Origin of the sequence: Streptomyces venezuelae (assembly GCF_008642375.1) — a bacterium.
GTDB lineage: Bacteria > Actinomycetota > Actinomycetes > Streptomycetales > Streptomycetaceae > Streptomyces > Streptomyces venezuelae_G.
The window spans coordinates 4,359,357-4,414,958 of record NZ_CP029194.1 but is presented as its reverse complement, the minus strand read 5'-3'; the positions used below and the strand labels follow the sequence as shown (position 1 = coordinate 4,414,958).

Genomic DNA, 55,602 nt, shown 5'->3' with positions numbered 1-55,602 from the left:
CCCACGAGCCGCGGTTCGCCGCCTGGGCCGACCGCGTCGTGTTCCTGCGGGACGGCGCGATCGTCGACCAGACCGTGCGCAGCGAGGCGGACTCCCTCCTCTCGGGCCAGGTGGCGGAGGCGTGAAGACCTGGTTCCACTCCTGGCGGGCCGCGATCCGCATCGCCCGCCGCGACGCCTGGCGCTCCAAGGGCCGCAGCGCTCTCGTCCTCGCGATGATCGCCCTGCCCATCCTGGGCGTCAGCGCCCTCGATCTGACCTACCGCAGCTCCGAACTGTCCCCCGCGGAGCGGGTGGAGAGGTCGATGGGCACGGCCGACGCGATATTCAGGGACGCCCAGGTCGAGGGCGTCCCGATCTTCCAGGACCCGCCGGGCGAGATGCACACGCCGGTCAAGGAGTACAAGGATCAGCCGTGGCCGGACGGCCCGACCGACGTCACCAAGGCGATCCCGGCGGGTTCCACGGTTCTCACGGACCGCTCCGGGACGGCCAAGCTGACCACGGCCCACGGTCTGCTCTCGGCCGACGTCCGTGAGCTGAAGGCGTCCGACCCGGTCGCCCGCGGCATCATGACCCTCCTCACGGGGCGTTTCCCGGAGAAGGCCGACGAGGTCATGGCGACCTCGCACTTCCTGGAGTCCAGCGGTCTGTCGGTCGGCTCGACCCTTTCCGCCCGCAACTTCGACCGTACGTATCGGATCGTCGGCTCCTACGAACTTCCCGACGCGCTCGCCGTCGACCAGGTCAACGCCCTGCCGGGCGCCTTCCTCACCTCGTATGCGAAGGCGGTCGAGAAGTCCGGTCTGTCCGCCCCCGGCATCTCCACCGACTATCTGGTGAAGAAGTCCGGTGGTTTCACGTGGAACACGGTCCAGCAGATCAACACCAAGGGTGTGGTCGTCACCTCGCGTGCCGTCATGCTCGACCCGCCGGCCGATTCCGCGGTGCCGCTGTACTCGAAGGAGAACTGGGGCTCGTACGACTCCAGCCCGGCGGCCGACGCCGCCGCGCTCGCCGCGGTCGGCACCGTCGTCGGCCTGGCGATGCTGGAGATCTGCCTCCTCGCCGGACCCGCGTTCGCGGTCGGCGCCCGCCGCTCGCGCCGCCAGCTCGGTCTGGTGGGGGCCAACGGCGGTGCCCGCAGCCACATTCGGGCCATCGTCCTGAGCGGCGGTCTCGTCATCGGTGTCGCCGCGGCCGTCGTCGGCACCGTCCTCGCCGTGATCCTCACGCTGGCGCTGCAGCCGGTCCTCGAGGACACCATGAACCAGCGGTTCGGCGCCTTCGACATCCGGCCGCTCGAACTGCTCGGCATCGCGCTGCTCGCGGTCCTGACCGGTCTGCTCTCCGCCATCGTCCCGGCGATCACCGCTTCCCGGCAGACCGTCCTCGCCTCCCTCACGGGTCGGCGCGGGGTCCGTCGCAGCAGCCGCGTCCTGCCCCTGATCGGCCTCGCGGCCATCCTCGTCGGCGCCGCCATCGCGCTCTTCGGGTCGCTCGCGACCGAGTCGTTCGTCATCGTCGCGGGCGGTTCCGCCATCGCCGAGCTCGGCGTCGTCGCCATGACCCCGGCCCTGGTGGGGCTCTTCGGCCGGACCGGCCGCTGGCTGCCGCTCTCGCCGCGGCTCGCGCTGCGGGACGCCGTCCGGAACCGGGGACGTACGGCACCTGCTGTCGCCGCCGTCCTCGCCGCCGTCGCGGGCACGGTCGCCGTCTCCACCTTCATGGCCAGCAGCGAGGCGCAGCAGAGGGCCGGGTACGAGGCCCGCCTGCCGCACGGAGCCGTCTCCGCCTTCGTCCTGGAGGAGGGTGGCCGGGACGTTCCCGCGGTCCGCGAAGCGGTCCAGCGCTACCTCCCCGTCGACGTGCGTGCCGACGTCGAGCGGGTCTCGGTCGGCAAGCCGGGCTGCCGCCCCTGGGACGGCGGCGAGGGCTGCGGCCGCTACGAGGTCGTACTCCCTCCGGCGAACGAGTGCCCGCTGTACGCCATGGCTCCGGCCGGCGGCGGCGACCCCAGCGAGAGGTTCACTCCCGAGCAGCGACGGAAGATGATCACTGAGGACTGGCGGTGCGACCAGTCCTCCAGGGGTGGCTGGATGTCCGTCGACAGCGGTCTGCTCGTCGGTGACGCGAAGGTCCTCCAGGTCCTCGGCGTCGACGACCCGGGGGCCGCGAAGGCCCTCGCCGAAGGCAAGATCGTCACCTTCTCGCGGCCCGAGATCGACAAGAACGGCACCGTCGGCATCAAGCAGATCACCGACATGGCCGGTGCCGACAAGGCCGCCGAGAAGGGCCTGCCCGCGCCCGGGAAGGTCAGCTCCATCCCCGCCTACCTGGTGCCCAAGGGCCAGAAGTCCTACGGCGTCCAGTTCCTGATGTCCCCGGCCACCGCGAAGGCCGCCGGACTCTCCACCCTGCCGGCGGGCGCGTACTTCAGCACCGAGCGCGTGCCGGACACCGAGCAGCGCCAGAAGCTCGACGGCGAACTCGCCAAGCTCGGCGGCAGCGTCGAACTGCACGTGGAGGAGGGCTTCGTCAACGAGGACAGCCTCTTCCTGATCGCGCTGGCCGTCTTCGCGGGCCTCGTCACCATCGGCGCCGCCGGTATCGCCACCGGCCTCGCCCAGGCCGACGCCGAGGCCGACCTGAAGACGCTCGCGGCCGTCGGCGCCCCGCCCCGGGTCCGCCGTACGCTCAGCGGCTTCCAATGCGGTGTCGTCGCGGCGATGGGCGTGATCCTCGGATCGGCGGCCGGCGTCCTGCCCGCGGTGGGCCTCCGGCTCACCGAGGAGCGCGAGGCGCTCGCCTTCTACGAGCAGGCGATCCAGCAGGGCTGGGACAACGGCGGGTCGGGCCCGCCGTACGTGCCGATCGTCATCCCCTGGGAGACGCTCGGCGGACTCCTCGTCGCCGTACCGCTCGGCGCCGCGCTCCTCGCCGCCCTGGTGACCCGCTCGCGCGGCGCAGTGGCCCGGCGCGCGGCGACCTGACGGATCCCCGGCGGTTCGTTGCCTTCCTGTGCCCCTGTACGAGGGTGGATCACCCTCGTACAGGGGCACACCGTGTGGTGAGGCATGTGTGCGAGAGAATGGCGGCATGGAGATGCCGAGGAATGACAGGTCGCAGGAGAGCCCCCAGGTCCTCATCGTGGGACAGGACGGGACGGCGCTCGGCGGCGCTCAGGGTGACGACGAATCCCGCGAGGTCCCGGTGACGGAAATGGTCGAGCAGCCTGCGAAGGTCATGCGGATCGGCAGCATGATCAAGCAGCTCCTGGAGGAAGTACGGGCGGCTCCTCTCGACGAGGCGAGCCGCGTCAGGCTCAAGGACATCCACGCCAGCTCGGTGAAGGAGCTGGAAGACGGGCTCGCGCCCGAGCTTGTCGAGGAACTGGAGCGGCTCTCCCTGCCGTTCACGGACGAGGCGATCCCCTCCGAGGCGGAACTGCGCATCGCGCAGGCCCAGTTGGTGGGGTGGCTGGAAGGCCTCTTCCACGGCATCCAGACGGCACTGTTCGCCCAGCAGATGGCGGCCCGCGCCCAGTTGGAGCAGATGCGCCGGGCACTTCCGCCGGGTTCCTCGCACGACGATGACGACGACGACCGCGGCCACGGCCACGCGGTCCGCTCGGGGCCGTACCTGTAGTTCCCGAGACCACCGTACGGAGGAGGGGCCCGGCACACCTCGTGTGCCGGGCCCCTCCTCCGCGTGTACGCCGGGTCGGCCGCGGGGCGCGGGCAGCGTGCAGCGGGTCGGCCGCGGCCGGGGTCAGCCTCGGGGCGCGAGCAGCGTGTTGGCGGTCCGCCCGGGGCCGGGGATCAGCCTCGGGGCGCGAGCAGCAGCACCTTGCCGACGTTGTCGCCGGACTCCAGCACCCGGTGCGCCTCGGCAGCCTCCGGCATCGGCACCGTACGGTCGACGACCGGCCGGATGGTGCCCGCGCCGATCAGCGGCCAGACGTGCTCGCGGACGGCGGCGACGATCGCCGCCTTCTCCTGCGGCGGGCGGGAGCGCAGCGTCGTCGCCATGACCGCCGCGCGCTTGGCGAGCAGCGCCCCCAGGTTGATCTCGCCCTTCACTCCGCCCTGGAGACCGATGATCACCAGCCGGCCGCTGACGGCCAGGGCCTTCACGTTCCGCTCCAGGTACTTGGCGCCGACGATGTCCAGGATGACGTCCGCACCGGCCCCGTCCGTCGCCTTGTGCAGTTCCTCGACGAAGTCCTGCTCGCGGTAGTCGATGAGGACGTCCGCGCCCAGTTCGGCACAGCGGGCCAGCTTCGCGGGGCTTCCGGCCGTGACCGCCACCCGGGCGCCGACCGCCTTCGCGAGCTGGATCGCCATCGTGCCGATCCCGCTCGCTCCGCCGTGCACGAGCACCGTCTCGCCCGGACGCAGGTGGGCGATCATGAAGATGTTCGACCAGACGGTGCAGGCGACCTCGGGGAGCGCGGCGGCCGTGGCCAGGTCGACGCCCTCCGGCACCGGCAGGAGCTGACCGACCGGGACGACGACCTTCTCGGCGTATCCGCCGCCGACGAGCAGCGCGCACACCTCGTCACCGACCGCCCAGCCGGACACCCCGGGCCCGAGCGCGGAGATCCGCCCCGAGCACTCCAGGCCGGGGTAAGGAGAGCTGCCCGGCGGCGGGTCGTAGAAGCCCTGGCGCTGGAGCAGGTCGGCGCGGTTGACCGCGCTCGCCACCACCTCGACGAGGACCTCGCCCTCGCCGGGCACGGGATCGGGCACCTCGGCCCAGACGAGGGCCTCGGGACCGCCGGGTTCCGGAATCGTGATCGCATGCATGGCCGCGAGGCTACTCCGGCGGTCCACGCCCGACGCGGTCCGATCGGCGTGGCGTGGCCCCCGCCCGGGACGGCCTTGCTCGGCCGTTCCGGGTTCAGTCCTGCGGCGGCGTGGTGAGCGGGGTCACCGGCGCGGCGCGGACGATGGTGATCACCCGGTCGGTGGGCTGGAGCGGGCTGGCGGCCTTGTCGTCGTAGCTCAGCAGCCGGTGCCCGCGGAGCACGCTCACCACCAGGTCCTCGGTCTCCCGCACGCTCTTGCCCGCCTCGGCCTTGGTCACCGGACGCTCGACGAGGTCGAGGCCGGAGCCCTGCTGGATGAGGTCCTCCATCACCGTGCCGGCGCTGGGGCTCAGCACCGAGAGGCCGAGCAGCCGGCCGGCGGCGGAGGCGCTGGTGATGACCGCGTCCGCGCCGGACTGGCGCAGCAGCGGCGCGTTCTCCTCCTCGCGGACGGCGGCGACGATCTTCGCGCCCCGGTTGAGCTGGCGGGCGGTCAGGGTGACCAGGACGGCCGTGTCGTCGCGCTGGGTGGCGATGACGATCTGGCGGGCACGCTGCACCTCGGCCCGCAGCAGCACGTCGCTGCGCGTCGCGTCGCCGACGACGCCGACGAAGCCGTCCGCGTTCGCCGTCTCGATCACCTTGTTGGAGGGGTCGACGATGACGATCTGGTCCTTGCTGAGACCGGTCGCGCAGAGGGTCTGGATCGCGGACCGCCCCTTGGTGCCGAAGCCGACGATGACGGTGTGGTCACGCAAGGTGGACCTCCAGCGATTCAGTCGGAACTCCTCCCGGGTCCTCTCCGTGAGGACCTCGAGGGTGGTGCCGACCAGGATGATCAGGAACAGTACGCGTAGGGGCGTGACCAGCAGGATGTTGGCGAGCCGCGCGGTGTCGCTGTACGGGACGATGTCGCCGTATCCGGTGGTGGAGAGCGTCACGGTCGCGTAGTAGACGCAGTCGAGGAAGTCGAGCGTCTCGTTGGCGTTGTCGTGGTAGCCGTCGCGGTCGACGTAGACGATGAGCACCGTCAGGACCAGCACGCCGAGCGCCATGAGCAGCCGCTTGCCGACCTGGCGCAGCGGCCTCTCGACGACCCGGCGGGGCAGCCGGATCTGGGGACCCGCGATCCTCTCGTCCGCCTGGCGGGCCATCACGTCACGGCTGGGAAGTTTCACGTGAAACACACTCCTTCGGCCGGGGCGTCCCCCGCCGCCGTCGGCCAGGGAAGGCCGAGGATCTCCAATGCCTGGCCCGGTCGGGCACCATCCGGCGGTACGACGGCCAGGCCGTCGGCCGCGGCGATGCCACGGAGCATGGCCGGTCCGTTGTAGTGCAGCGGCACGGCCCGGCCGGCACGGCGCACGACCGGGACGAGCCGGGTGTCGTGGGGGTGTCCCTGGATCTCGTCCTGGACGGGGACACCGGGGGCGCTGTGCGGCTCCCGGGCACACCCCATGAGGGTGGCGAGCAGCGGCTCGGCGAGGGTGAGGAGCCCGGAGACCGCCGCGAGCGGGTTGCCGGGGAGCCCGACGAGATGGCGGGGTTCCTGGCCCGCGAGCCGGGCGAGAAGCATCGGGTGGCCGGGCCGGACCTTCACGCCGTCGACGAGGAGGGTGGCGCCCGCCGCGTCGAGCACCCGGTGCAGATGGTCGACGGGACCGGCGGCGGTCCCGCCGGTGGTGACGAGCAGGTCGGCGGTGGACGCGGTGACGGCCGCGTACAGCTCCTCGGCGTCGTCGCCGATCCGGCGGGTGGCGAGGACCTCGGCGCCGAGCGCCTCCAGCCAGGGTCCGAGCATCGGGCCGAGGGCGTCCCGGATGAGCCCCTCGTGGGGGAGTCCGGCCGTGAGCAGTTCGTCGCCGAGGACCAGGATCTCGACCCGGGGGCGGGGGAGGACGGGAAGCGTGTCGTAGCCGGCGGCCGCGGCGAGTCCGAGGACGGCGGGGGTCACGGCGGAGCCCGCGGGCAGCAGTCGGTCTCCGGTGCGGCACTCCTGGCCCCGGGGGCGGATGTCCTGCCGGGTCCGCACCTCGCGCAGGGCGTGCAGGAGCGGACCGGGCGCCGCACCGCCCCGCTCGGTGCGGGAGTGCTCGGTACGGATGACCGCGGTCGTCCCGGCCGGGACACGGGCTCCGGTGGCGATGCGTACGGCCTCGCCGTCGGCCAGGACGGCGGCGGGGGCGTGCCCGGCGAGGACGGCGCCCTCTTCACGGACCGTCCAGGGGCCCGTCCCCGCGACGGCCCAGCCGTCCATGGCGGAGGTGTCGAAGGAGGGCAGGTCGGTGAGGGCCAGGAGAGGCCCCGCGAGGACCCGGCCGAGCGCCGCACCGAGCGGCACGTCCAGCGGCCCCCGCGCGCCCTGGCCGGCGCGGGCGGCGGCGCCTGCTTCGGCGGCGGTCGTCCGGGCCGCGAGCCAGGGGGTGGCGCGGTGCGGCTCCTCGGCCGGCCGGGGCGGAGAAGCGGTGTCGGGGGCCACGAGGGCGGACTCCTTGAGCGACATCAAGCCTCGGCCTCGTCCTGTTCGGCGGCCCAGCGTTTGGCGAGCTCAGCCGCCTTGCGGGCCGCTTCGGCGACCGCCTCGGGGCCTGCCCCGGCGCCCGCGCTCGCCGCCGCGTAGCCGACCAGGAAGGTGGTCAGGGGCGCGGCAGGGCGCGCCACTCCGTGGGCGGCGTCACGGGCCAGGTCGAGCAACACGCCGGTGTCGACGTCCAGCTCGATGCCCAGTTCGTCCTTGACTGCGGTGATCCATTCGTCCAGCACGGTCCCATGCTCCCTGACGCGGGCCCGGGCCGCGACGATGTCCTCCCAGGTGTCGCAGTCGAAGGAGGCCAGGGGCCCGGCGGCGACCCTGGTGAGGCGGAGCCCCTCCGTGAGGTGCCGCAGCGGCGTGTGGGCCAGCCCGCCGGCGCCGTGCGTGAGGCGGGTCAGCTCGCGTACCAGCGGACCGGTCCGGTACGCGGCGACGAGCGGCTGGTCCCGGCCCTCTCCGTCGGTGAGGACGGCGGCCTCCGCTTCGGGTGCCCCGGCGAGCGACTCCAGGAGGCGCCCGACGATGTCCCGGTCGAGGAACGGCAGGTCGGCGGAGAAGACGAGGACGACCTCGGCCTCCGTCTCGCGGACCCCGGCGGCGACGGCGGGCACCGGGCCTCCGCCGGGCGGATCCTCCCTGGTCCAGCGGACGGGACGGACGGTCGGGCGGGGGTCTCCGACGACCACCATCCGGCCGGCGTCGGGGCAGGCCGCGAGCACCCTGTCGAGGAGCGTCCGGCCTCCTACCCGTACCCCGGGCTTGTCGGAGCCGCCGAGGCGCCTGGCGGCGCCCCCGGCGAGCACGACGGCGTCGTATGCGGTGGTCACCCCAGCAGTATGGGCCGCCGGGCACCGCGGACGTCCGGCCCGTCCCAAGAAGAGAGACGGGCCGGGCCGGAGCTGCCCTCTGTCAGAGCGTGCGGAGCAGGACCGCGGGCTGTTCGACGCAGTCCGCGACGTACCGCAGGAAGCCGCCTGCCGTGCCGCCGTCGCAGACGCGGTGGTCGAAGGTGAGCGAGAGCTGCACCACCTGACGGACGGCCAGTTCGCCCTGGTGGACCCAGGGCTTGGGGATGATCCGGCCGACGCCGAGCATCGCGGCCTCGGGATGGTTGACGATCGGCGTGGAGCCGTCGACCCCGAACACCCCGTAGTTGTTCAGGGTGAACGTGCCGCCCGTCAGATCGGCCGGCGTGAGCGTGCCCTGCCGGGCGGACTCCGTGAGCCGGGCGAACTCCTCCGTGAGCGACTCGGCCGTCCGCGTCCCCGCGTCCTTGACCACCGGGACGACCAGACCGCGCGGGGTCTGGGCGGCGAAGCCCAGGTGCACGGCCGGCAGCCGGACGATCTCCCGGGCGGCGGTGTCCACCGTGGAGTTGAGCTCGGGGAACCGGGCCAGGGCGTGGGCGCAGATCCGGGCGAGGAGCGCGAGGAGCGAGATCTTCGGCCCGCCCGCCTCGTTCATCGCCCGCCGGGCCGCCATCAGCTCGGTCGCGTCGGCGTCGACCCAGCAGGTCGCGTCCGGGATCTCCGTACGGCTGCGGGAGAGCTTGTCCGCCACCGCGCCGCGGAGCCCGCGCAGCGGGATCCGCTCCCCTGCGACGGCCTGAGCGGAGGCGGCGGCCGGGGCGGAAGCGGCGGCCGGGGCGGCCACGGCCGGAGCCGCGGCGGCCGGGGCGGAAGCGGCGACCGGCCGCTCCAGGGCCGCGAGGGCCAGCTCCACGTCCGCCCGCAGGATCAGCCCCTCGGGGCCGGAGCCGCGCACCTCCCGCAGGTCGATTCCGCGGTCGCGGGCCAGCTTCCGCACGAGCGGCGAGATGACCGGCACCGGACCGTCGTGCCCGGCGAGGGGCGCCGCGGCGACAGGCTCAGGAGCCTTCACGGCAACCGGAGCCGGCGCCGAAGCCGCGACCGGGGCCTGGGCCACAGCCGGGGCCGCGGCCGGGTTCTCGCGACGCACGCGGCGGCGGCGGGCGACGGGCCCCGCCGTGCCGTAGCCGACCAGCACGTTGCCCGAGTACTCCGAGGAGACGGCGTCCTCCGCGGTCGCCTTGGTAGCCGCTTCCGGAGCGGCCTCCGTGAGCTCCTCCGGAGCCCCCGTGCCGCCCACGGCGACCGTCAGCAGCGGCGCGCCGACGGGCAGTTCGGTGCCCTCCTCGCCGTACCGGGCGGTGACGACGCCGCCGTACGGGCAGGGCACCTCGACCATGGCCTTGGCCGTCTCGACCTCGACGACCGGCTGGTCGATGGCGACGACGTCGCCGACGGCGACGAGCCAGCGGACGATCTCGGCCTCGGTGAGCCCCTCACCGAGGTCGGGCAGCTTGAATTCGAGCACCTGGGCCATCAGCTCTGCGCCTCCCACTGCAGCCGCGCCACCGCGTCCAGGACCCGGTCCACGCCGGGCAGGTGGTGACGCTCCAGCATCGGCGGCGGGTACGGGATGTCGAAGCCCGCCACGCGCAGCACCGGCGCCTCCAGGTGGTGGAAGCAGCGTTCGGTCACGCGCGCGACGATCTCCGCGCCGGGACCGGCGAAACCGGCAGACTCGTGCACCACGACCGCCCGGCCCGTGCGCCGCACCGAGGCGCAGACGGTCTCCTCGTCGAAGGGAACGAGCGAGCGCAGGTCGACGACCTCCAGGTCCCAGCCCTCGGCCTGGGCCGCCTCCGCCGCCTCCAGGCAGACCGGGAGCGACGGACCGTAGGTGATCAGGGTGGCGCCGGTGCCCCGCCGCCGCACGACCGCCTTGCCGATCGGCTCGACGGGCGCGGGCGCCTCGGGCGACCAGTCGGACTTCGACCAGTAGAGCCGCTTGGGCTCCAGGAAGACCACGGGGTCGTCGGAGGCGATGGCCGCGCGCAGCAGCCCGTAGGCGTCCTCCACGGTCGCCGGGGTGACGACGTGCAGCCCCGGGGTGGCCGTGTAGTAGGCCTCGGAGGAGTCGCTGTGGTGCTCGACCCCGCCGATCCCGCCGCCGTACGGGACGCGGATGACGATCGGCATCGGCATCGCGCCGCGCGTCCGGTTCCGCATCTTCGCCACGTGCGAGATCAGTTGCTCGAACGCCGGGTAGGCGAAAGCGTCGAACTGCATCTCGACGACCGGCCGCAGGCCGTACATGGCCATGCCCACGGCGGCGCCGAGGATGCCCGCCTCGGCCAGCGGGGTGTCGGTGCAGCGGTCCTCGCCGAACTCCTTGGCGAGCCCGTCGGTGACCCGGAAGACACCGCCGAGCGTGCCGACGTCCTCGCCCATCACATGGACGGTCGGGTCCTCGGCCATCGCGTCGCGCATGGCGCGCTGGAGCGCCTGCGCCATCGTCGCGGGCTTGGCCTTTCCGGCACCGGCGGCCTTGGCCGCGGGGCCGGTCGTCGCGGTCGTCATCACGCCTCACCCTCGGCGTCGAGCTCGGCGCGCAGTTGCGCGGCCTGCTCACGCAGCTGCGCGGTCTGTTCCGCGTACACATGGGAGAACAGGTCCATCGGGTCGAGGACCGGATCGGCGTTCATCCGCTCGCGCAGGTCGGCCGCCATCGTCTCGGCGGCCTCGGCCGCCGCGCTCCTGGTGTCCTCGTCGAGCAGGCCACGCTCCGTCAGTTCCCGCTCGATGAGCAGGATCGGGTCGTGCGCCCGCCAGGTCTCGACCTCGCCGGCCGCGCGGTAGCGGGTGGCGTCGTCGGCGTTGGTGTGGGCGTCGATCCGGTAGGTGACGGCCTCGACGAGGGTGGGGCCGCCGCCGCGCCGCGCGCGTGCCACGGCCTCGGTCAGCACCTGGTGGACGGCGACCGCGTCGTTCCCGTCGACCAGCCGGCCCGGCATGCCGTATCCGACGGCCTTGTGGGCGAGGGAGGGCGCGGCGGTCTGCTTGGCCAGCGGCACGGAGATCGCGAAGCCGTTGTTCTGCACGAAGAAGACCACGGGGGCCTTCCACACGGCCGCGAAGTTCAGCGCCTCGTGGAAGTCGCCCTCGCTGGTCCCTCCGTCGCCGACCATGGCGAGGGCGACCACGTCGTCGCCCTTGAGGCGCGCTGCGTGGGCGAGGCCCACCGCGTGCGGGAGCTGGGTGGCCAGCGGGGTGCAGAGCGGCGCGATGCGGTACTCGTGCGGGTCGTAACCGGTGTGCCAGTCGCCGCGCAGCAGCGTCAGGGCCTGCACCGGGTCGAGGCCGCGGGCGACCGCCGCCAGCGTGTCGCGGTACGAGGGGAAGAGCCAGTCCCGCTCCTCCAGTGCCATGGCGGCGGCGATCTCGCACGCCTCCTGGCCGGTGGTGGACGGGTAGACGGCGAGCCGGCCCTGCTTGGTGAGCGCGGTGGCCTGCGTGTTGTACCGGCGGCCGCGGATCAGCTCCGCGTACAGCCGGAGCAGCAGCGCGGGGTCGGCGTCGGCCGCGGCGTCCGTGCCGAGCACGCGCAGCGGCTCGGCGTCGGGCAGCAGCGGGGCGTGGTCGGTACGCGGCTGCCACGCCGGCGGCGGGGTGGGCCGGTAGGCGGGAACGGCACCGGGCGGCTCTTGGACTGTCGAACTGCGCTGTTGCAACGAGTCCACCTCCTCGTGGGAGCGGGCATAAGACCCGAAGGCGGGTGGCGCGAGTGTGGCGCGCCTCACCTACCGATTGTTCGGTCGTGGAGGCATTTTGGCTACAGGCACCTCCAGCCTGTGGACAAACGGTTCTCCACAGCCTGGGATAGGAGCAGGTCGTCCACCGGAGAGAGGCGGGGGGACATGGCGGATGAACAAATGGCCGTCGATCGGAGCGGGGCTCCGGCCGACGCCACGGGCGAGACCCCGGGCGGGACGCCTGGCGAGGCACTCGGCAGGCCGCTCGGCGGGGCCGACGGCGAGGTGCCCGACGAGGCCCTGAGCGCCCCCGTCGGCATGCCGACGGGCGCCCCGCCGCCACGCCCGCTGGACGCGATCGACCGCGACATCCTGAGACTGCTGCAGACGGACGGCCGCGCCTCGGTACGGTCCGTGGCCGAGCGTGTGCACGTCTCCCGGGCCAACGCGTACGCGCGGATCAACCGGCTCATCGACGACGGGGTGATCCGCGGCTTCAGCGCCCGGGTCAACCACGAGCGGGCGGGGCACGGCGCCTCCGCCTACATCACGCTCAAGATCGTCCAGAACTCCTGGCGGACGGTCCGCGAGCAGCTCAGGGCCCTGCCGGGGGCCACGCACATCGCGCTGGTCAGCGGCGATTTCGACGTCCTGCTGCTCGTGCACACCCCGGACAACCGGACACTGCGCGAGCTGGTGCTCACCCGGCTCCAGTCGATCCCCGAGGTCCTGTCCACCCGCACGCTGCTGGTCTTCGAGGAGACGGACCTCAACACCGACCACCGCGTCTGACCCCGGGGCGGAGCAGGGCCCGGAACAGCGGGACGGCCCCCGAAGGGGCCGTCCGTGACGTCCTGCGCCCCAGCGGGCCGCCGGGAAAGCTCAGCGGGCCGTCCGCAGCCCGTCGAACGCCAGGTGCGCGACGGTCTCCGCGAGCTGCTCCCGTTCCCCCACCGCGTCCGGATGCGGCCGGTACCACTCCACCAGCGAGTTGATCATGCCGAAGAGAAGCCTGGTGGCCAGCCGTATGTCCACGTCGGCCCGCAGGTCGCCCTCCGCCGCGGCGGCCTTCAGCAGCTCGGCCACCCGGTGGTCGAACTCGCGCCGCCGTTCCATCGCCCACCGCTCGGTCGCGGTGTTGCCCCGCACCCGCAGCAGCAGCGTCACGTACGGCAGCTCCGCTATCAGCACCTCCACGGTGCGGCGCGTGACGTACTCGACCCGCTCGACGGCCCGGCCGCGTACCGCCCCGGGCTCGTCGAGCACCGCGAAGAGCCCGTCCAGCGCCCGGCTGACCGCCCGCCGCAGCAGCTCCTCCTTGCCGGACACGTGGTGGTAGATCGACGACTTGGAGATCCCCGCCGCCTTGGACAGGTGCTCCATGGAGGTGCCGTCGTAACCGCGCTCGTTGAAGACCCGCACGGCGACCGAGAGCAGCGTCTCCGGGGTGTACGTGTCGCGCTTCGCCGTGGTCATCGGGAATCCTGCCCTTCCTCGGCGTATCCCTGGCGGGCAGTGGCCAGACTCGGCGCGTAGCGCCCCGTCGGGTAGCGCTCGTTCAGCGACATCAGCAGGTCACGGACGCGCTCGTGGCCCACCTTCCCGGCCCACTCCAGCGGCCCGACGGGGTAATTGACCCCGAGCCGCATCGCCGTGTCCACGTCCTCGGCGGTGGCGACGCCCCGGTCGACCGCGTCGGCGGCCAGATCGGCCAGCATCGCGACCGTACGGGCGACGATCATGCCGGGCACGTCACCGATCACGGAGACCTGCTTGCCGAGCGCCTGGAAGAGGCCCACGGCCTCCGCGAGGACCTCGGCCGAGGTGTGCTCCGAGGTGGAGAGCACGATCCGGCTCGCGCTCGCGTAGTCGAGCGCAAGATCGAAGTAGATGATGTCGTCGCCGTGGTACTCGAAGGAGGTCTCGCCGTCCGCGAGGCCGAGCCGGCCGCCGCCCGGCAGCAGGACGAATCCGCTGCCTCCCTTGCGCCGCACCTTGATCCCCGCCTCCTCGAAGAGGCCCACCAGCGGCTCGGCGGGCCCCAGGTCGCCGCGGACGACGATCTTCGCCGGGGCCTCGGCCGGCGGCGCCGTGTGCGGCTCCGGCCGCTCGGCCCCCTCCGCGTACGAGAACCAGCCGTGCCCAGACTTGCGGCCGAGCCGCCCCGACTCCACGAGCCGCCGCTGCGCGAGCGAGGGCGTGAACTTCGGGTCCCGGTAGAAGGACTCCCAGACGGAGCGGGTGACGGCCTCGTTCACGTCCTGCCCGATGAGGTCCGTGAGCTCGAAGGGGCCCATGCGGAAGCCGCCGCACTCGCGCAGGGCGGCGTCGATGGTGGCGGGGTCGGCCGCGCCCTCCTCGTAGACCCGCAGCGCCTCCGCGTAGAAGGGGCGCGCGACCCGGTTCACGATGAAGCCGGGGGTGTCGGCGCAGCGCACCGGCGTCTTCCCCCAGCCCTTCATCGTCTCGTACGCGCGCGTGGCGACGTCCGCGTCGGTGGCGAAGCCGCTGACGACCTCGACGAGCGGGAGCAGCGGCGCCGGGTTGAAGAAGTGGAGTCCGACGAACCGGCCGGGCAGGCGCAGCCCTCCCGCGATCGCGGTGACGGAGAGGGAGGAGGTGTTCGTGGCGAGGACGGTGTCGTCGCCGACGACCTTCTCCAGGTCGGCGAAGAGCTGCTGCTTCACCGGCAGGTGCTCGACGATCGCCTCGACGACGAGCGCCGCGTCCGCGAGCTCCGCGAGCTCCTCGGAGGCGTGCAGCCGGCCGACGGCCGCCTCGCGCGCGGAGGCGTCCAGGCGGCCCTTCTCCACGAGCCGGTCCAGGCGGGCGGTGAGGGCGGCCACGGCCTCCTCCGCCCGGCCGGGGGCACTGTCGTAGAGCCGTACGGGATGGCCGGCGACCAGCGCGACCTGGGCGATGCCCTGGCCCATGGTGCCGGTGCCGACGACGGCGACGGTGCGGTCCTGTGCGAGGGCGGTCGGCTCACTGGCGGTCACGTCGTCGCTCCCCCTGACGGTCACGTTGGCGCTCATAGGAGTGATCCTCCCCGATGGGTTTTCCACAGGATCGACGGACCCCCTTGTCCCGACCGATCGTTCGGTTACTCTAACTCCGTACGCGTCTCCCTGCCCAGCTCGACGAGGAGTTGGTCCATCCATGGCCACCGCTCTGCCGACCACCGACCGTCTGGACCGTCTCGCCGAGAAGCACCGGTCCACGCTCGATCAGGCACTCGCCACGATCCGCACCCGCGCCTACTGGTCCCCGTATCCCGAGCACCCGAAGGCCTACGGGGAGGGCGGCTCGCTCGACGCGGCGGCCGGCCTCGCCGCCCACCAGGCCGTGCTGAACACCCGCTTCGAGCTCGACCAGCCCGGCACGGACGGCTGGACCGGCGGCGAGGTCTCGCCGTACGGCCCGGAGCTCGGCATCGAGTACCCGCACGCCGACATCGACGTCCTGCTGCCGGCGATGCGCGCGGGCACGGCCGCCTGGCGTGACGCCGGGGCCGAGACCCGCGCTCTCGTCTGCCTGGAGATCCTGTCCCGGATCTCGGCCCGCACCCACGAGTTCGCCCACGCCGTCATGCACACCAGCGGACAGGCGTTCATGATGGCGTTCCAGGCCGGTGGCCCGCACGCCCAGGACCGCGGCCTGGAGGCCGTGGCGTACGCGTACGAGGAGCAGACCCGCACCCCCGCCGGGCGGGCCGGCTGGTCCAAGCCCCAGGGCAAGCGCGACCCGCTGGAGCTGTCCAAGGAGTTCACCCCGGTCGGCCGCGGCATCGCCCTGGTGATCGGCTGCAACACCTTCCCCACGTGGAACGGCTACCCGGGCCTGTTCGCCTCGCTGGCCACCGGAAACCCGGTCCTGGTCAAGCCGCACCCGCGCGCCGTCCTGCCTCTCGCCCTCACGGTGAGCGTCGCCCGCGAGGTGCTCGCGGAGAGCGGCTTCGACGCGAACCTGGTCGCGCTCGCCGTCGAGCGCCCGGGCGAGGGCATCGCCAAGACCCTGGCCGTGCGTCCCGAGGTCCGGATCATCGACTACACGGGCTCGACCGAGTTCGGCGACTGGCTGGAGGCCAACGCCCGCCAGGCCCAGGTCTACACCGAGAAGGCCGGCGTCAACACGGTCGTGGTCGACTCCACGGACAACTACAAGGGCATGCTGGCCAACCTGGCCTTCTCGCTGTCCCTGTACAGCGGCCAGATGTGCACGACCCCGCAGAACCTGTTGATCCCCCGTGACGGCATCACCACCGACCAGGGCCCCAAGTCGTACGACGAGGTCGTCACCGACCTCGCGGCGTCGGTGGGCGGCCTGCTCGGCGACGACGCCCGGGCGAACGGCCTGCTCGGCGCGCTGGTCAACCCGGACGTGAAGGCGCGGCTGGAGGCCGCCGCGGGCCTCGGCGAGGTGGCGCTCGCCTCCCGTGAGGTCGTCAACCCCGACTTCCCGGACGCCGTCGTCCGTACGCCGGTGATCGTGAAGCTGGACGGCTCCAAGCCGGACGCGCAGGCCGCGTACTTCTCCGAGTGCTTCGGCCCGGTCTCCTTCGCCGTCTCGGTGGACTCCACCGCCGACGCCCTGGAGCTGCTGCGGCGCACGGTCCGCGAGAAGGGCGCGATGACGGTCGGCGCGTACACGACCTCGGCCGACACCGAGCGCGCGGTCGAGGAGGTCTGCCTGGAGGAGTCGGCGCAGCTCTCGCTGAACCTCACGGGCGGGGTGTACGTCAACCAGACGGCGGCATTCTCCGACTTCCACGGCTCCGGCGGAAACCCCGCGGCGAACGCGGCGCTGTGCGACGGCGCCTTCGTCTCGAACCGCTTCCGGGTGGTGGAGGTCCGCCGCCAGGCCTGACTCCCGATGTGCGGGGGCCCCACGGGGCCTCCGCACCGCTGTCAGGGCGTCTCGATCTCCGCGTACCGCTGCACCCACGCGTGCATGGCGATGGCGGCGGCGGCCCCCGCGTTGATCGACCGGGTCGAGCCGAACTGGGCGATCGAGCAGACCATCTCCACGCGCGCGCGTGCCTCGTCCGTGAGCCCCGGGCCTTCCTGCCCGAAGAGCAGCACGCAGCGGCGCGGCAGCACAGTCCGCTCCAGCGGCACCGCGCCGGGGAGGTTGTCGATCCCGATGATCGGCAGGCCCTCGGCCGCCGCCCACGCGGTCAGCGACTCGGTGTCCGGGTGGTGGCGGACGTGCTGGTAGCGGTCGGTGACCATGGCGCCGCGCCGGTTCCAGCGCCGCCGGCCCACGATGTGGACCTCCTTGGCGAGGAAGGCGTTGGCGGTCCGCACGACCGAGCCGATGTTGAAGTCGTGGCCCCAGTTCTCCACCGCCACATGGAAGTCGTGACGCCGGGTGTCGAGGTCGGCGACGACCGCCTCCCGCGTCCAGTACCGGTAGCGGTCCACGACATTGCGCCGGTCGCCGTCGGCGAGCAGCTCGGGGTCGTAGCGCTCGCCCTCCGGCCACGGCTCCGGGTGCGGCCCGACACCGATCTCGGGGCCGAAGCCCTCGTCGTACTGAACCGGCTCGGCCGCCTCGGCCGCCGCAGCCGTGTCGGCCGCCCCGGCTCCGGTCTTCTCTTCGGTGGTGCTCACCCGACGAGGGTACGGGGGCCGTGCTCCTCACCCGTACGGCGCTGCTCGGGCAGCGCCCCCGCGGACCGCCGCCCCAGGAGCCGGTCCCGGCCCCGCGCCGCCCGGGCGCCGAGGGCCACCAGGAAGGCCGTCGGCAGGAACACCGCGTCGGCGGAGATCATCGCGAGCGAGAAGACCGGCAGCCCGAGCAGCACGGCGATCCCGGCGTGCTCCAGCATCATCGCGACCAGCAGGACGTTCTTGACCTTGCGGTGGAAGAGCGTGAACGGGAAGGCGATCTGCACGATCACGGTCCCGTAGGTCAGCAGCAGCACCATGATCCCGCTGGAGCCGAGCAGCTCGGAGAGCGCGGGCCAGGGCGAGAAGTAGTCGAGGTGGAGCGGGTAGTACAGGGCGGTGCCGTCCTGCCAGCGCGAGCCCTGGATCTTGTACCAGCCTGCCGTGGCGTAGATCAGGCAGACCTCGGCCATGATCACGACGAGGGCGGCGTTGTGCGTGAGATTGGCGAGGACGTCGAGCAGCGTGCGGGGCTCCCCGGGGGCGAGCCGGCAGGCCAGCCACCACAGCCCGTGCCCGAGCCACAGCACCCACAGCAGCACCGGCAGCCACCACTCGCCGGTGACGTCGCTGAACCACGTGGTGGCGAGCAGGAAGCCGCCGAGCACGGTCCACAGCAGCGGGCCGACGAGGTCCCGGCGCTCGGCCCCGACCGCCTCACCGGCCTCACGGGCTGCCTTGCGCGCGGCCGTACGGGCGGCCTCACGAGCGGCCCTCCCGGCGTCGAGGGACCACACCTGGCCGCAGCGGGTCAGGACGAGGTAGATCGCGGCGAGGTGCAGGACGTTGTCGCCGCCGTCGCCGAGGAACACGGAGCGGTTCTGCAGCGAGAGGACCCCGACCATGAAGACCACCGACACGGCCCGGGTGTGCCAGCCGACGAGGAGCAGGGCGGTGGAGAGCACGGCGAGCCCGTAGACGAGCTCGAACCACAGCCGCCCGTCCGACCACATCAGCACGGAGAAGGCCCGGTTGTCGGCGATCAGCCGGCTCGCCAGCTCCCAGGACCACGGGCCGTCGGGCCCGTACATCTCGTGCCGGTGCGGCAGCTCGCGCAGCAGGAAGACGAGCCAGGTCAGCGAGAAGCCGATCCGGACGATCGCGGTCTGGTGCGGGCCGAGCGCGCGGCCGGTGACGGCCTGGACGGCGCGGGCGATCCGCCGGTCGAAGGGTTCACGCGTACGCGCGCGCGTGGCGGTCGGACCGCTCATCGCCCCGCCTCCCCACGGCTCGGACCGACGGCGTCCGTACGGCTGCGGGTGTCACCGTCCGGCCGGTCGGCATCGGTCACCTTCCACCAGGGGAAGTCGCGGTAGGAGGGGGTGACCTCGTTCGTCTCGGTGCTCCACCGGGGCGCGGGTACGGGCCGGGTGACCGCCCTCAGCTGGACGCGCCGCACGTCGGCCCCTTCGAGGGAGGCGAGGCCGTCGAGCCGGAGCATCGCGATCCGGCGCATGTACTCCTCCGAGAGGTGGCCGCGCGTCCCGTTGGGGCGGTCGTCGTCGGAGTGCGAGTTCAGGTAGAAGTCCACGGCCCTGCGCAGCTCGTTCTGCTGTGTGTGGCTGGGCAGCGGGTTGTGGCGGATCGCCGCGGTGTCCTGCGCGGTGAGGTCGATCCAGTCGGTGGTGCGGCGGCCGTCACCGGCGGTGACGATCTCGGCGCGGACCTCGACGGAGACGTTCTGCTGGAGCGGATTGGGCGCGAAGAGCTTCCAGTTCTGTTCGAACTCGGGATAGATCCAGTCGTCGACGGCCTGGCCGTGCCGCTTGGTGAGCGTGTTGGACGGCGCGACGTGCAGGAACACCATCGACAGGTGCACGCAGACGAAGACCCCGGCCACGGCCAGCGCCACGGCGGCGACGACCTGGTAGGGCAGCGACAGAGCCATGATCCCGCTGTCGGCGGGCCCGGTCGGCGCGCGCTGCACGCCCGTTCCGACGCCTGTCTCGACGTCCGCGTCGATGTCCCTTTCGACGTCTGCGTCCATCCCGCCCCGATCCCGATCGGCCCACCTCGGCTATCCACAGGGTTGACACCATACGGGCCGCCGACTCACCATTGAAGTCATTCAACCGAACGATCGGTCGGTAGGGGGTTCGATGACCGCAGTGACGGCAGGGACGACAGGGACCACGGGCACGCCCGGCGTGTCGGACACGGCCGTAGCGGCGACACAGGCCGCCTACGAAGCCGTGTTCGACGCCGCCGTGGCCGCCGACGAGCGGATCGAGCCGCGCGACTGGATGCCCGAGGCCTACCGCGCCTCGCTCGTCCGGCAGATCGCGCAGCACGCCCACTCCGAGATCATCGGCATGCAGCCCGAGGCGAACTGGATCACCCGCGCGCCCTCCCTGCGCCGCAAGGCGATCCTCATGGCCAAGGTCCAGGACGAGGCCGGCCACGGCCTGTACCTGTACAGCGCCGCGGAGACCCTCGGCACCAGCCGCGACGAGCTCCTCGACAAGCTCCACTCCGGCCGCCAGAAGTACTCCTCGATCTTCAACTACCCGACGCTGACCTGGGCCGACGTCGGCGCGATCGGCTGGCTCGTCGACGGCGCCGCGATCACCAACCAGGTCCCCCTGTGCCGCTGCTCCTACGGGCCGTACGCCCGCGCGATGGTCCGGGTCTGCAAGGAGGAGTCCTTCCACCAGCGCCAGGGGTACGAGGCCCTCCTCGCCCTGTCCAACGGCACCGAGGCCCAGCACGCCATGGCGCAGGACGCGGTGGACCGCTGGTGGTGGCCCTCCCTGATGATGTTCGGCCCGCCCGACGACGAGTCGACCCACACCGCCCAGGCGATGGCCTGGAAGATCAAGCGCCACACCAACGACGAACTGCGCCAGCGCTTCGTCGACATCGCCGTGCCCCAGGCCGAGGCCCTCGGCCTCACCCTCCCCGACCCCGACCTCCGGTGGAACGAGGAGCGCGGGCACTACGACTTCGGCCCCATCGACTGGACCGAGTTCTGGGACGTCCTCAAGGGCAACGGCCCCTGCAACGACCAGCGGCTCAGCAAGCGGCGCCAGGCCCACGAGGACGGCGCCTGGGTCAGAGAAGCAGCCGCGGCCTACGCGGAGAAGCACACCGGCAAGCACGGGGAGGCACAGGCATGACGAGCGACAGCTGGCCACTGTGGGAGGTGTTCGTGCGCTCCCGCCGCGGACTGTCCCACACCCACGCGGGCAGTCTCCACGCGCCCGACGCGGAGATGGCCCTGCGCAACGCCCGCGACCTGTACACCCGCAGGAACGAAGGCGTCTCGATCTGGGTCGTGCCCTCCACGGAGATCACCGCCTCCTCGCCCGACGAGAAGGACCCCTTCTTCGAGCCCTCCGCGGACAAGCCCTACCGCCACCCGACGTTCTACGAGATCCCGGAGGGGGTCAAGCACCTGTGAGCACCCCCGACACCCACGAGACCACCGGCACCGGCGAGACCACCGCGATCACCGCCGCCGCCCTCGCCCTCGGCGACGACGCCCTCGTCCTCTCCCACCGCCTGGGGGAGTGGGCCGGCTCCGCCCCCGTCCTGGAGGAAGAGGTCGCCCTCGCGAACATCGCGCTCGACCTCCTCGGCCAGGCCCGCATCCTGCTCTCCCTCGTCGGCGACGAGGACGAACTGGCCTACCTCCGCGAGGAGCGCTCCTTCCGGAACGCCCAGCTGGTCGAACAGCCGAACGGCGACTTCGCCCACACCATCGCCCGACAGCTGTACTTCTCCACCTACCAGCACCTCCTCTACGGACAGCTGGCAGCCGGCGACGGCCCCTTCGCCGGCCTGGCGGCCAAGGCCGTCAAGGAGGTCGCCTACCACCAGGACCACGCCGAGCACTGGACCCTGCGCCTCGGCGACGGCACCCCCGAGAGCCACGACCGCATGCAGCGGGCCTGCGACTCCCTCTGGCGGTACACCGGCGAGCTGTTCCAGCCCGTCGACGGTCTCGACCTGGACCGCACCGCCATGGAGAGCGCCTGGCTGGACTCCGTCACGGCCGTCCTCGACAAGGCCACGCTCACCGTGCCCACCGGCCCCCGCACCGGAGCCTGGGCCGCCGGCGCCGGCCGCCAGGGCCTCCACACCGAATCCTTCGGCCGGATGATCGCCGAGATGCAGCACCTGCACCGCAGCCACCCGGGGGCGACATGGTGACCATGACGGCCCTGGAGGAGGAGCTCAGCCGGATCGCCGGCGCCGTTCCCGACCCGGAGCTGCCCGTCCTCACCCTGGAAGAGCTCGGCGTCATGCGGGGCGTCCACGTCACCGGCCCCGGCCGCGTCGAGGTCTCCCTCACCCCGACCTACACCGGCTGCCCCGCGATAGAGGCGATGTCCTCCGACATCGAGCGCGCCCTCCACGAGCACGGAGTGCCCGACGTCTCCGTCGTCACGGTCCTCGCCCCCGCCTGGTCCACCGACGACATCAGCGAGGAAGGCCGGCGCAAGCTCGCCGAGTTCGGCATCGCCCCGCCCCGCCCCCAGGGCCCGGCCGGCGGCCCCGTGCCCCTCACCCTGGCGATCCGCTGCCCCCACTGCGGCTCCACCGACACCGAACTCCTCAGCCGCTTCTCCTCCACCGCGTGCAAGGCCCTGCGCCGCTGCACCGCGTGCCGCGAACCGTTCGACCACTTCAAGGAGCTGTAGATGCTGCCCTCAGGCTCCCCCAGCCGCCGGCGGGAGGTACCCCCAGGACGGGCCGGGTTCCATCCACTCCGGGTGAGCGACGTCGAGCGACTCACGGACGACTCCGTGGCCGTCACCTTCGCGGTCCCGCCCGAGCTCCAGGAGACGTACCGCCACCTCCCCGGCCAGCACCTCGCCCTGCGCCGCGAGGACGAGCAGGGCGAGGAGATCCGTCGTACGTACTCGATCTGCTCTCCCGCCGCCCCCGCCGGTGAGCCCCCAGTCCTGCGCGTGGGCATCCGGCTCGTCGACGGCGGCGCGTTCTCGACGTACGCCCTCAAGGAGCTGGCCGTCGGCGACCTCGTCGAGGTCATGGAACCCATGGGCCGCTTCCAGCTCGCCCCGCGCCCCGGCCACTTCGCCGCCGTCGTCGGCGGCAGCGGCATCACGCCGGTCCTGTCCATGGCGGCCACCCTGCTCGCCCGGGAGCCCGAGGCCCGGTTCTGCCTGATCCGCAGCGACCGCACCGCCGCGTCCACGATGTTCCTCGACGAGGTGGCCGACCTCAAGGACCGCTACCCGGACCGCTTCCAGCTCGTCACCGTGCTCTCCCGCGAGGAACAGCAGGCGGGACTGGACTCCGGCCGCCTCGACCGCGAGCGGCTCGACACCCTGCTGCCCGCACTCCTGCCCGTCGCCGAGATCGACGGCTGGTTCCTCTGCGGCCCCTTCGGACTCGTCCAGGGAGCCGAACACGCCCTACGCGACCTCGGAGTGGACCGGAGCAGGATCCACCAGGAGATCTTCCACGTCGACGACGGCTCGGCACCCGCGCCGGTCGCCGCCGCCGACACCCCGGCGCACGCGACCCTGACCGCGACCCTGCACGGCCGCTCCGGGACCTGGCCCGTCGACCGCGGCGAGACACTCCTCGACACCGTGCTGCGCGCCCGCGCGGACGCGCCGTACGCCTGCAAGGGCGGAGTGTGCGGCACCTGCCGCGCCTTCCTCGTCGGCGGAGAAGTGCGGATGGACCGCAACTTCGCGCTGGAACCCGACGAAACCGACGCCGGCTACGTCCTGGCCTGCCAGTCCCATCCCGTCACCCCGGACGTGGAGTTGGACTTCGACCGCTGACGAGTCCCGGCACCGCCATTCCCTTCCGCTAGAACCTGTTCTATCTTGACGCCTCGTCAGGGCAGAGAGCGCAGGAGCGACAACGGGAGGGCAGGACAGTGGACTTCACCTTCACCGAAGAGCAACAGGCGGCCGTCGAAGCGGCCAAGGCGGTCTTCGCCAGCGTCACACCCGACGCGGTACCGAGCCCGGCCCTCACCCCGGGCGCCGTCGCCGAGGACCTCGACCGATCCCTCTGGTCCCGCCTCGCCGCCGCCGACCTGCTCGGCCTCGTCCTGCCCCCCGAGCACGGCGGCGCCGGACTCGACCCCGTCGCGTTCTGCCTCCTGCTGCGCGAATCCGCCCGCGTCCTCGCCCGCGTACCCCTGCTGGAGACCGGCGCCGTGGCAATGACCGTCGACCGGTACGCGGACCGGTCGACGGCCGCCGCGATCCTCCCCCGAGTCTCCCGCGGCGAACTCGTCCTCACCGCCGCCTCCCACGGACTCACCGGCCACGACCCGGCCGACCGCGCCGTCACCGCCCGCCGCGACGGCACCACCTGGATCCTCGACGGCCTCCAGAACGCCGTCCCCTGGGCCCACGGCGCCGACCTCGTCGCCGTCCCCGCACACACCGACGAGGGCCGCACCATCCTCGCCCTGGTCCCCCGCACCCACGAAGGCGTCGCCCTCGCCGAGCAGTACTCCACCAGCGGCGAACTCCTCGCCGCACTCCGCCTCGACGCCGTACGCCTCGACAGCACCGAGGTCATCGAAGCCGAAGGCGCCTGGGAACGACTCCGCGAGCTCCTCACCACCGGCACGTGCGCACTCGCCCTCGGACTCGGCGAGGCCGTCCTCACCATGACGAGCCAGTACACCGGCAAGCGGGAACAGTTCGGCCACCCCGTGGCCACGTTCCAGGCCGTCGCCGTCCAGACCGCCGACCGCTACATCGACCTGCGCGCCATGGAAGCCACCCTCTGGCAGGCCGCCTGGCGCGTCTCCACCGGCGCCGCCGGGGCGCTGCCCGCCGCCGGGGACATCGCCGTCGCGAAGATCTGGGCCTCCGAGGGCGTACGACGCGTGGTGCAGACCGCCCAGCACCTGCACGGGGGCTTCGGCGCCGACACCGACTACCCCCTGCACCGCTACCACGCCTGGGCCAAGCAGCTCGAACTGTCCCTCGGCCCCGCAGCCGCCCACGAGGAGGCCCTCGGCGACCTCCTGGCCACCCACCCCCTCGGCTGAACCGCCTCAGCCCATCCCCAGCTCAGCTCAGAGGACGAAGGCCGGGCTCCCGCTCCCCGTCACCATCGGACGCCCGGCACCGTCCCAGGCGAGCATCCCGCCGTCGATGTTCACCGCGTCGAAGCCCTGCTGCACCAGATACTGGGTGACCTGCGCCGACCGGCCGCCCACCCGGCACATCACATAGGCGCGACCGCGCTCGGCCACCGCCTCCGTCACCTCACCGAAGCGGGCCACGAAGTCGCTCATCGGCACGTGCAGCGCACCCTCGACGTGACCGGCTTCCCATTCGTTGTCCTCCCGGACGTCCAGCACCAGCGCGTCGGCCGGCACGGAAGCCGCGTCCACCGAGGGCAGCGGGGAGAAATTCATGGGACTGGCCTTCTCTCGTCAGAACCGCCCGACGAAGTTCGAGCGCACAGAAAAAACCTACTCCACCAGCCCGGCAAGCTCGGTCTCACGCTCGGAGACCTGCGCGAGCAGCTGCTCCGCGACCTCCTCCAGGAGCCGGTCCGGATCCTCCGGAGCCATCCGCAGCATCGCGCCGATCGCGGAGTCCTCCAGCTCCCGCGCCATCGCGGACAGCATGTCCTTGCGCTGCGCCAGCCACTCCAGGCGGGCGTACAGCTCCTCGCTCTCGCTGGGCCGCTCCTCGGCCGGCACGGGACCGGCCTCCCATTCCTCGGAGAGCTCGCGCAGCTGCGCCTCGTCGCCCCGGGCGTAGGCGGCGTTCACCCGCGTGATGAACTCCTCGCGCCGCTGCCGCTCGGCGTCCTCCCGGGCCAGGTCGGGGTGGGCCTTGCGGGCCAGCTCACGGTAGAGCCGGCGGGCCTCCTCGCTGGGCCGTACCCGCTTCGGAGCCTGCACCGGCCGTTCGTTGAGCATCGCCGCCGCCTCGGGGGAGAGGCCGTCGGAGTCGATCCAGTCGTGGAAGAGCTCCTCCACCCCGGGCATGGGCATGACCGCGGCCCGCGCCTCCTGGGCCTTCCGCAGATCCTCCGGGTCCCCGGTGCGTGCCGCCCGCGCCTCGGCGATCCGCGCGTCGAGCTCGTCGAGCCGCGCGTACATGGGGCCGAGCTTCTGGTGGTGCAGCCGCGAGAAGTTCTCCACCTCGACCCGGAAGGTCTCGACGGCGATCTCGAACTCGATCAGCGCCTGCTCGGCGACCCGCACGGCCCGCTCCAACCGAGCCTCGGGCCGCTCGTCCGCGGGCTGCCCTGCCTCGGGTCGTTCGTCCGCGGGCTCGTCGTTCGCACCCTGGTCCACGCTCACGTTCACGCCCGCCCACGTCCTCGTTCCGGCTCGTCCCACCCAGCCTACGGTCCTTCGGGGGGCCTCCCCCCTCCCTCCCCCTCCCCTCCCTCCCCAGGTGCGGGCGTCGGTCAGACGCCCAGTTCTGCCGCTATGCGCCCCGCCCGGACGGCGGCGAGCAGGTCGGCGTGGTCCGCGGTGGTGCGGTCCGCGTACGTGACGGCGAAGGACGCGACGGCCTCGTCCAGCTCCTCGTTCTTGCCGCAGTAGCCGGCTATGAGACGCGGGTCGGCGCTGTGGGCGTGCGCCCGGGCCAGCAGCGCCCCGGTCATCCGGCCGTAGTCGTCGACCTGGTCCACGGTGAGTGCGGCGGGGTCCACGCTGCCCTTGCGGTTGCGGAACTGGCGCACCTGGAAGGGCCGCCCCTCGACCGTCGTCCAACCGAGCAGATGGTCGCTCACCACCTGCATCCGCTTCTGCCCGAGGACCACCCGCCGCCCCTCGTGGCCGGGGTCCGGCACGGTGAAGCCCACGGCCGGCAGGTGCGGCAGCAGGACCGAGGGCCTGGCCTCCTTCACCTGGAGCACCAGCGGCTCGCCCCGGTGGTCGAGCAGCAGCACGACGTAGGAGCGGGTGCCGACGCTGCCGGTGCCGACGACCCGGAAAGCCACGTCGTGGACGGCGTACCGCGCGAGGAGCGGCAGCCGGTCCTGGGACACGGTCTCCAGGTACGCGCCGAGGGAGGCGGTGACGGCCGCCGCCTCGCCGTCGGGGACCCTGCGCAGTACCGGGGGAGCGTCGACGAACCTGCGGCCGCCGCCTTCGGCATCGGTCACGGCCTCGGTCGACCGGGCGGCGAACCGGGCGCTGGTGTTGTTGCGGGCCTTCGCCGAGACCCGCTCCAGGGTGCCTATGAGGTCGCGGGCGTCGGTGTGCGAGACGAGTTCCTCGTCGGCAATCGCGTTCCAGGCGTCGAGGGCGGGGAGCCGGGCCAGGAGGCGCATGGTGCGCCGGTAGGCGCCGACGGTGTCGAAAGCGGCCGCTCGGCACACCTCCTCGCTCGCGCCCACTTCCCGTCCGGCGAGGACGAGGGAGGTGACGAGCCGCTTGAGGTCCCATTCCCAGGGGCCGGCGATCGTCTCGTCGAAGTCGTTGAGATCCATGACGAGCCGGCCGCGGGCGTCGCCGTAGAGGCCGAAGTTGGCGGCGTGCGCGTCGCCGCACAGTTGGGCGGATATCCCGGTGACGGGGGTTGTGACGAGGTCGTGGGCCATCAGTCCGGCGGATCCGCGCAGGAAGGCGAAGGGGCTGGCCGCCATACGGCCGACCCGTATCGGCGCGAGCTCGGGGACCCGTCCCCGGCTGGATTCCTCGACGGCGCGGACGGCGTCCGGGCGGTCGGCCGCGAGGGCCGGCCGGTCGTGCGCGGTACGGGGCACCCGGCGGCGCAGTTCCTTGCCGACGTCCCTGGGGGAGACCCCCGCGCCACCGTCGGCGGCGCGGCGCGCGAAGCCCGGCACGTGCGGGACGCGTGTGCCGTCCGCCGTACCGTCCGCCGTACCGCGCTGTCCCGGCACCACGGCCCCGATCTCGTCCATGGGACGTCCTCCCCCGATGCGATGTCCAACATCATCCGGCCCTGACGGTACCGCCGCACCTGATCAGCCGTCTCCCCCTGTGGACAACGCCCTGTGGACAACCTCAGACGGCGACAGCCTCCTCCATCTCCTCCTCCGTCTCCTCTCCGATCCCCTCCGCGATCCCGGGCTTCTCCCCGGCCGTCGCCATCGTCTTCTCTCCGGCCTTCGAGACCTGGTTCCTCCTGGCCTCCACGATTCCGGCGGCCACCACGAGGGCGGCTCCGGCGAGGAACCACAGGGCGAGGACGAGGACGTGTCCGCCGAGCGCGTGGCCACCGAAGTAGACATGGCTGCGGACGCCTTCGACGAAGCCCGCGCCGTTCCAGAAGGCGTGCAGAGCGCCGAAGAAGCCGGGCTGGAGCTCGGGCCGGTAGATGCCGCCGGAGCTCGTGAAGTTGAGCATGACGAAGAGCACCATCACACCGAGCGTGGTCCAGCGGCGCAGGAAGGTGTGGAGGCCGACGCCGACGAGCAGGATGCCCGCCGCGTAGAGCCAGGACATCGCCCAGACTCCGCCGAGCCCCTGGTCGACGAGGTGGAAGACCGGCCCGGCGAACAGGGCGCCGATCAGGCTGACGACCAGCGACATCGCGGCGGCGAGGAGGGCCCTGGTCTTCATGGGCAGGGCGGCGCCGGCTCCGCCGATGACGGCGACCGAGGCGTAGGCGCCGATGCTGAGGGCGACGAGCAGGAAGAAGATGCCCTGGCCGGTGGGGTCGCCGGAGGCGACGGGGGCGACGTCGGTGACCTTGAGCGGGGCGTCCTGTGCGGCGGCGACCTTGGTGAACACCTTCTCCACGGCCATGGCGCTGGTGTCGGAGGAGCCCGAGGCGACGATGAGCTCGGGCTTCTCGCCGGGGATGTAGGCCCCGAAGCTGCCTTGTTCGCGCAGCGAGGTGACGGCCGTGGCCCGGTCGGCGACGGTACGGACGTCGAGGGCACCGGCGCCGTTGTCCTGGAGCGTCTGGGCAAGGACCTGGGCGCTCGGCCCGGAACCGACGACGTCGACGCGCAGGTCGTGGGGTGCGGGGGCGTGGAAGGCGCCGAGGTAGGCCAGGCCCATGCCGATGCACATCAGCAGGGGAGTGAGCAGATGTCCGAGGACATGCCTCAACGCGCTGTCGGTACTCGGTCCTGCGGACACCGGAACCTCCATGGTTGGCTTTTACAACTACATAACCGTTGTACTATACAACCGAATCCACAGGGAACACCAACGGACGACAGGGGAGCGCACCATGACCGGTGGCGCAGAGGTACCGCGCGAGGCGTCCTTGGACGTCATCCAGCGCGAGCTGACGGCGTTCGCGCGCAGGGCCCGCGCCGCGGCGGCCCGGGTCCACCCCGAGCTCCCGCTCGTCTCGTACACGCTCCTCGCCCACATCGACGTGCAGCGCGGCTGCCGCGCGACCGACCTCGCGGCCCACTACCTGCTGGACAAGTCGACGGTGAGCCGCCAGATCGCCACCTTGGAACGGCTCGGATTCGTCGAGCGCCGGCCGGCCCCCGACGACCACCGCGTCCAGGTCCTGCACCCCACGGAGGCGGGCGCCGAGGTCCTCGCCTCGGCGCAGACAAGCCGTCTCGCGGCCTATCAGGAACGCCTCAGGGACTGGTCGGCCGACGACCTCGCCCGGTTCGCCGCGTACCTGCTCCGCTACAACACCGCGAGCACGAGCGACCTCCCGGACGGCTCCCCGCAGTGACCCGAGCCATCCGGCCCGCGTGGTCCAGCCGTACCCACCGAGCCCCGTAGCAGTACTGCCGGCGCCGGAAGGGGCCCCCTACAGCCCCGCGTCCCGGGCCAGCAGCGCGGCCTGCACCCGGTTCTCGCAGTCCAGCTTGGCGAGGATCCGGCTCACGTACGTCTTCACCGTGGCCTCGCTCAAGTGCAGCCGGCGGCCCGCGTCCGCGTTGGACAGCCCCTCGCCGAGCACCGCCAGCACGTCGCGCTCCTTCTCGCTCAGCGCCGCCACCCGCACCCGCGCCTGCTCTGACCGCGCAGCCTCCCGGCCCGTGGCGAGCCGCTCCACCACGTGTCGGGTCGCGGCCGGCGACAGGTAGGCGTCCCCCGCCGCGGCTGCCCGCACCGCCCGGATCAGCTCGGCCGGCGCCGTGTCCTTGAGCAGGAAGCCGGCGCCCCCGTGTTCCAGGGCCCGCAGCACGTTCTCCCGCTCCCCGAAGGTCGTCAGGACGATCACCCGGGCCGCCGGCGCGGCCCGGCGCAGCTCCGGCAGCGCGGAGAGGCCGTCGAGCACCGGCATCTGGATGTCGAGCAGCACCACGTCGGCGGCGTGTGCCCGGGCCGCCTCGACGGCCGCCCGGCCGTCGGCCGCCTCGCCGACCACCTCGATGTCCGGGTCCGAGATGAGGATCATCCGGATCCCGGCCCGGATCAGGGGCTCGTCATCGGCGATCACGACCCTGATGGGCTGCCCTGCCACAGCTACTCCCCCACGACTGACTCCGGTGGGACCGAGGACAGCGTCACCGCTGCTCGACCACGTACGACTTCTTCTCGATCAGCTTGCCGTCCTTGAAGCAGAACCGGAAAACGGGCTCCTCGTCGAAGGATTCCCCGGGCTCCGAGGAGAGCAGCACCAGGCAGTCGGAGCCCTCCGGCCGCGCGGGTCCCTTGCCCCCCAGGCCCGCGGTGGCTATCGAGTCGCCCGAAGGGAGTCGGTCCCTGACCTCCTTCTCGGACGTGCCGACCTTGACCGCGTCGTACTGCTCGGGGTCGATCATCCCCTTCTCCAGCGAACCGATCATGAAGTAGAGCCCGAAGCCCGCGGCCACCACGAGCAGGACGACCGCCGCGAACGCGATCCCGCACCCCAGGGCGACCCCACCGCCCGCGCCCATGCCCCTGCCTCTGCCCCCGCGCACCGCCATCGCCAGCTCCCGCTCTGTGAACGTCCAGTCGGTCGGTCCGACCACGACCGGACGACCATCGCCCACGAGCGGTCTCGTCGACTGCTGCCGGAAGTCGTCGGCCGCATCGACCAAAGGCGCTGCCTCGGCGACGGGTGCCGCTCCGTACGGCAGCATCCCGGCCACCCTGAAGCCGCCTCCGTCGGCCGGACCCGCGTGACACATGCCGCCCACCAGCCGGGCCCGCTCGGCGAGCCCGGTCAGCCCCTGTCCTCCGCTCACCACGTCCTTGGCCGGGCCGCCCGCCGGCGCCTCGTTGAGGACCTCCACGACGAAGGTGTCCGGCTCGTAGCGCAGCTCGACGGCGATCGGTGCCCCCGGCGCGTACTTGTAGGCGTTGGTCAGCGCCTCCTGCGCGATCCGGTACGCGGCGTGGTCCGCGGCCGGTGCCAGCGGCCGCTCCTCGCCGAGCCGGCGCAGCCCGACCGTGGTCCCGGCCGCCCTGGCCGCCGCCACGAGTCCCTCGATGCCCGCGGTCCCCCGCGCCGCCTTCCCCGTCTCGTCGCCGGCCCGCGCGGGCGCGGAGGCCGTTCCTTCCGTGGCCTCGATCCCGTCGCGCAATATGCCGACGACCTCCCGCAGCTCCTGCATCGCCGTCACCGAGGCGTTCCGCAGGACTCCGACGACCTCGCGCTGCCGCTCGCTCAGCTCCCGGTCCACCTCCAGGGCGCCCGTGTGCACGGCGATCAGCGCCAGCTGGTGCCCGAGGCTGTCGTGCATGTCCTGGGCGATCCGCTGCCGCTCCCGCAGCCGCGCCTGCCAGGCGACCATCGTCCGCTCGCGCAGCAGTTGGGCGTTGCGCTCCTGGAGGGCGTGCAGCAGGGTCCGCCGCTGGGTCCAGTAGCGGTGGGCGAGGCCGGGCGCCAGGGTCGTGCCCAGGTAGTAGAGGGCCGCGAGGAAGGCCACCGTGAGCATCCGCTGGCGGTCCCAGGTCTCCAGGAGCGTGCCTCCGACGTCCAGGACGAAGGCGGCCATGAACGCGGCCAGCGCCCGCCCGGCACTCTCGACGTACCGGCCGGCCGACCAGCCGACCACGATCAGCAGCGGCCCGAAGCCGGGGAGGAAGGGGGCGAGCCCGGCGGCGAGAACGAGGACGCTCGCGGGGAGCCTGCGCCGCAGCAGCGACAGCACGGCGGCGCCGACGGCGACCACGGCGAGCCGTCGGCCCTCACCGCCCAGGAGCTCCTCGCTCCCGGCGGCGAGCAGCGCGACGACCACGGCGAGCGAGATCTCACCGGCGGTACGACGCCGCGACCACTGGCCCGGTACGGCGAACCATCCCCACCAGGCGGCGGCCCTGACCCTGATGGCGCGCCCGATCTCCGACCGACTCCCGGTCCCGGCCGCTGTCCCGGGCCCAGCCGCTGTCCCCGGCTCTCTCCCGGGCTCTCTCCCGGACTCGCTGCCGCTCGCGCCCCGGTCCCCCGACTTCGACATAACGTCCACGCTCGCACCCTAGGCAGCGGCCCCACCCGCGGACGTCCGTCTTTCGTCTCGCCTCGCGACGACAAAAGTCGCGACGTGGGAAGGCTCACAATCCGCGGCACAAACGCGGAAGCCCCGTAGGTCGATGACCTACGGGGCTTCCGTCTGGTGCGCGAGGGGGGAGTTGAACCCCCACGCCCTTTCGGGCACTGGAACCTGAATCCAGCGCGTCTGCCTATTCCGCCACCCGCGCATTGGTGGCCTCCCTGCCCTCTCACCTTTCGGTGCGAGCGCCTGGCGACATCTGAAGATTAGCACGTCGCAGACCGTGGATTCACATCCCTTGTTTCGCCCCCACTCCCGCAGAACAAGGAGAGAGGGAGGCCGGAAGGCGAGCCTGAAGGGAACGCGTGGGGGAAGGAGCGGGAGGGGAGGAAGGAAGAGGACGAAGGGGGCTGACCGCAGTCGGTCACCGGGCCGGGACTCCCGGTCCCATCGTCGCTCCCTCAGCCGGGTGCGGGACACTGTCCACAGGCCACCTCTACGATCCGGGGGAAAGGTCTGTGAGAGGTGACACTCGTCCACAGGGCAGAGAAGGGGAACCAGCCGATTTCCCGACGCGTGGATACGATCAGTAAGCAGTACCAGGACGACAACGACGGAGGAGGTGCCCCATGGGAGTCCTGAAGCGATTCGAGCAGCGCCTCGAAGGTCTGGTCAACGGCACCTTCGCCAAGGTCTTCAAGTCCGAGGTCCAGCCCGTCGAGATCGCCGGCGCGCTCCAGCGCGAGTGCGACAACAACGCGACGATCTGGAACCGCGAGCGGACCGTCGTCCCCAACGACTTCATCGTGGAGCTGAGCGCGCCGGACTACGAGCGCCTCAGCCCCTACTCGGGCCAGCTCGGCGACGAGCTCGCCGGCCTGGTCAGGGACTACGCGAAGCAGCAGCGGTACACCTTCATGGGACCGATCAAGGTCCACCTGGAGAAGGCCGACGACCTCGACACCGGTCTGTACCGGGTGCGCAGCCGCACACTAGCGTCGAGTACGTCACAGTCGCAGCCGCCTGCCTCCGGACACCAGCAGCCTCACCAGCAGCAGGGCCAGGTGCAGGGCCGCGGCGGTTACGGGTACCCCCCGACCGGCGCCCCGCCCATGCCCGCCTCCCCGCCTCCGGGCGCCCCCGGCCAGCGGCCTGCGGCACCCGCGGGACGCCCGGCGGGCGGCCCCGTGGCCATGCCCGGCACGGGTCCCGGGGCCGGAGCGGGCTCCCAGGTCCGCCGCTGGATCGAGATCAACGGCACCCGCCATCAGATCTCCCGCCCGACCCTGGTCCTCGGCCGCAGCACCGACGCGGACGTGAGGATCGACGATCCCGGCGTCTCCCGCCGGCACTGCGAGATCCGGACCGGAACGCCCTCGACGATCCAGGATCTGGGATCCACCAACGGCATCGTGGTGGACGGGCAGCACACCACCCGCGCTACGCTCCGCGACGGCTCGCGGATCGTCGTGGGCAGCACCACCATCGTTTACCGGCAAGCCGAAGGGTGAAGCGGGGGCAATGTCAGAGCTGACCCTGACGGTCATGCGGTTGGGTTTCCTGGCCGTTCTGTGGCTGTTCGTCATCGTGGCCGTCCAGGTCATCCGCAGCGATCTGTTCGGAACGCGGGTGACGCAGCGCGGTTCACGGCGCCAGGACGCCCGGCCGCAGCAGAACACGCGCCAGCAGGCCGCCGCGCCTCCGCAGCAGCGCGGCCAGCAGCCGGCCGCGGGCGGCGGGCGGCAGCGCCGTGGCGCCCCGACCAAGCTGGTCGTCTCCGAGGGCACCCTCACCGGCACCACCGTCGCCCTCCAGGGCCAGACGATCACGCTGGGCCGGGCGCACGATTCGACGATCGTGCTGGACGACGACTACGCGTCCAGCCGGCACGCCAGGATCTACCCCGACCGGGACGGCCAGTGGATCGTCGAGGATCTCGGGTCCACGAACGGCACCTATCTCGACCGGACCCGCCTCACCACCGCCACGCCGATTCCGCTGGGCGCGCCGATTCGCATCGGCAAGACCGTCATCGAGCTGCGGAAGTAGTACGACAATGAGCGGAGCGACCGGAGGGTGGGCAGTGTGGGTCGAGACCGGCTGTACCCCGATGCAGCGTCGACAGGGCAGGTGCGCATGACTCTGTCCCTGCGTTTCGCCGCGGGCTCCCACAAGGGCATGATCCGCGAGGGCAACGAGGACTCCGGCTATGCCGGCCCCCGGCTGCTCGCCATCGCCGACGGCATGGGCGGCCAGGCCGCCGGTGAGGTCGCCTCCTCCGAGGTGATCTCCACCCTCGTCACGCTCGACGACGACGTCCCCGGTTCCGACATCCTCACCTCGCTCGGTACGGCGGTGCAGCGCGCCAACGACCAGCTTCGGATGATGGTCGAGGAGGACCCGCAGCTGGAGGGCATGGGCACGACGCTCACGGCCCTGCTGTGGACCGGTCAGCGCCTCGGCCTCGTGCACGTCGGCGACTCGCGTGCGTACCTGCTCCGCGACGGTGTCCTCACCCAGATCACGCAGGACCACACCTGGGTCCAGCGCCTCGTCGACGAGGGACGGATCACCGAGGAGGAGGCCACCACCCACCCGCAGCGCTCGCTGCTCATGCGCGCGCTCGGCAGCGGTGACCACGTCGAACCCGACCTCTCGATCCGCGAGGTCCGGGCCGGCGACCGGTACCTGATCTGCTCCGACGGCCTGTCCGGAGTGGTCTCCCACCAGACCCTCGAGGACACGCTCGCCAGCTACCAGGGCCCGCAGGAGACCGTGCAGGAGCTGATCCAGCTCGCGCTGCGCGGCGGCGGCCCCGACAACATCACGGTGATCGTCGCGGACGTCCTCGACGTCGACGGCGGCGACACCCTCGCCGGTCACCTCAGCGACACCCCGGTCATCGTGGGCGCGGTCGCCGAGAACCAGGCGGCCCAGCTGAACGACGGCGGGGCGATGCAGACCCCCGCCGGCCGCGCCTCCGGCCTCGGCCGCCCGGCCCCGCACCAGCAGCCGCCCGCCGGTGGCTTCGGCCCGCCCGGCAGCGGCGACGACCACGGCTACGGCGGCATGCCGCCGCAGGGCTCCTTCGAGTCGTACACGGACGACGACTTCGTCAAGCCGCGGACCGGCCGCAAGTGGCTCAAGCGCTCCTTCTTCCTCGTCCTGGCCCTCGCCGTCGTCGGTGGCGGCCTCTACGGCGGCTGGCGGTGGACGCAGACGCAGTACTTCGTCGGCTCCAAGGACCAGCACGTGGCGCTCTACCAGGGCATCAGCCAGGACCTGGCCTGGGTCTCGCTGTCGAAGGTCGAGAAGGACCACCCCGAGATCGAACTCAAGTACCTCCCCGCCTACCAGCGGAAGCAGGTCGAGGACACGATCGCGGGCGGCAGCCTCGGCAAGGCCGAGACGAAGATCTCCGAGCTGGCTCTGCAGGCCTCGGCCTGCAAGAAGACCGAGCAGCGCCGCGCCGCCGCCGAGAAGGCCGCGGACCAGGCGAGCAAGCCGCCGGTCGAGACGCCCGAAGGCACCGCCACCCCTGACTCCAAGCCCACCACAGCCGCTCCGTCGCCGGGTCCCACCCTCACCGCGGAGGAGCAGAAGCTGGCCTCGAACTGCGGCAAGCAGTAAGCACCCGTAGGGGGCCTTTCACCACCATGAGCGTTGTCACCAACACGACCACCATCGGCGCGATCGAGGCGCCGAGCCGCCGCAACACCGAGCTGGCGCTGCTCGCGTTCGCCGTCGCCATCCCGGTGTTCGCGTACCTCAACGTGGGCCTGGCCATCGACGGCAAGATCCCGGCCGGTATGGCCGGGTACGGGCTCGGTCTCGCCCTGCTCGCGGGCGTCGCCCACCTCGTGGTGCGGAAGTGGGCCCCGTACGCGGACCCGCTGCTGCTGCCCCTCGCGACCCTGCTCAACGGCATGGGTCTGGTGCTGATCTGGCGGCTTGACCAGTCGCCGCGGCTGATCGCGACCTCGATGCGGCTGTACGACAGCTTCAGCCCGGACGCGCCGAAGCAGATGATGTACTCGGCCATCGGCATCGCCATGTTCGTCGGCATGCTGCTGCTCCTGAAGGACCACCGGGTCCTCCAGCGCTACACGTACATCTCGATGGTCGCGGCGCTCGTCCTGCTGCTGCTGCCGCTGGTGCCTGGCCTCGGATCGGCCGTCTACGGCGCCAAGATCTGGATCAACGTCGCCGGCTTCTCCATCCAGCCCGGTGAGTTCGCGAAGATCGTGCTCGCGATCTTCTTCTCCGGCTATCTGATGGTGAAGCGGGACGCACTCGCCCTGGCCAGCCGCCGCTTCATGGGGCTCTACCTGCCCCGCGGCCGCGACCTCGGCCCGATCCTGACGATCTGGGCGGTCAGCCTCCTCATCCTGATCTTCGAGAACGACCTCGGTACGTCGCTGCTGTTCTTCGGCATGTTCGTGATCATGCTGTACGTGGCGACGGAGCGGACCAGCTGGATCGTCATGGGTCTGGGCATGTCCGTCGCGGGCGCGGTCGGCGTGGCCTCCTTCGCGAGCCACGTCCAGGCCCGTGTCGACGCCTGGGCCGACCCCTTCGGCTGCGCCGACAAGATCGACGCCTGTGACCAGATGACCGAAGTACTGATGTCCTTCGGCTCCGGCGGCATCCTCGGCACCGGCCTCGGCCAGGGCAATTCGGACCTCATCGGCTTCGCCGCGAACTCCGACTTCATCTTCGCCACCGTCGGCGAGGAGCTCGGGCTCGCCGGTGTGATGGTCTTCCTGCTCATCTACGGGCTGATCGTCGAGCGCGGTGTCCGCACCGCCCTCGCCGCCCGCGACCCCTTCGGCAAGCTGCTCGCGATGGGCCTCTCCGGCGCCTTCGCACTCCAGATCTTCGTCGTCGCCGGCGGCGTGATGGGCCTCATCCCGCTCACCGGTATGACGATGCCGTTCCTCGCGTACGGCGGTTCCTCCGTGATCGCGAACTGGGCCCTCATCGGCATCCTGATCAGGATCAGTGACACCGCGCGCCGCCCCGCGCCCGCGCCCGCCCCGTCCCCCGACGCCGAGATGACCCAGGTGGTCCGTCCGTGAACAAGCCCCTGCGGCGGGTCGCCATCTTCTGCGGCCTGCTCGTCCTCGCCCTGCTCCTGCGGGACAACTGGCTCCAGTTCGTCCGCGCCGACGAGCTGAGCACCCACTCGTCGAACAAGCGTGTCCAGATCGAGCGGTACGCCAACCCCCGCGGCAACATCATCGTCGACGGCAAGCCGATCACCGGGTCCGCCGACTCACAGGACCCGTTCTACAAGTACAAGCGCACCTACACCGACGGCCCCATGTGGGCCCCGGTGACCGGGTACGCCTCGCAGGCCTACGACGCCAACCAGATCGAGAAGATCGAGGACGGCATCCTCACCGGCAACGACGACCGGTTGTTCTTCGACCGCACGCTCGCCATGTTCACCGGTGAGAAGAAGAAGGGCGGCGACGTCGTCACCACCCTCAGCGGGGCCGCGCAGAAGGCCGCCTACAAGGGTCTCGGGAACAACACCGGCGCCGTCGTCGCCATCGAGCCGGCCACCGGCAAGATCCTCGCGCTCGCGTCCACGCCCTCGTACGACCCCACCTCGTTCGCCGGCTACTCCGGCAAGGACGAGAAGGCCTGGATCGCGCTGGAGAAGGACAAGAACAAGCCGAAGCAGAACCGGGCGATCCGCGAGATCTACCCGCCCGGCTCCGTCTTCAAGGTCGTCACCGCAGCCGCGGCGCTGGAGAGCGGCAAGGTCACCGACATCAACGCGGCGACCGAGACCCCCGAGGGCTGGAAGATCCCGCTCTCCACGAAGCCGATGAAGAACCACTCCGGCGGCTGTGCCAACGCGAGCCTGAACGAGGCGCTGCGGATCTCCTGCAACTCGGTCTTCGCGAAGCTCGGTGACGACGTCGGCCGCGACAAGATGGTCGAGATGGCCGAGAAGTTCGGCTTCAACGCCGAACAGTTCACCCCGGTCCGCTCCTCCGCCTCGGTCTACGACAAGAAGGCCGACCGCGGCGGTAACGCGCTCTCCTCCATCGGCCAGTTCAACACGGCGACCACCCCGCTCCAGATGGCGATGGTCACGGCGGCGATCGCCAACGACGGCAAGCTGATGAAGCCGTACATGGTCGACAAGCTGGTCGCCCCGAACCTCGACGTCATCAAGCAGAACGACCCGGAGGAGATGAGCCAGCCGGTCTCCCCGGAGAACGCCCAGAAGCTCCAGCAGATGATGGAGAACGTCGTCTCCAAGGGCACCGGCGCCAAGGCCGACCTGAACATGGACGGCGTGAAGGTCGGCGGCAAGACGGGTACCGCCCAGCACGGCGAGAAGAACGCCAAGCGTCCGTACGCCTGGTTCATCTCGTACGCCAAGACCGCTCAGGGCTCCCCGGTGGCCGTCGCCGTGATCGTCGAGGACGCCGAGGGCACCAACCGTGAGGACATCAGCGGTGGCGGCCTGGCCGCCCCGATCGCGAAGGCCGTCATGAAGGCGGTCATCAAGAACCGGGGCTGATCCCCCCGGACCCATACGAGCCGGGTACCAGCCAGGTACCGGTCAGGTATCAGCTACCGGCCCCGAGCGGAACGCCTCCCCGGGGCCGGTAGCGTATGCGCGAACAGCACACACCGCCGGACCACCCATGGGTGCGGTCGGGACAGACGGAGAGGGCTGGATTAGCTATGGAAGAGCCGCGTCGCCTCGGCGGCCGGTACGAGCTGGGCTCGGTGCTCGGCCGTGGTGGCATGGCCGAGGTGTACATCGCCCAGGACACCCGGCTCGGCCGCACCGTCGCCGTGAAGACGCTGCGGGCCGACCTGGCCCGCGATCCGTCCTTCCAGGCCCGGTTCCGCCGTGAGGCACAGTCCGCCGCCTCGCTGAACCACCCGGCGATCGTCGCGGTCTACGACACCGGCGAGGACTACGTCGACCAGGTCTCCATCCCGTACATCGTGATGGAGTACGTCGACGGGTCGACCCTGCGTGAGCTGCTGCACTCGGGGCGCAAGCTGCTGCCCGAGCGCACGCTCGAGATGACGGTCGGCATCCTCCAGGCGCTCGAGTACTCGCACCGCGCCGGCATCGTGCACCGTGACATCAAGCCGGCGAACGTCATGCTGACGCGCACCGGCCAGGTCAAGGTCATGGACTTCGGCATCGCGCGCGCCATGGGCGACGCGGGCATGACCATGACCCAGACCGCCGCCGTGATCGGCACGGCCCAGTACCTCTCCCCGGAGCAGGCCAAGGGCGAGCAGGTCGACGCCCGGTCCGACCTGTACTCCACGGGCTGCCTGCTGTACGAGCTCCTCACCGTCCGCCCGCCGTTCATCGGCGACTCCCCGGTCGCGGTCGCGTACCAGCACGTCCGTGAGGAGCCGCAGGCGCCGAGCAACTTCGACGCCGAGATCACGCCGTCGATGGACGCGATCGTCCTCAAGGCGCTGGTCAAGGACCCCGACTACCGCTACCAGTCGGCGGACGAGATGCGCGCGGACATCGAGGCCTGCCTCGACGGTCAGCCGGTCGCGGCCGCCGCGGCGATGGGCATCGGGATGGGCATGGGCGGCGCGCCCGCGTACGGCGGGGGCTACGGCGGCTACCCGGAGGACCAGCCGACGACCGCGCTGCGCCAGGCCGACCCGGCCGGTCAGACCTCGATGATGCCTCCGATCAACGGGGACGACGGCGGCTACGGCTACGACGACCGTCCGGACCGGCGCCGGGGCGGTGGCCAGAAGAAGTCGAACACCTCGACGATCCTGCTGGCGCTGGCCGGTGTCCTGGTGCTGGTCGGTGCGATCTTCATCGGCGTCTCGCTGTTCGACAAGAAGGAGGGGACCCCGCAGGTCCCCGTCCCGCAGCTTGTCGGCCAGCCGCTGAAGGCGGCGGAGGAACTCGCGGTCAACGCCCAGGTGAAGGCCGTCCAGGCCGGCACCGAGCGCTGCGACGAGCCCAAGGGCTCTGTCTGCCGTCAGACCCCGGCCGCGGACGGCAGCCAGATGGACACCGGCGCGACGATCCAGCTGTACGTCTCCGAGGGCGCCCCCCTCGAAGAGGTCCCGGACGTCATCGAGCAGTCCCAGGAGCGCGCCGAGCAGACCCTGAAGGACAAGGGCTTCAAGGTCAAGATCGAGCAGGAGGAGTCCGAGGAGGACCCGGGCACGGTCCTGCGCACGAACCCGGACGCCGGCACCAAGGCGGAGAAGAACTCCGAGGTGACGGTCACCGTGGCGAAGCAGCTGCAGTCGACGGTCCCCCCGGTCGTCGGCAACCCGCTCGCCCAGGCCGAGCAGCAGCTGAAGAACCTCGGCTTCACCGTGGTCACGCAGTACGTGGACTCGGACCAGCCCAAGGACCAGGTCGTGAAGCAGTCCCCGGACGGCAACTCCTCGGTCGCGAAGAACTCCGAGGTGACGCTCCAGGTCTCCAAGGGCCCGCAGGTGACTCAGGTCCAGATCCCCACGGACATCGCCACCAAGCAGTTCAAGGACGTGAAGGCGCAGCTCGAGGCCTTGGGTCTGGTCGTCACGCAGGCGAACTCCGACAAGGAGGACGCCACGGTGATCACCTCGAACCCGGCTCCCGGCTCGATGGTCAACGTCGGCGACCCGGTCACCGTGATCACCGTGGGCGGCGGGGGCAACCCCGGCGGCAACCCGGGTGGCGGAGACGGTGGCAATCCCGGCGGCGGCGACAGCGGGGACAACGACGGCGGCGGCTTCTTCGGCTGACGGACGTCACCGCATGCAGCACGCAGCACGACCGAGCCCCGGCATCCATGGGATGCCGGGGCTCGGTCGTCGTCAGCGGGGTGCAGACGTCGTCGGCCGGGTGTCAGAGCAGCTCGGCCGGCGGAGTGCGGTCGCGGTCGACCTTCTCCGTGCGCTCCAGTTCGCCCCAGACGATGTACCGGTAGTCCGAGGTGTACATCGGGGTGCAGGTCGTCAGGGTGATGTAGCGGCCCGGCTTCGTCTTGCCGGATTCCTTGGGGACGGGCTGGAGGACGTCCACGTTGTACTTCGTCGTCTCCGGCAGGCTCTTGTAGACCTTGTAGACGTACCAGGTGTCCTTGGACTCGAAGACGATCGCGTCGCCGGTCTTCAGCTTGTGGATGTTGTGGAACTTCGCGCCGTGCCCGTCGCGGTGCGCCGCCAGCGTGAAGTTGCCCTTCTTGTCCTGCGGGAGGGCGGACTTGATCGGGTCGGTGTAGTAGCCGGCGACGCCGTTGTTCAGGATCGCGCTGGTGGTGCCCTGCTTGACCAGTATCTCGTCGTCTCCCATGGCGGGGACGTGGAGGAAGCCGATGCCGTCCTTGGTGTCGAGGGCGCCGGGCCCGTCGGCCCAGCGGTCGCGGACCTGGGCGCCGTCCTGGTCGGCGGCGCGGTCGGCGAGGACGTTGGTCCACCACAGCGAGTAGACGACGAAGAGGCCGAGCACCAGACCCGCTGTGATGAGGAGTTCGCCGAAGGCGCTGATGATCCCGGCGATCCGGTTGCGCGCGCGTGCCACTAGGTCGTCCTGTCGTCCCGTCCGGAGGTGTGGGGTCTCACCCTACGAGGGCCGCGGGCTTTCCCTTGCTGCGCGGGCGTTCCTCGACCATCTTGCCCCAGACGATCATGCGGTACGTGCTGGTGAACTCGGGCGTGCACGTGGTCAGCGTGATGTACCGGCCGGGCTTGGTGAAGCCGGATCCCTTCGGGACCGGGTCGATCACCGAGACGTTGGACGGCGCTGTCTGCGGCAGGATGCTCGCCATCTCGTAGGTGTAGTACGCGTCCTGGGTCTCGACGACGATCGGGTCCCCGGGCTTGAGCTGGTTGACGTACCGGAAGGGCTCGCCGTGCGTGTTGCGGTGGCCGGCGACGGCGAAGTTCCCCTGCTTGTCGGACGGCATGGCCGTCTTGAGCTTGCCGTCGGCGTAGTGGCCGACCATGCCCTTGTCGAGGACCTTGGTCTTGTTGATGCCCTCCGCGATGGGCACGACGACGTCGAGCTTGGGGATGTACATGATGGCGAAGCCCTGGCCGGGCTCGAAGGCCTCCGGCTTGCCGTCGTCGGCGCTGTCGCGGCCCTTGGCCCAGGTGTCCTCGATCTGCTCCTTGGCGCGGTCGGTCTCCTGGCCGGCGAGGACGTTCGTCCACCACAGCTGGTAGGTGACGAAGAGCAGCATGACGACGCCGAAGGTGATGAAGAGTTCGCCGATGATCCGGCTGGCGACGACGCCGACGCTCTCCTTGGCCGCGCGCGCGGCGCGGCGGGCCTCGACCCGGGAGAGGGGGCGCTGCTCAGCCCCGGAGGCCCCGGCGGTGGCTGCGGGGGCGCTTCCGCGGCCCCTGTCCCTGCCGCCGCCCTTGGCCGCGCGGCGCCGCTCGGCCCGGCCGGGCCCCTGAGGCGTCTCCACGGCCCGTAGGGCCACCGTCTCGTCCCGCGGGGCCGGCGGGGCCTGCGGGGTCTCCTCCGGTGCGTACGAGGCGTACGCGGGCTCGTACGCGGGCTCGTACGCCGTCTGCTGGTACGCCTGCTGCTGCTCGTAGGCCGGCTGCTGCTCGTACGCGTTCGGCGTGTTCGGCGTGTACGTCGTCTGCTCGTACGTCGTCTGCTCGTACGCAGTCTGCTCGTACGGCGTCGACTCGTAAGGCTGTCGCGGCTCCTCGTGCCCGTACGGGTCCGCGGGTATCGGCTCCGGCCCGGGGACTCCCGAGTCCCGGAACCACGGTGAGCCCGTCGTCACGCGACGGCCTTGCCCACCACCGGCGCGAGCCCCGCCGACCGGCCGACCGCCCCCTTGTCGCCGCACCGCTCCAGCCAGTTGGCGAGCATGAGGTGGCCGTGCTCGGTGAGGACCGACTCCGGGTGGAACTGGACCCCTTCGACGGCCAGTTCACGGTGGCGGAGCCCCATGATGATGCCGTCCTCGGTCCGCGCGGTGACCTCCAGCTCCGCCGGAAGGGCGGCGGGCTCGGCGGCCAGCGAGTGGTAGCGGGTCGCGGTGAAGGGCGAGGGGAGGCCCGCGAAGACGCCCTTCCCCTCGTGCGTGACGAGCGAGGTCTTGCCGTGCAGCAGCTCGGGCGCGCGGTCGACGACGCCGCCGTACGCCACGGCCATCGACTGCATGCCGAGGCAGACGCCGAAGACGGGCACGCCGGTGTCGGCGCAGTGCCGGACCATGTCGATGCAGACCCCGGCCTGCTCGGGCGCGCCGGGCCCGGGCGACAGCAGGACGCCGTCGAAGCCGTCCTGTGCGTGGCTCAGCTCGACCTCGTCGTTGCGGAGGACCTCGCACTCGGCGCCGAGCTGGTAGAGGTACTGCACGAGGTTGAAGACGAAGCTGTCGTAGTTGTCGACGACGAGAATTCGCGCGCTCACTGGCCGTCCACCGTCACATCGTTGAACGGAAGCAGGGGCTCCGCCCAGGGGAACACGTACTGGAAGAGGGCGTAGACCACCGCGAGCACCAGCACGATCGAGATCAGTGCCCGCACCCACGCGTTGCCCGGCAGATGCCTCCAGATCCAGCCGTACATGCCGTCGACCGCCCCTTCCGTTCGTTACGGGGACCAGAGTACGGGGCGAGGGGGCCGTGGGGGGTCAGCTGCCCAAAGCCTGTGGACGACCGTCGGCCACCGGCTGTGTGGTGTCGAGGTGCGCCCAGACGATCAGCCGGTGACTGCTGCCCCACTCGGGCTCGCAGGTGGTGAGGGTGAGGTAGCGGCCGGGCCGGTCGTAGCCGGCCGCGTTCTTCCTGAGGGGCTTCGGTACGGGGGCGACGACCCCGACGTCGGTGGGCAGGGTCCGGTAGGGACCGCGGTCGACGCGGTAGGTGAACCAGGTCGTCCCGTCGGTGAGGACGACCGCGTCGCCGGGGCGCAGGCGCGGGAAGTCCTTGAAGGGGTCGCCGTACGTGCGGCGGTGGCCGGCGACGGCGAAGTTGCCGGTCGCGCCGAGCCGCGCGGTGGCCGCGTAGTGGCCGAGGCCCTTCTTCAGGACGCCCGGGCCGGTGCCTTCGAGGACGGGCCACTTCCAGTCCTTGCCGAGCCGGGGGACGTACATCACGGCGATCCCCTTGCCGGGGGTGTACGGCCGCCGGGCCTCGGGTGCGGTGGCCGGCTCGCGGGAACCCGCGGTGGAGCCCCCGGGCGGAGCCGTGCCCGGGTCCGTGCCAGGTTTCGCGTCGGGGGCTGCGACCGGGGTGCTCGTCCACTCCCGCTGGAGGGTGTCGATCTGGCCGGCGCTGGCGCTCTGGGCCTGGACACCGGTCCAGTACAGGACGTACACGACGAAGAGGACGATCAGGGTGCCGACGGTCAGGCACAGCTCGCTGAAGGTCCGCACGACGAGTCGGACACCGCCCACGCGCCCCTCCCCGCAGTCCCTCCGGTCAGCCCACCGGCTTCGCGTAGTGGAGGTCCACTGTGCCCGAGTAGCCGGGCAGAGTCACCGCCTTGTGGTCGTCGACTTTCCAGCCGAGCCCGTACGCCTTCACGTACAGCTGGTAGTTCTGGAGGGCCGGGGAGTCGTTGAGCGCCCTGCTCAGCTTCCCGCGGTCACCGACGGCCGTGATCTTGTACGGGGGCGAGTAGACGCGGCCCTGGAGGATCAGGGTGTTGCCGACGCAGCGGACGGCGCTGGTGGAGATGAGCCGCTGGTCCATGACGCGGATGCCCTCGGCGCCGCCCTGCCACAGGGCGTTGACGACGGCCTGGAGGTCCTGCTGGTGGATGACGAGGTCGTTGGCCTGCGGCTCCGGGTAGCCGGGGGCGGCCTGGGCGTTCGGCGGGGCGTCGTTGAGAGTGACCGTGAGGCCGGAGCCGGAGACCTTCTTGGTGCCCGCGGTCGCTTCGAGGGCGTCGAGCTTCGCGTCCTCCGCACGGGTGGAACCGTCGTCGCGGGCGGCGAGGCCGTCGACCTGGGAGCGGAGGGCCGCGGTGGACTCGTCGAGCCCCGCGTTCTTGTGGCTGCGCTCCTCGATCAGGTCTGAGAGCCTGAGAAGAGAGGCGTCTGTGCGGATGTTCGTGCCCTTGGCCGTGTTGAAGCTCGTGACGAAGATCAGTCCGGCGAGGGCGAAGACGGCAAGGGTCAGCACCCGGACGGGGCGCCACCTCGTGGTGCGGCCCGCCCCTGTGGGAGTGTCGGCGGAATTGCTCAACGTACCCTGATCCCCTTCGGTGCCGCGGAACCACTACGCTAACGGACGCCCGGGAGACGCAGTCTTCCTCCTACGTCACATCCCGGCGCCGCCCATAGTTCCCTGCGCGGTCACGCAGCGCATCGACAGGAGAGTCCCTCGTGCCGAAGTCACGTATCCGCAAGAAGGCCGACTTCACGCCTACCCCCGCCAAGCAGGCCACCAACATCAAGCTGTCGAACAGCAGCTGGGTGGCCCCTGTGATGCTGGCGCTGTTCGCCATCGGGCTGGTGTGGATCGTGCTCTTCTACGTCACCGACGGCTCGCTGCCGATCAAGTCGATCGGCAACGTGAACATCGTGGTGGGCTTCGGCTTCATCGCCGCGGGGTTCGGCGTCTCCACGCAGTGGAAGTAGCCCGCCCCACCCCCGTCGCGACCCGGGTCGCAGCCTGCGTCGCAGCCTGCGAAATATCGGCTGGACCGGTGGCTCGTCAAGCTCTCCCCTAAACTTATCCACAGCGTTGTGCACAGCACTGGATAACTTACGACGATCTGTGGATAACTCGCACGACGTTGACGCCGGTATGACCGCTCCACCAGCGCGATCACCCGCCGAGGGACCCGCTGCGCCCCTCGCCTCCCTGGAGAAACACCAGGTCAGAGGCGAGGGGCGCAGCCTTTCCCCAGTACACAGGGATGATTCGCCACGCACTGTGGATAACTCTGGGGAAAGCTCGGGAAAAAGCTCTTCCACAGCCCCCTGCGCTCAGGTGAGCGCAGCGGATCGGGCGAGTACGAGCCCCAGGTCGAGCAGGAGCACCAGTCCACAGGCCCCGTACTGCACGAGTTCCCTGCGCGACCTCGGCGCGTGCACCATCGCGTACGTCACCAGGACGCCCGCGACGAGACCGCCGACGTGCGCCTCCCAGGAGATCCCCGGACGGGTGAATGTCATGAGCAACGACAGCGCCACGAAGAGGACCACCGGCCGCATGTCGTGCCGCTTGTGGCGGGCCAGGACGACCCAGGCGCCGATCAGGCCGTAGACGACGCCGGAGGCGCCCAGCGAGGGCTGGTTCTGCGCGGCGACGAGATAGGCCAGCACGGAGCCGGAGAGCCCGGAGAGCAGGCACAGGGCGATGTACCGGACCCGGCCGAGCTCGGGCTCGACGATCCCGCCGATCACCCACAGGCCCAGCACGTTGAAGAGGATGTGCCAGATCTCCTGGTGCAGGACGGTCGCGGTCAGCAGCCGGTACCACTCGCCGTCCGCGACCCCGACCAACTCGCCGAGGGCCGGCATGTAGGCGTAGCCGATGAGCACGAGCTCGTCGACGAACCGGTCCCCGAGCGCCAGGACCAGCAGGTACACCGCGAGGTTGATGCCGATCAGGATCTTGGTGACCAGACGGTCGTCGGCCGCCACCCGGCCGCCCACGAGCGTCCGGGGCTGGTTGGCGTCGGCGGCGTGGCCGGTGCCCGAGCCGTTGCGCACGCAGTCCGGGCACTGGAAACCGACCGAGGCGGAGATCATGCACTGCGGGCAGATGGGCTTGTCGCAGCGGGCGCAGCGGATTCCGGTCTCGGCCTCCGGGTGGCGGTAGCAGCGGGGCAGGCCGGACTGCGGGTCCATGACAGGTTCCTTCCCTTCCGTCCCTTCCGTCATGTCCGCCTCAGCGCTTCTCGATCACCACGGAGTCGATCACCACGTCCTGGCGCGGGCGCTCGGTGTGCGGGTCGGTCGCGACCGCCGCGATCGCGTCCACGACCTTCCGGCTCTCCGGGCCCGCAACCTCGCCGAAGATGGTGTGCTTGCGGTTCAGCCAGGTCGCGGCACCGACCGTGACGAAGAACTGCGAGCCGTTGGTGCCCGGGCCGGCATTGGCCATGGCCAGCAGGTAGGGGCGGTCGAAGAAGAGCTCCGGGTGGAACTCGTCGGCGAACTCGTAACCGGGGCCGCCCGTGCCGTTCCCCAGCGGGTCGCCGCCCTGGATCATGAAGCCCTTGATGACCCGGTGGAAGACCGTGCCGTCGTAGAGCGGGTCCGAGGAGACCTTGCCGGTGGCGGGGTGCGTCCACTCGCGCTCACCGGAGGCGAGTTCGACGAAGTTGCGCACGGTCTTCGGGGCGTGGAACGGCATCAGCCGTACCTCGATGTCGCCCAGGCTGGTCTTGAGGATCGCGTACAGCTGCTCGGCCACGGTCGCTTCCGTCCACATCGTGTCGTTGTCGTATCGCATCTGGCTCTGGCGTGACCACCGATCCTCGCATGCCCCGGATGCCCGCCCCGCATGCCGGACTTCGATCCGAGGGGCATGATTCCGAAAAGGATGGAAAGGTGAAAAACCGACATCGTCGCCACCCGAGGAGGAGGAATCCCGTGACCCGCATGGACAGCGTGCGCGCCGCGTCAGATTCGGCGAAGGAGAGCGTCCTGCACGCCGCGGAAGTGGTGGCGCCGTACGCCGAAACGGCCAGGGACCAGGCCACGTACTACGCGCACGAGGCGCGGGTGCGGATCGCGCCGAAGGTCTCGAGGGCCGCCCAGCAGGCCCGAGTACAGGCGCGGGTGCAGTACGCCTCGCATGTCGCACCGCACGTACCGCCGAAGGTCGACGCTGCCGCGCAGCGCGCGGCGGACGTGACCCGCTCAGCCGCCCGTCAGGCGGCCGACTACACCGTTCCGCGTGTCGAGCACGCGGTCGCCGCGACCGGTCCCGTCCTTGAGGAGGCCGGGTCGCGTTCCACCGCCGCCTGGGCCGCGCTGCGCGGTCAGGTGACGCCGAAGGAGATCCAGAGGATCGTGAAGAAGCACGAGCGGCGGGCCAGGGCCGGTCGCCTCGCCAAGGGACTCGTGGTCCTCGGCTTGGTGGTCGGCGGCGCTTTCGCCGCTTGGAAGTGGTGGGACAAGCAGGCCAATCCCGACTGGCTGGTCGAGCCGCCGGCTCCCACCGAGGTGGGCGAGGGTTCCGCGTTGTCGTCCGGCGACGGCAACGGGGGGTTCCTCGATCCGGAGGTGGAGTTCAAGGAGAACGAGGCCGAGATCCAGGCTGAGGCCGAGGCCGAGGCCGAGATCGAGGCCGATGCGGAAGCCGACGCCGGGTCCGCGGAGCGCGACGAGCGTCGCTGACCGCTGCGGTCCGGTCGAAGGAACTTCGTGGCTTCGTCTTGGGTCGGTGGAGCTTGGTGTTCCGTCGGTGGAGCTTGGTGTTCCGTCGGTGGAGCTTGGTGTTCCGTCGGTGGAGCTTGGTGTTCCGTCGGTGGAGCTTGGTGTTCCGTCGGTGGAGCTTGGTGATCCGTCGGTGGAGCTTGGTGATCCGTCGGTGGAGCTTCTCGGTTCATCGGTCGAACTTCGTGTTCCGAGGGTGTAGCGGTTTCACAGGGCGCGGGGAGTGCGCGTACGTCGGCTCCCCGCGTCCTACGCGCCCGCCGTCGGCGCCGTCGCCGCGAGCGCCAGCTCCGTCAGCGCGGCCGGGTCGCTCTCGGCCGCGCCACCCGCGTGGCGGTGGCGAACCGAGGGGGAGGAGCCGTGGGCCTCGGCACCGATGCGCTGCTTGATGGTGGGCGGCAGGGACCGGTCACCGGCGAGGGGCCACCGATGCGTCCGCTGTGCCGGTACGGGGGCGTGGGCGCGCTCCCCGGTGGCGGTGGCCGCCGTGGTGGCGGCGGAGCCGGCCGGCTCCTCGGGCTGCTGCACGGCGGGCTGCTGGGCCGCGGCGGCGGTGCTCGCCAGGCCGACGGAGGCGAGCAGGGCGAAGAGGACGGAGATGAAGGCGGTCCAGAACTGCTTGACCTTGGCGGTGGCCATGATCCCTCACTTTCGTGACGTTCTCGGATGGTTCATTTCGAGTTGCGCGCTTTACGTACTTTCCACATGATGTGGATGCGACCCGAGATTCCCGCGGAACGACGCCGCCGCCGCGCAGTTCTTCCGATGAACACCACCCGGACGGATCAGTGGCCACCACCGACCTGGCCCGGTTCCCTCAGCTGACGGCCTTCTTGACCAGCTCCGCGATCCGCGCCTCGTCGGCGGCGGTCAGCTCCTTCAGGGCGAAGGCGGCCGGCCACATCGTGCCCTCGTCGAGGTTCGCCACGTCGTTGAAGCCGAAGGTCGCGTACCGCGCGTTGAACTTCTGCGCGCTCTGGAAGAAGCAGACGACCTTGCCGGCCTTGGCGTAGGCGGGCATGCCGTACCAGAGCTTCGGCGCGAGCTCAGGGGCACTCTCCTTGACCACGGCGTGGATGCGTTCGGCCATGACACGGTCCGAATCCTGCATCTCGGCGATCTTCGCGACCACGGCCGCTTCCTCCTCCGCCGCCTTGTCGGCGCGCGATCCACGGCGCGCGGACGCCCTGACCTCCTTGGCGCGCTCCTTCATCGCGCTCCGCTCCTCGGCCGTGAACGCCTCGGCCTTCGTCTCGGTCTCAGCGGTCGTGTCGACGGTCGTGTCGGTGGTCGCCTTGGCGGTCGCCTTGGCGGTCGTCTTGGCGGACTTCTGCGTGTTCGTCATGGCGAGTTCCTTCTCTGCTTGCACGTACGAATGGGGCTACCGAGTACGGAGGTGAAGGGGCGTCAGCCCCACGCGCCGGCGATCTGCCGGGTCGTGGCGTTGAGCCGGTTGAACAGGTTGGTGACGCCGACCATGAGGATGATCGCGGCGAGCCGCTTCTCGTCGTAGTAGGTGGCGGCCGTGTCCCAGACCTCGTCGCTCACCGCGTCGGGCCGGTCGGCCAGCCGCGTCGCGGCCTCGGCGAGCCCCAGGGCCGCCCGCTCCGCCGGCGTGAAGTACGGGGCCTCGCGCCAGGCGGCGACCGCCGCCAGCCGTTCGTCGCTCACGCCTGCCGCACGGGCCGTCCTGGCGCCGCCGTCGACGCAGGCGGCGCAGCCGTTGATCTGGCTGACCCGCAGGTGGACCAGCTCCAGCGTCTGCCCGTCCACTCCACCGGAGCGCACGGCTTCGAGGAGCTCCTTGACGGGCCGCATCGCGGCGGGCAGCACGGCGACGGGGTTCTGCATACGGGACCGCATCTCGCTCCGCACCTCTTCACCTCTTCCGGGTCGGTGCCCCGTTCCCTCGGGGCGTGACTCCATGACAGCCCGTTCCGCCCGTCGCGGCCATCGCCGTGGGACACCGTGGGACAGGTGAAGCAGCCTTGACCTGCGGCGAGTTGGCTCGGAAGACTTCGACCCGAACGGGACGGCGACAGGGCAGCGACACCGCAGCACGGCACCACCGCACCACCGCAGCACAACAGCACGGCACCACCGCAGCACCGCAGCACCGCAGCACCGCAGCAGGACGCGACGACGGGGGAACCATGGACGCACGACCGGCCGACTCGCAGGGCAGAGGCCCGGGAGGATCGGGAGGAGCCGCGGGAGGCGTCGACCCGCAGGAGGAGCTGGCCGCCCGGCTGCGCCTGCTCCACGAGCTGTCCGGTCTCGGCGTACGGGCCCTCGCCCGGGACACCGGCCTCAGCTCCTCGTCGCTCTCGCGCTACCTGAACGGCCTGACCGTGCCGCCCTGGCCCGCCGTGGTCGCCCTGTGCCGCCTGGTGAAGCGGGACCCCCGCCCCCTGCGGCCCCTGTGGGAGCGGAGCTCGAACCCCCTGCCCGCGCCCCCGAAGAGCAGCCGGCAGATCCGGCCGCTGCCCCGCAACGACCTCCCCCGCGACGTGCCCGACTTCACCGGGCGCGAGGAGCGGCTCGCCGCCGTGCTCGCCGCCGTCGAGAGCCACCGGGCGGTCTCCGTCGACGGCATGGCGGGTGTGGGCAAGTCCTGCCTCGCGGTGCACGCGGCGCACCGGCTCGCCGCCGATTTCCCGGACGCCCAGCTCTACGTGGACCTGCACGGCTTCACCGAGGGCCGGCCGCCGCTCGACCCCGACTCCGCGCTGCGGATGCTGCTCGCCGCGCTCGACGTCCCCTCCGAGAAGGTCCCGCGCGAGGGCGTCGAGGAGCTGGCCGCCTGCTGGCGGTCCGAGCTGGCGCGCCGCCGGGTCGTCGTGGTCCTCGACAACGCCGCCGACGCCGAGCAGGTCCGCCCGCTGCTGCCCGGAGCCGGCCCCTCTGTCGCCCTGATCACGAGCCGCAACCGCCTCCTCGGCCTGGACGAGGTGCCGCCGGTCTCGCTCGACGTGCTGAGCGCGGAGGAGAGCGCGGAGCTGCTCGCCCGGGCCAGCGGCGACCCGGGCGGGCCCGAGAGCAGGCTCGCGCGCGATCCGGAGTCCGCCGCCGAGGTGCTGCGGCTGTGCGGCCGGCTTCCGCTGGCCCTGCGGCTGGCCGCTGCGCGGCTGCGGCACCGGCCGGGCTGGACCGTGGGGATCCTCGCCGAGCGGATGGCCGAGGGGGCGAGTGAGGGCGCGAGCGAGGTCGACGCCGAGTTCGGTGCGGCGTTCGCCATGTCCGTACGGCAGCTCGACCGTGCCAGGGCCCGGCTGTTCCGGCAGCTCGGCCTGCTGCCGGGGGAGTCCTTCGACGCGTACGCGGTGGCGGCGCTCGCGGACCTGCCGCTGCGCGAGGCGAGGGCGTCCCTGGAGGACCTGCTGGACGCGCATCTCGTCCAGGAGCCGACGCCGGGCCGCTACCGGCTGCACGACCTGGTGCACCAGCACGCCCGCCGGGCCGTGGCGGAGCAGGACGCGGCGCCCGAACGGGAGCGGGCCCTCCACCGCGTACTCGACTACTACGTCCACGCGACGGCGGCGGCGGACGCCGCAATGCCGTACCTGGCGCCCGGCCGCCCGGCCTCCGCCGGTGTGGCGCCGGCCGCGCTGCCCCGGTTCGCCGACAAGAACGCCGCCTTCACCTGGCTCGTCATGGAGTACGGGAACCTCCTGGCCGCCTTCGAGACGGCCGCCGCCGTCGGCGCCGACACGCACGTGTGCGAGCTGCCGCGCTTCCTGCGGGCGTACTTCGCCCGCCGCTGCGGCACGTCCCACCTCAACTACCTCTTCGAGCGTTCACTGGCCGCCGCCGAGCGCCTGGGGGACCCTCTGCAGCTGGCCGAGGCGCACAGCGACCTGGGGTTCGCGCGCTACAACGCGGGCCGGATGGCGGAGGCCACCGCCTCGTACGAGGCGGCCGAGCGGGAGGCCGCCCGCGCGGGGGACACCCGGGCCGAGGCCGAACTGGCCCTGCGCCGCGGCTACCTGAGCTGGGACGCGGGCCACGTCGAGGAGCCGCTCGACCTCTTCCGGCTGGCGGGGAAGCTGTACGAGCAGGCCGGCAGCCCGACGGGCGCGGCCCACGCGGCCGCGTCGGAGGCCTGGGCGATGCTCCAGCTGGGTCAGCGGGAGGAGGCGGCGCTGCGGGCCAGGGAGGTGCTGGGCATCCCCCACACCGACCCCACGTGGCCGCCCGCGCTGACCGCCCGGATCACCCTCGGTGTAGCCGTCGCGCCCGAGGAACCCGAGGAGGCGGTGGAGCACCTGGGGCGGGCGCTGGCGGTGGCCCGTGAGGACGGGCACCTCCACAACCAGGCGTGGTGCCTGAACTGCCGGGGAGTCGCGCTGCGGCAGATGGGCCGCTACGAGGAGGCCCTGGACAGTCACCGGGAGGCGTTCGCGCTGCTCGACGAGGTCTTCGAGGAGCATTGGAAGATCCACTTCCTGGACGGATACGCCGAGACCTGCCGGCTCGCGGGCCTCCCGGACGAGGCCCTGCGGCTGCACCGGCAGGCCCTGGAGCTGGCCCCGAGGCTGGGCAACCGGCACGCGGAGGCGCTGGCCCACGAGGGGATCGCGGTCGTGCTCGACACGAAGGACCCGGCCGGGGCAGCCGAGCACCGGGCGGCAGCCGGAGCACTCCTTCGGGAGCTCGCACCCGACGCGCACTGACCACCCCGAAAGCGGAAGCAGGCAGCGGGAAGCAGGCAGCAGAAGTCGGGCGCACGACAAGTACGGCCGACCGCCCGACCTCATTTTGAATCGATCGATCCAAAACCTGCTACGGTCCCTGCCTGACGAAGGGTCAACGAAGCACGGCAGAGCAGAAGGAGCACCAGCCATGGCACCGTCCTCCCCGTCTCCCCTCACCCGCGTCCGCGTCACGGCGGATCCCGACTGGTACGAGGAAGCCGGCATCTCCCTCGGCATCCGCGCGGGCGGCCTGGTCTTCACCTCGGGCCAGGCACCGGTCGACGCCGCCGGCGACACCGTCGGGCGCGGGGACTTCGCGGCGCAGGCCGCCCAGGCCCTGGCCAACGTGTCCACCGTCCTGACCAACGCGGGCTCCGGCCTCGACCGGCTGGTGAAGCTCACCGTCTTCGTCACGGACATCTCCGGCCCCCACCAGGAGGCCTTCGCCGCCCTCCGCGCGAAGCACTACGCCGAGCCCTTCCCCGCGGAGTCCTTCGTCCAGGTCGCCGCGCTCGCGGACCCCGACTGGCTGATCGAGATCGAGGCGGTCGCCACCGCCGCCTGAGCCCGGGGGCCGACGTCCTAGGCTGTGACCATGGCCAGGCCGCGAGAGTTCGACGAGGAGCGTGTCGTGACCGCGGCCATGGAGACGTTCTGGCGCCACGGCTACGAGGGCACGTCGACCCGTGACCTCTGCGACAGCACGGGCCTCGGGCCTTCGAGCCTCTACAACGCCTTCGGCGGCAAGCGCGCGCTCTACCTCCGCGCCCTCGACCGGTACCACCAGACCGGCACCGCCGAGCAGATCGCGCTGCTCCAGGGCCCCGGCACCGTCAAGGACCGTCTGCGCGCGATGATGATCCACGCCGTCGACGCGGACCTCGACGAGGCCGAGGGCCGCGGCTGCTTCGCGATCAACGCCGCCGTCGAGTCCGCCGCCCCGGACGAGGACGTCAGGGAGGTCGTCCGGCGCAGCTTCGACCGGGTCGAGACCGAGCTGTACGCGATCCTCGCCGCCGGCCGCCACAGCGGCGAGATCCGCTCCACGGGCGACCTCCGCGCCCTCGCCCGCCGCCTCCAGAGCACGTACTACGGCCTGCGCGTCCTCGGCAGGATCCAGCGGGACCGGCAGGCCCTCCTGGACACCGTGGAGAGCGCCCTCGCGGACCTGTAGGGCACGAAAAACACCCTCCTGATCGCGCTGGCGCGGATCAGGAGGGTGCATCCAGGTGGAGCCTAGGGGAGTCGAACCCCTGACATCTGCCATGCAAAGACAGCGCTCTACCAACTGAGCTAAGGCCCCGGAACGAGAACAGCGTACCGGGTCTCCCCCCATGTCCGGCAAAAGGATAGGGACTCCCGGTCAACGACCACTCTCCGTAAGATGCTGATCGAGGTTCGCAGTGGCGAACCTAAGGGATGGGGAGAAGTAATGGACGCAGCGCAGCAGGAAGCCACGGCAAGAGCCAGAGAGCTTCAGCGCAGTTGGTACGGGGAGCCGTTGGGGGCGCTCTTCCGTCGGCTGATCGACGATCTCGGGCTCAATCAGGCCAGGCTCGCGGCCGTGCTCGGGCTCTCCGCGCCCATGCTGTCCCAGTTGATGAGCGGCCAGCGAGCCAAGATCGGCAACCCGGCCGTCGTCCAGCGCGTCCAGGCCCTCCAGGAGCTCGCCGTCCAGGTCGCCGACGGCAGCGTCAGCGCCGCCGAGGCCACCGACCGGATGGACGAGGTCAAGAAGTCCCAGGGCGGCTCCGTCCTCACGAGCACGGCCCAGACCGCCACCGGCTCCGGCGCACCGACCGTGCGCCGCGTGGTCCGCGAGATCCAGTCCCTGCTGCGGTCCGTGGCGGCAGCGGGCGACATCATCGACGCGGCGGACTCCCTCGCCCCGGCGCACCCGGAACTGGCAGAGTTCCTCCGGGTGTACGGCGCGGGGCGCACCGCGGACGCGGTCGCGCACTACGAGTCGCACCAGAACTGACGCGGGACCGGCGCTCGGCCGGTTCCGGGGAGAAACGACACGACGGGGAGCGGGCGCAGCGCGATGGGTGAGGTCTTCGCTGGTCGGTACGAGCTGATCGACCCGATCGGACGGGGCGGGGCGGGCGCCGTGTGGCGCGCCTGGGACCACCGCCGCCGCCGGTACGTGGCGGCCAAGGTGCTCCAGCAGAGCGACGCCCACACGCTGCTCCGCTTCGTCCGCGAGCAGGCGATGCGGATCGACCATCCGCACGTCCTCGCGCCGGCCAGCTGGGCCGCCGACGACGACAAGGTCCTCTTCACGATGGACCTGGTCGCCGGCGGCTCTCTGGCGCACGTCGTCGGGGACTACGGCCCGCTGCCGCCCCGCTTCGTCTGCACCCTGCTCGACCAGCTGCTCTCGGGTCTGGCAACGGTGCACGCCGAAGGCGTCGTCCACCGGGACATCAAGCCCGCCAACATCCTTCTGGACGTCACCGGAACCGGGCGGCCGCACCTGCGGCTGTCCGATTTCGGCATCTCGATGCGCAAGGGTGAGCCCCGGCTCACCGAGACCAACTACGTCGTCGGCACGCCCGGTTACTTCGCTCCCGAGCAACTCCTCGGCGCGGAGCCCGACTTCACCGCCGACCTGTTCGCCGTCGGCCTGGTCGCCCTCTATCTGCTCCAGGGGCGCAGCCCGGACTCCCAGGCCCTCGTCACGCACTTCCTCACGTACGGCACGCCGAGCGCCCCCGAGGGCATTCCCGAGC

The 55,602-nt window shown here is 71.6% G+C and carries 55 protein-coding genes and 2 tRNA genes (2 of these 57 running past the window's edge); 26 read left to right on the top strand and 31 right to left on the bottom strand.

What is annotated here, in order from left to right:
* The 3 genes from DEJ46_RS20175 to DEJ46_RS20165 all read left to right on the top strand — a co-directional run.
* Positions 1-125: the 3' end of an ABC transporter ATP-binding protein gene (locus DEJ46_RS20175; protein ID WP_150268358.1), read on the top strand. 610 nt of this gene lie to the left of the window's left edge; only the last 125 of its 735 coding nucleotides appear in the window; its start codon lies beyond the left edge, outside the window; its stop codon occupies positions 123-125.
* The gene (locus tag DEJ46_RS20170) at positions 122-2,992 is read left to right on the top strand and encodes an ABC transporter permease (RefSeq protein ID WP_150268356.1); all 2,871 of its coding nucleotides are present in this window, start codon (positions 122-124) and stop codon (positions 2,990-2,992) included. The genes DEJ46_RS20175 and DEJ46_RS20170 overlap by 4 nt, the downstream gene beginning before the upstream one ends.
* 106 nt (positions 2,993-3,098) lie before the next feature.
* On the top strand, positions 3,099-3,647 hold the full coding sequence (locus DEJ46_RS20165) for a bacterial proteasome activator family protein (protein WP_150268354.1): 549 nt from the start codon (positions 3,099-3,101) through the stop codon (positions 3,645-3,647).
* A 173-nt stretch (positions 3,648-3,820) separates the two neighbouring features.
* On the opposite strand, the gene DEJ46_RS20160 is transcribed toward DEJ46_RS20165, so the two are convergent.
* The 7 genes from DEJ46_RS20160 to pdhA all read right to left on the bottom strand — a co-directional run bounded on the left by DEJ46_RS20160 (position 3,821) and on the right by pdhA (position 11,888).
* Positions 3,821-4,807: an NAD(P)H-quinone oxidoreductase gene (locus DEJ46_RS20160; RefSeq protein WP_150268353.1), complete on the bottom strand. Its 987-nt coding sequence runs from the start codon at positions 4,805-4,807 to the stop codon at positions 3,821-3,823.
* A gap of 94 nt (positions 4,808-4,901) precedes the next feature.
* Complete coding sequence (locus DEJ46_RS20155; protein WP_223835483.1) at positions 4,902-5,963, bottom strand: potassium channel family protein; 1,062 nt, start codon at positions 5,961-5,963, stop codon at positions 4,902-4,904.
* 20 nt (positions 5,964-5,983) lie between these two features.
* On the bottom strand, positions 5,984-7,312 hold the full coding sequence (locus tag DEJ46_RS20150; RefSeq protein ID WP_150268350.1) for a molybdopterin molybdotransferase MoeA: 1,329 nt from the start codon (positions 7,310-7,312) through the stop codon (positions 5,984-5,986).
* A complete protein-coding gene (locus DEJ46_RS20145; protein ID WP_150268348.1) occupies positions 7,312-8,169 on the bottom strand; it encodes an NTP transferase domain-containing protein in 858 nt (285 codons plus the stop codon). Before DEJ46_RS20145 ends, DEJ46_RS20150 begins: the two co-directional genes overlap by 1 nt.
* 82 nt (positions 8,170-8,251) lie before the next feature.
* Positions 8,252-9,688 carry a dihydrolipoamide acetyltransferase family protein gene (locus DEJ46_RS20140; protein WP_150268346.1) on the bottom strand — a complete coding sequence of 479 codons (1,437 nt, stop codon included), beginning with the start codon at positions 9,686-9,688 and terminating at the stop codon, positions 8,252-8,254.
* Positions 9,688-10,728, bottom strand: coding sequence for an alpha-ketoacid dehydrogenase subunit beta (locus tag DEJ46_RS20135; RefSeq protein ID WP_150268344.1), 1,041 nt, complete (start codon positions 10,726-10,728; stop codon positions 9,688-9,690). The genes DEJ46_RS20140 and DEJ46_RS20135 overlap by 1 nt, the downstream gene beginning before the upstream one ends.
* On the bottom strand, positions 10,728-11,888 hold the full coding sequence (gene pdhA / locus DEJ46_RS20130) for a pyruvate dehydrogenase (acetyl-transferring) E1 component subunit alpha (protein WP_150274588.1): 1,161 nt from the start codon (positions 11,886-11,888) through the stop codon (positions 10,728-10,730). The genes DEJ46_RS20135 and pdhA overlap by 1 nt, the downstream gene beginning before the upstream one ends.
* Positions 11,889-12,065: 177 nt before the next feature.
* Here pdhA and DEJ46_RS20125 point away from each other — a divergent pair, with 177 nt between their 5' ends.
* Positions 12,066-12,692 (top strand): Lrp/AsnC family transcriptional regulator, encoded by a 627-nt coding sequence (locus tag DEJ46_RS20125; RefSeq protein ID WP_411757768.1) that lies wholly within the window; start codon positions 12,066-12,068, stop codon positions 12,690-12,692.
* A 90-nt stretch (positions 12,693-12,782) separates the two neighbouring features.
* On the opposite strand, the gene DEJ46_RS20120 is transcribed toward DEJ46_RS20125, so the two are convergent.
* Both DEJ46_RS20120 and DEJ46_RS20115 read right to left on the bottom strand, forming a co-directional pair.
* The gene (locus tag DEJ46_RS20120; RefSeq protein ID WP_055642496.1) at positions 12,783-13,376 is read right to left on the bottom strand and encodes a TetR/AcrR family transcriptional regulator; all 594 of its coding nucleotides are present in this window, start codon (positions 13,374-13,376) and stop codon (positions 12,783-12,785) included.
* Positions 13,373-14,935: a 3-hydroxyacyl-CoA dehydrogenase gene (locus DEJ46_RS20115; protein ID WP_150268342.1), complete on the bottom strand. Its 1,563-nt coding sequence runs from the start codon at positions 14,933-14,935 to the stop codon at positions 13,373-13,375. Before DEJ46_RS20115 ends, DEJ46_RS20120 begins: the two co-directional genes overlap by 4 nt.
* 124 nt (positions 14,936-15,059) lie before the next feature.
* Here DEJ46_RS20115 and paaN point away from each other — a divergent pair, with 124 nt between their 5' ends.
* Positions 15,060-16,766: a phenylacetic acid degradation protein PaaN gene (paaN, locus tag DEJ46_RS20110; protein ID WP_150268340.1), complete on the top strand. Its 1,707-nt coding sequence runs from the start codon at positions 15,060-15,062 to the stop codon at positions 16,764-16,766.
* A 41-nt stretch (positions 16,767-16,807) separates the two neighbouring features.
* On the opposite strand, the gene DEJ46_RS20105 is transcribed toward paaN, so the two are convergent.
* Genes DEJ46_RS20105 through DEJ46_RS20095 form a run of 3 tightly spaced genes read right to left on the bottom strand, consistent with a single transcriptional unit; the run spans position 16,808 to position 19,556 of the window.
* Positions 16,808-17,512: a TrmH family RNA methyltransferase gene (locus DEJ46_RS20105; RefSeq protein WP_150268339.1), complete on the bottom strand. Its 705-nt coding sequence runs from the start codon at positions 17,510-17,512 to the stop codon at positions 16,808-16,810.
* The gene (locus DEJ46_RS20100; RefSeq protein WP_150268338.1) at positions 17,509-18,780 is read right to left on the bottom strand and encodes an HTTM domain-containing protein; all 1,272 of its coding nucleotides are present in this window, start codon (positions 18,778-18,780) and stop codon (positions 17,509-17,511) included. The genes DEJ46_RS20105 and DEJ46_RS20100 overlap by 4 nt, the downstream gene beginning before the upstream one ends.
* Positions 18,777-19,556: a DUF5819 family protein gene (locus DEJ46_RS20095; RefSeq protein ID WP_150268336.1), complete on the bottom strand. Its 780-nt coding sequence runs from the start codon at positions 19,554-19,556 to the stop codon at positions 18,777-18,779. The genes DEJ46_RS20100 and DEJ46_RS20095 overlap by 4 nt, the downstream gene beginning before the upstream one ends.
* A 112-nt stretch (positions 19,557-19,668) precedes the next feature.
* On the opposite strand from DEJ46_RS20095, the gene paaA reads away from it, so the two are divergent.
* From paaA to DEJ46_RS20065, 6 genes are all read left to right on the top strand, one after another.
* Positions 19,669-20,685, top strand: coding sequence for a 1,2-phenylacetyl-CoA epoxidase subunit PaaA (paaA, locus tag DEJ46_RS20090; RefSeq protein ID WP_150268334.1), 1,017 nt, complete (start codon positions 19,669-19,671; stop codon positions 20,683-20,685).
* The gene (gene paaB / locus DEJ46_RS20085) at positions 20,682-20,969 is read left to right on the top strand and encodes a 1,2-phenylacetyl-CoA epoxidase subunit PaaB (protein ID WP_150268332.1); all 288 of its coding nucleotides are present in this window, start codon (positions 20,682-20,684) and stop codon (positions 20,967-20,969) included. The genes paaA and paaB overlap by 4 nt, the downstream gene beginning before the upstream one ends.
* On the top strand, positions 20,966-21,721 hold the full coding sequence (gene paaC / locus DEJ46_RS20080; RefSeq protein WP_150268330.1) for a 1,2-phenylacetyl-CoA epoxidase subunit PaaC: 756 nt from the start codon (positions 20,966-20,968) through the stop codon (positions 21,719-21,721). The genes paaB and paaC overlap by 4 nt, the downstream gene beginning before the upstream one ends.
* On the top strand, positions 21,715-22,212 hold the full coding sequence (paaD, locus tag DEJ46_RS20075) for a 1,2-phenylacetyl-CoA epoxidase subunit PaaD (protein ID WP_055642491.1): 498 nt from the start codon (positions 21,715-21,717) through the stop codon (positions 22,210-22,212). The genes paaC and paaD overlap by 7 nt, the downstream gene beginning before the upstream one ends.
* A complete protein-coding gene (locus DEJ46_RS20070) occupies positions 22,213-23,328 on the top strand; it encodes a 2Fe-2S iron-sulfur cluster-binding protein (RefSeq protein WP_150268328.1) in 1,116 nt (371 codons plus the stop codon). It abuts the gene before it with no gap.
* A gap of 98 nt (positions 23,329-23,426) precedes the next feature.
* Positions 23,427-24,560, top strand: a complete 1,134-nt coding sequence (locus tag DEJ46_RS20065) for an acyl-CoA dehydrogenase family protein (protein ID WP_150268326.1) — start codon at positions 23,427-23,429, stop codon at positions 24,558-24,560.
* A gap of 27 nt (positions 24,561-24,587) precedes the next feature.
* Here DEJ46_RS20065 and DEJ46_RS20060 read toward each other — a convergent pair whose 3' ends face one another.
* From DEJ46_RS20060 to DEJ46_RS20045, 4 genes are all read right to left on the bottom strand, one after another.
* Positions 24,588-24,932, bottom strand: coding sequence for a rhodanese-like domain-containing protein (locus DEJ46_RS20060; RefSeq protein WP_150268321.1), 345 nt, complete (start codon positions 24,930-24,932; stop codon positions 24,588-24,590).
* Between the two features lie 57 nt (positions 24,933-24,989).
* Entirely contained in the window at positions 24,990-25,838 is an 849-nt protein-coding gene (locus tag DEJ46_RS20055; protein WP_411757767.1) for a hypothetical protein, read from the bottom strand.
* A gap of 104 nt (positions 25,839-25,942) precedes the next feature.
* Entirely contained in the window at positions 25,943-27,409 is a 1,467-nt protein-coding gene (locus DEJ46_RS20050) for a DUF2252 domain-containing protein (protein ID WP_150268319.1), read from the bottom strand.
* A 103-nt stretch (positions 27,410-27,512) separates the two neighbouring features.
* The gene (locus DEJ46_RS20045; RefSeq protein WP_150268317.1) at positions 27,513-28,607 is read right to left on the bottom strand and encodes a hypothetical protein; all 1,095 of its coding nucleotides are present in this window, start codon (positions 28,605-28,607) and stop codon (positions 27,513-27,515) included.
* A gap of 82 nt (positions 28,608-28,689) precedes the next feature.
* On the opposite strand from DEJ46_RS20045, the gene DEJ46_RS20040 reads away from it, so the two are divergent.
* On the top strand, positions 28,690-29,157 hold the full coding sequence (locus DEJ46_RS20040; RefSeq protein WP_150268315.1) for a MarR family winged helix-turn-helix transcriptional regulator: 468 nt from the start codon (positions 28,690-28,692) through the stop codon (positions 29,155-29,157).
* Positions 29,158-29,235: 78 nt separating this feature from the next.
* Here DEJ46_RS20040 and DEJ46_RS20035 read toward each other — a convergent pair whose 3' ends face one another.
* From DEJ46_RS20035 to DEJ46_RS20025, 3 genes are all read right to left on the bottom strand, one after another.
* Positions 29,236-29,895: a response regulator gene (locus DEJ46_RS20035; RefSeq protein ID WP_150268313.1), complete on the bottom strand. Its 660-nt coding sequence runs from the start codon at positions 29,893-29,895 to the stop codon at positions 29,236-29,238.
* A 43-nt stretch (positions 29,896-29,938) separates the two neighbouring features.
* The gene (locus DEJ46_RS20030) at positions 29,939-31,819 is read right to left on the bottom strand and encodes a sensor histidine kinase (protein WP_150274582.1); all 1,881 of its coding nucleotides are present in this window, start codon (positions 31,817-31,819) and stop codon (positions 29,939-29,941) included.
* 154 nt (positions 31,820-31,973) lie between these two features.
* Positions 31,974-32,060 (bottom strand) — tRNA-Leu (locus DEJ46_RS20025).
* 421 nt (positions 32,061-32,481) lie between these two features.
* Here DEJ46_RS20025 and DEJ46_RS20020 point away from each other — a divergent pair.
* From DEJ46_RS20020 to pknB, 6 genes are all read left to right on the top strand, one after another.
* The gene (locus DEJ46_RS20020; protein WP_150268311.1) at positions 32,482-33,363 is read left to right on the top strand and encodes an FhaA domain-containing protein; all 882 of its coding nucleotides are present in this window, start codon (positions 32,482-32,484) and stop codon (positions 33,361-33,363) included.
* A gap of 10 nt (positions 33,364-33,373) precedes the next feature.
* Positions 33,374-33,901, top strand: a complete 528-nt coding sequence (locus DEJ46_RS20015) for an FHA domain-containing protein (protein WP_150268309.1) — start codon at positions 33,374-33,376, stop codon at positions 33,899-33,901.
* Between the two features lie 87 nt (positions 33,902-33,988).
* Positions 33,989-35,482, top strand: a complete 1,494-nt coding sequence (locus DEJ46_RS20010) for a Stp1/IreP family PP2C-type Ser/Thr phosphatase (RefSeq protein WP_150268307.1) — start codon at positions 33,989-33,991, stop codon at positions 35,480-35,482.
* Positions 35,483-35,508: 26 nt separating this feature from the next.
* Positions 35,509-36,930 carry an FtsW/RodA/SpoVE family cell cycle protein gene (locus tag DEJ46_RS20005; RefSeq protein WP_150268305.1) on the top strand — a complete coding sequence of 474 codons (1,422 nt, stop codon included), beginning with the start codon at positions 35,509-35,511 and terminating at the stop codon, positions 36,928-36,930.
* Complete coding sequence (locus DEJ46_RS20000) at positions 36,927-38,393, top strand: peptidoglycan D,D-transpeptidase FtsI family protein (protein WP_150268303.1); 1,467 nt, start codon at positions 36,927-36,929, stop codon at positions 38,391-38,393. Before DEJ46_RS20005 ends, DEJ46_RS20000 begins: the two co-directional genes overlap by 4 nt.
* Positions 38,394-38,560: 167 nt before the next feature.
* The gene (gene pknB, locus DEJ46_RS19990; protein WP_150268301.1) at positions 38,561-40,612 is read left to right on the top strand and encodes a Stk1 family PASTA domain-containing Ser/Thr kinase; all 2,052 of its coding nucleotides are present in this window, start codon (positions 38,561-38,563) and stop codon (positions 40,610-40,612) included.
* A 103-nt stretch (positions 40,613-40,715) separates the two neighbouring features.
* Here the strand turns inward: pknB and DEJ46_RS19985 are convergent, their stop codons facing one another.
* From DEJ46_RS19985 to DEJ46_RS19960, 6 genes are all read right to left on the bottom strand, one after another.
* Positions 40,716-41,390, bottom strand: a complete 675-nt coding sequence (locus DEJ46_RS19985; protein WP_150268299.1) for a class E sortase — start codon at positions 41,388-41,390, stop codon at positions 40,716-40,718.
* A 37-nt stretch (positions 41,391-41,427) separates the two neighbouring features.
* Positions 41,428-42,612 (bottom strand): class E sortase, encoded by a 1,185-nt coding sequence (locus DEJ46_RS19980; RefSeq protein WP_150268297.1) that lies wholly within the window; start codon positions 42,610-42,612, stop codon positions 41,428-41,430.
* The gene (locus DEJ46_RS19975; RefSeq protein WP_150268295.1) at positions 42,609-43,247 is read right to left on the bottom strand and encodes an aminodeoxychorismate/anthranilate synthase component II; all 639 of its coding nucleotides are present in this window, start codon (positions 43,245-43,247) and stop codon (positions 42,609-42,611) included. Before DEJ46_RS19975 ends, DEJ46_RS19980 begins: the two co-directional genes overlap by 4 nt.
* Positions 43,244-43,405, bottom strand: a complete 162-nt coding sequence (locus DEJ46_RS19970; protein WP_024760376.1) for a hypothetical protein — start codon at positions 43,403-43,405, stop codon at positions 43,244-43,246. The genes DEJ46_RS19975 and DEJ46_RS19970 overlap by 4 nt, the downstream gene beginning before the upstream one ends.
* 64 nt (positions 43,406-43,469) lie before the next feature.
* Entirely contained in the window at positions 43,470-44,234 is a 765-nt protein-coding gene (locus DEJ46_RS19965; protein ID WP_150268293.1) for a class E sortase, read from the bottom strand.
* Between the two features lie 25 nt (positions 44,235-44,259).
* Entirely contained in the window at positions 44,260-45,027 is a 768-nt protein-coding gene (locus tag DEJ46_RS19960) for a DUF881 domain-containing protein (protein ID WP_150268291.1), read from the bottom strand.
* A 140-nt stretch (positions 45,028-45,167) separates the two neighbouring features.
* Between DEJ46_RS19960 and crgA the strand changes: the two genes are divergently transcribed.
* On the top strand, positions 45,168-45,422 hold the full coding sequence (gene crgA, locus DEJ46_RS19955; RefSeq protein ID WP_055642472.1) for a cell division protein CrgA: 255 nt from the start codon (positions 45,168-45,170) through the stop codon (positions 45,420-45,422).
* A 351-nt stretch (positions 45,423-45,773) separates the two neighbouring features.
* On the opposite strand, the gene DEJ46_RS19950 is transcribed toward crgA, so the two are convergent.
* Together DEJ46_RS19950 and DEJ46_RS19945 are read right to left on the bottom strand one after the other, a co-directional pair.
* Positions 45,774-46,640: a rhomboid family intramembrane serine protease gene (locus DEJ46_RS19950; protein ID WP_150268288.1), complete on the bottom strand. Its 867-nt coding sequence runs from the start codon at positions 46,638-46,640 to the stop codon at positions 45,774-45,776.
* Between the two features lie 40 nt (positions 46,641-46,680).
* A complete protein-coding gene (locus DEJ46_RS19945) occupies positions 46,681-47,208 on the bottom strand; it encodes a peptidylprolyl isomerase (RefSeq protein WP_150274580.1) in 528 nt (175 codons plus the stop codon).
* Positions 47,209-47,387: 179 nt separating this feature from the next.
* Between DEJ46_RS19945 and DEJ46_RS19940 the strand changes: the two genes are divergently transcribed.
* Both DEJ46_RS19940 and DEJ46_RS39205 read left to right on the top strand, forming a co-directional pair.
* Complete coding sequence (locus DEJ46_RS19940; RefSeq protein ID WP_190622765.1) at positions 47,388-48,137, top strand: DUF5324 family protein; 750 nt, start codon at positions 47,388-47,390, stop codon at positions 48,135-48,137.
* A gap of 46 nt (positions 48,138-48,183) precedes the next feature.
* A complete protein-coding gene (locus tag DEJ46_RS39205) occupies positions 48,184-48,378 on the top strand; it encodes a hypothetical protein (protein ID WP_190622762.1) in 195 nt (64 codons plus the stop codon).
* Between the two features lie 47 nt (positions 48,379-48,425).
* On the opposite strand, the gene DEJ46_RS19935 is transcribed toward DEJ46_RS39205, so the two are convergent.
* From DEJ46_RS19935 to DEJ46_RS19925, 3 genes are all read right to left on the bottom strand, one after another.
* Positions 48,426-48,815: a DUF6344 domain-containing protein gene (locus DEJ46_RS19935; protein WP_150268285.1), complete on the bottom strand. Its 390-nt coding sequence runs from the start codon at positions 48,813-48,815 to the stop codon at positions 48,426-48,428.
* A gap of 178 nt (positions 48,816-48,993) precedes the next feature.
* Positions 48,994-49,389 (bottom strand): iron chaperone, encoded by a 396-nt coding sequence (locus DEJ46_RS19930; RefSeq protein WP_223835481.1) that lies wholly within the window; start codon positions 49,387-49,389, stop codon positions 48,994-48,996.
* A 194-nt stretch (positions 49,390-49,583) separates the two neighbouring features.
* Positions 49,584-50,039, bottom strand: a complete 456-nt coding sequence (locus tag DEJ46_RS19925) for a carboxymuconolactone decarboxylase family protein (protein ID WP_150268282.1) — start codon at positions 50,037-50,039, stop codon at positions 49,584-49,586.
* A gap of 290 nt (positions 50,040-50,329) precedes the next feature.
* Between DEJ46_RS19925 and DEJ46_RS19920 the strand changes: the two genes are divergently transcribed.
* From DEJ46_RS19920 to DEJ46_RS19910, 3 genes are all read left to right on the top strand, one after another.
* Positions 50,330-52,849, top strand: coding sequence for a tetratricopeptide repeat protein (locus DEJ46_RS19920; protein ID WP_150268280.1), 2,520 nt, complete (start codon positions 50,330-50,332; stop codon positions 52,847-52,849).
* 169 nt (positions 52,850-53,018) lie between these two features.
* Entirely contained in the window at positions 53,019-53,435 is a 417-nt protein-coding gene (locus DEJ46_RS19915) for a RidA family protein (RefSeq protein WP_150268279.1), read from the top strand.
* Between the two features lie 30 nt (positions 53,436-53,465).
* Positions 53,466-54,044: a TetR/AcrR family transcriptional regulator gene (locus DEJ46_RS19910; protein WP_150268277.1), complete on the top strand. Its 579-nt coding sequence runs from the start codon at positions 53,466-53,468 to the stop codon at positions 54,042-54,044.
* Between the two features lie 56 nt (positions 54,045-54,100).
* Here DEJ46_RS19910 and DEJ46_RS19905 read toward each other — a convergent pair.
* Positions 54,101-54,173 (bottom strand) — tRNA-Ala (locus DEJ46_RS19905).
* Positions 54,174-54,302: 129 nt separating this feature from the next.
* Between DEJ46_RS19905 and DEJ46_RS19900 the strand changes: the two genes are divergently transcribed.
* Together DEJ46_RS19900 and DEJ46_RS19895 are read left to right on the top strand one after the other, a co-directional pair.
* A complete protein-coding gene (locus DEJ46_RS19900) occupies positions 54,303-54,851 on the top strand; it encodes a helix-turn-helix domain-containing protein (protein WP_150268275.1) in 549 nt (182 codons plus the stop codon).
* Positions 54,852-54,914: 63 nt separating this feature from the next.
* A protein-coding gene (locus tag DEJ46_RS19895; RefSeq protein WP_150268274.1) for a serine/threonine-protein kinase crosses the window boundary here: on the top strand, positions 54,915-55,602 show its 5' portion. The gene runs 683 nt beyond the window's last position; only the first 688 of its 1,371 coding nucleotides appear in the window; it begins with the start codon at positions 54,915-54,917; its stop codon lies off the right edge, out of view.

Coding starts and splice junctions, on each gene's coding strand:
- DEJ46_RS20100 (WP_150268338.1), bottom strand. CDS start 18,780: ATGAGCGGTCCGACCGCCACGCGCGCGCGTACGCGTGAACCCTTCGAC.
- DEJ46_RS19935 (WP_150268285.1), bottom strand. CDS start 48,815: ATGGCCACCGCCAAGGTCAAGCAGTTCTGGACCGCCTTCATCTCCGTC.
- DEJ46_RS20115 (WP_150268342.1), bottom strand. CDS start 14,935: ATGAGCGCCAACGTGACCGTCAGGGGGAGCGACGACGTGACCGCCAGT.
- DEJ46_RS20045 (WP_150268317.1), bottom strand. CDS start 28,607: ATGGAGGTTCCGGTGTCCGCAGGACCGAGTACCGACAGCGCGTTGAGG.
- DEJ46_RS20140 (WP_150268346.1), bottom strand. CDS start 9,688: ATGGCCCAGGTGCTCGAATTCAAGCTGCCCGACCTCGGTGAGGGGCTC.
- paaD (WP_055642491.1), top strand. CDS start 21,715: ATGGTGACCATGACGGCCCTGGAGGAGGAGCTCAGCCGGATCGCCGGC.
- DEJ46_RS20060 (WP_150268321.1), bottom strand. CDS start 24,932: ATGAATTTCTCCCCGCTGCCCTCGGTGGACGCGGCTTCCGTGCCGGCC.
- DEJ46_RS20015 (WP_150268309.1), top strand. CDS start 33,374: ATGTCAGAGCTGACCCTGACGGTCATGCGGTTGGGTTTCCTGGCCGTT.
- DEJ46_RS19950 (WP_150268288.1), bottom strand. CDS start 46,640: ATGGACCCGCAGTCCGGCCTGCCCCGCTGCTACCGCCACCCGGAGGCC.
- pknB (WP_150268301.1), top strand. CDS start 38,561: ATGGAAGAGCCGCGTCGCCTCGGCGGCCGGTACGAGCTGGGCTCGGTG.
- DEJ46_RS20095 (WP_150268336.1), bottom strand. CDS start 19,556: ATGGACGCAGACGTCGAAAGGGACATCGACGCGGACGTCGAGACAGGC.
- DEJ46_RS20135 (WP_150268344.1), bottom strand. CDS start 10,728: ATGACGACCGCGACGACCGGCCCCGCGGCCAAGGCCGCCGGTGCCGGA.
- DEJ46_RS20165 (WP_150268354.1), top strand. CDS start 3,099: ATGGAGATGCCGAGGAATGACAGGTCGCAGGAGAGCCCCCAGGTCCTC.
- DEJ46_RS19970 (WP_024760376.1), bottom strand. CDS start 43,405: ATGTACGGCTGGATCTGGAGGCATCTGCCGGGCAACGCGTGGGTGCGG.
- DEJ46_RS20125 (WP_411757768.1), top strand. CDS start 12,066: ATGGCGGATGAACAAATGGCCGTCGATCGGAGCGGGGCTCCGGCCGAC.
- DEJ46_RS20005 (WP_150268305.1), top strand. CDS start 35,509: ATGAGCGTTGTCACCAACACGACCACCATCGGCGCGATCGAGGCGCCG.
- DEJ46_RS19900 (WP_150268275.1), top strand. CDS start 54,303: ATGGACGCAGCGCAGCAGGAAGCCACGGCAAGAGCCAGAGAGCTTCAG.
- DEJ46_RS19915 (WP_150268279.1), top strand. CDS start 53,019: ATGGCACCGTCCTCCCCGTCTCCCCTCACCCGCGTCCGCGTCACGGCG.
- DEJ46_RS19910 (WP_150268277.1), top strand. CDS start 53,466: ATGGCCAGGCCGCGAGAGTTCGACGAGGAGCGTGTCGTGACCGCGGCC.
- DEJ46_RS19930 (WP_223835481.1), bottom strand. CDS start 49,389: ATGAAGGAGCGCGCCAAGGAGGTCAGGGCGTCCGCGCGCCGTGGATCG.
- DEJ46_RS20070 (WP_150268328.1), top strand. CDS start 22,213: ATGCTGCCCTCAGGCTCCCCCAGCCGCCGGCGGGAGGTACCCCCAGGA.
- DEJ46_RS19920 (WP_150268280.1), top strand. CDS start 50,330: ATGGACGCACGACCGGCCGACTCGCAGGGCAGAGGCCCGGGAGGATCG.
- DEJ46_RS20150 (WP_150268350.1), bottom strand. CDS start 7,312: ATGTCGCTCAAGGAGTCCGCCCTCGTGGCCCCCGACACCGCTTCTCCG.
- DEJ46_RS20010 (WP_150268307.1), top strand. CDS start 33,989: ATGACTCTGTCCCTGCGTTTCGCCGCGGGCTCCCACAAGGGCATGATC.
- DEJ46_RS20030 (WP_150274582.1), bottom strand. CDS start 31,819: ATGTCGAAGTCGGGGGACCGGGGCGCGAGCGGCAGCGAGTCCGGGAGA.
- DEJ46_RS20040 (WP_150268315.1), top strand. CDS start 28,690: ATGACCGGTGGCGCAGAGGTACCGCGCGAGGCGTCCTTGGACGTCATC.
- DEJ46_RS19925 (WP_150268282.1), bottom strand. CDS start 50,039: ATGCGGTCCCGTATGCAGAACCCCGTCGCCGTGCTGCCCGCCGCGATG.
- DEJ46_RS20160 (WP_150268353.1), bottom strand. CDS start 4,807: ATGCATGCGATCACGATTCCGGAACCCGGCGGTCCCGAGGCCCTCGTC.
- paaA (WP_150268334.1), top strand. CDS start 19,669: ATGACCGCAGTGACGGCAGGGACGACAGGGACCACGGGCACGCCCGGC.
- paaN (WP_150268340.1), top strand. CDS start 15,060: ATGGCCACCGCTCTGCCGACCACCGACCGTCTGGACCGTCTCGCCGAG.
- DEJ46_RS20120 (WP_055642496.1), bottom strand. CDS start 13,376: ATGACCACGGCGAAGCGCGACACGTACACCCCGGAGACGCTGCTCTCG.
- DEJ46_RS20050 (WP_150268319.1), bottom strand. CDS start 27,409: ATGGACGAGATCGGGGCCGTGGTGCCGGGACAGCGCGGTACGGCGGAC.
- paaB (WP_150268332.1), top strand. CDS start 20,682: ATGACGAGCGACAGCTGGCCACTGTGGGAGGTGTTCGTGCGCTCCCGC.
- DEJ46_RS20155 (WP_223835483.1), bottom strand. CDS start 5,963: ATGGCCCGCCAGGCGGACGAGAGGATCGCGGGTCCCCAGATCCGGCTG.
- DEJ46_RS20020 (WP_150268311.1), top strand. CDS start 32,482: ATGGGAGTCCTGAAGCGATTCGAGCAGCGCCTCGAAGGTCTGGTCAAC.